The organism is Pseudalkalibacillus sp. JSM 102089, from assembly GCF_041366475.1.
Classification (GTDB): domain Bacteria; phylum Bacillota; class Bacilli; order Bacillales; family Guptibacillaceae; genus Guptibacillus; species Guptibacillus hwajinpoensis_B.
Genome location: NZ_JBEWYW010000015.1, coordinates 1 through 57,671, shown reverse-complemented (window position 1 = coordinate 57,671; position 57,671 = coordinate 1). Strand labels below are relative to the sequence as shown.

The following is a 57,671-nucleotide window of genomic DNA, read 5'->3' as shown; positions in this document are numbered from 1 at the left end:
TGGTTTCTTTATCGCTTAACTTCGATCTTGCCTCTTTTGGACGAGTAATAATCCAATAATCTTTCAAGTCTCTTTCAGTTAATTTTTCAGTCCCTTTCTCAATGTACTTTGAAAGATGTTCTGCCACTTCCAGTTTTTCTTGTTGAGTAGTCCCCTGTGTCTTAGTATAAGTAATAATAAAGGTAGGTTTATTATCTACTACAACTCTTCCGTAACGATCAAACATCATACCTCTAGGGGAAGTTGTTTTAGCCTCCACATTATCTGTTTCTTCTACTTGATTTTCAAAATCATCACCTTGAGCTAATTGGAGATATCCTAAACGAAAAATTAAAACAGAAAACAGTAAGAATACGAACAAAAACAATATATTTAGCCGGTATGGTAAATGACTCCTTTTTTCTTTCTTTATGCTATTCATGATGCCCCCTGTAAACTATCCTACTTCAATCATTCTTTTTGAATGAGGCTAATAATCGTTTCGTTACTTCTGCAGAAATATCCTGGGTTACGATTTCGTATTTGTAATCATCAGATTTTCCAATAAAATGAGATTCCGGAATATTGTTAAGTTTGTAGCTAACCCAATGAATCCCATTTAAATCAAACTCTTCAAGCTTATCTTTCGCTCCTGTATCGAAATCTCCTATCGAACGAACAACCGCATCTTTATGATACTGACGAACGTATAAAAGTTTGGATCCTGAGCCATCTTCATCTTCATCCTTTTTATAGCTATAAGTTAGATAGGCCTGTTTATAGTCTTTATATTTTTCATAACTAGCAGAATAAAGTTCCAACTCCTTATTCTTGAATTCATATAAAAATGGTAGTTCTTTCTCAAGTCTCGTCAAGACGACATCGACTTCCTCTGGATAATAATCCGCGTGATCCACTACCTCTATATCTGCTTCTTTCGAATCTTCATAAGAAGGCTGATCTACTTCCATCTCACTATAATTTTCAAGATTAGGTATAAACTCTTTTGAGGAAATTGGTAGATTTATTTCTAAACGGTCTGGGTGTAGGTAGCTAGTCACCTCTCCATTTTGATCGTATACTTCATACTGCACGAGAATACCTGTGTCTTTATCTACCCAAAAACGAAATTGGTTACCTTTCATTCGATCTGTATCACTTTTTGGTATCTCGCCATATAAAACAATTGTATTATGGCCGAGTAGTTCTTCGTTTTGTTTTTCAATATCCCAAAGATTTTCTTCTCTTAAATAATAAGCTACTTTTTCATATGGAAACAAAGAGATATGGGCACTGCTATCCGGTGGACTTTGCCTGAATACGCCAGGAGAATCATAGAGCTTTCTTAACTCCACCTGGAATACTTCGTTTGGATAAACGGTTTGCTGTTTGCCGTTAACTTCAGGTTCATTCACATAATATTCCTCTCTATTGTTGTCAATTCTCCATACCTTTTGTCCATCATAAAATGTTTTATTTATATTGGACTTAACTCCCATTATCTCTTCATCATAAAAAGAGGTTGAGATCACAGATTCTCCAACATGTTCTTCCAAGCTAACCGTATACTCGATCCTTTCATTGCTTTCTGAGTTATCATCGTATACATTTTGTAATTCAAATTCTCCTGATGCTGTACTAAAATAATCAACAGTATTCAGCATTTTTGTAGACACATCTTCTTTTGACAAATTATCGTATAGTTCATCCTGAGCCGGGGGAGTGAAAAAGTTATCCTCATCGCCCGCCTTTATATCGCTTTTTAATTCACTTGTTTCATTTGTTGGAGATGCTTCATCAAGAGCCATGAACCCCAACTTATCCAGAGTTAAATAACCAATTCCAAACATAACAATTACCGTAAATCCTATACTTAACAAAAACCCTAATCTTTGCTGGATGGTGATTCTTGTCTTCTTTTGATTGTAATAAATGGCATTCTTGACGTTTCGTTTATGTTTATTGTCAAAATCAATATCTTTTAACACTGTTTCATTCATATCCTCTTTAAGATTCTTTAAGAAATCATCCATCTGTTTTACCTCCTTCGAGTCGTTTTTTTAACAAAATACGTCCTCTATGTAAACGAGACTTCACTGTTTGCATTCGTATTTGCAACAACTCAACGATTTGGTTATAAGATAGTTCTTCATAATAATAGAGAATAATCACTTCTCGATACTTGACTGGTAACGACATAACCTGTTCAGAAAGCATTCTTTTACTTTCTAAATTTATCAATTCAGTTTCCGGAGTATCATATGTATGACGAGACTTTGAAAAGAAATCATTTAAAACGATATTTTTAAAGGACCAACTTCTCAGCTTATCCTTGCATAAATTTACAGTTATTCTATAAATCCAAGTTTTATAAGTTGAATCATTTCGAAAACTATCTAGATTTTTATAGCATTTAATAAAAACTTCTTGTGCGATATCTTCAGCAAGCTGTTGTTGTTTTGTATAGGTAAATGCTAAGCGAGTGATATTTCTTCCGTACTCGTTCATTAACCATTCAACTCGCTCTTCTTTGCTGAGATCATCTTCATATTCATCATCCCGTTTTTTACTAGTAATCATCTTTCACACCCTTTCACCTATTAGACGGAACATAGCTCATTTGGTTGTATTTTTTTCTGAAGGTTATGATGAATTTTCTTTACTGGACTTTGAAAGGATACTTAAAGTGAGGACAACACACGGAATCAATAGAAGTTAGATATGTATTGACCCTTAGATAAATGGATCGCTCTTATTCGGTTTTGAGAAGAACAGAATTAAAAGTATAACACTATGCATAACCAATTCAATAATTATAGACAGCAAGGAAAATTTCCATAGAAAAAGGAGCTTATCTTATTGAAGATAAGCTCCGAGATTGTGGAAGATTGAATTTCTAAGAATCTAAGAAGTTAATGACAGAGCTCACGAATTTACTAGTTTCTTCTAAATCAGGAAAATGGGCACTTTTATAAAATAACTCCCACTGACTGCACTTTAACTCTCTATGTATTATCTTAGATATACTCAGTCCAGTATTACGATCAAAAATCCCTGTAATGAGTAAAGTTTGGTTTGGTATTTCTTTCAAACGATTTATTAATGGAAATGATGCCGGGTTTGTAGTTAAAGCTTCTAACATCAAACCGGTATTAATTAGTTTGCTTTCTTCCCAAAACTTACGATTCAATTGAGCAATGTCTTGATTTTCAAACAATAATAGATCTACTGTCTTACCATCAATACCATTCCATAGCTTACCGTACATTTCATCTATAGTAAGTCCTTCATCCTGAAAATCTTTAAAAGTTTTGATAACCTTTTCATTTGATACGGAAAGGATACCCCCGCTATCTGAACCATTTTTTGTATATCAGTCGCCATTAAACTTGGAGCTGATAGAACAATTTTATTAATTTCATCTTTAAATGCGTAGGCAAACTCCAGAGCAAGTTCTCCTCCGAAAGAATATCCTAACAAATCGACTTTTCTGGTTCCTAACCATTTTAGTAAATGAGCTCTTACTTTCCCCTCTTCTTTAATTGAACATGGAACAAAAAAAATACCGTAATTTCTTTTTAGCCAAAAAATGACTCTTTAGATCCTCATTCGACTCTTACTTTTACCAACTCTTAAATATTTTGCTTTGAGTAACGAATCAAACCACGTTTAATAAATCCACCGTTTAGGAAACGGTGGATTTATTAAAGGTTATCCGGCACAACAAGAAAGTTTGGAAACATCTTTATCAAAGGTTAAACTAGCTAATTTTAGTCCTTCAGCCATTGTAAGGTATGGTGCCATTGTATCCTGAAGGTCTTCAGCTGTGAGTTTGAATTTCACAGCTAAGGTAGCTGCATAAATGACATCCCCCGCATTTTCTGCTACAACGTGTGCTCCAATGATTTGGTGATTGTCTTCATCCATCACGAGTTTGAACACACCTGTCGTTTCGTGATTGACCAAAGCTCTTGGTACAGCTTCCAAATGCAAGACAGAACTTTTCACATTGTATCCCTGTTCTCTTGCGAGTTGTTCCGTTAGACCTACAGATGCAACGGAAGGAGACGTGAAAGTCACAGCTGGAACGGTCGTTAAGTCTTGTTCTATTTTTTGAGACCCTGTCATGTTCTTTGCGACTAGATTTCCTTGATAGGCAGCTACATAAACAAATTGAGGACTTAACGTAACGTCTCCTGCTGCGTATATGTGAGGTACGCTTGTTTCTAAAAGTTTATTAATTAATACTTCTCCAGCATTACCAATCTTCACACCAGCACTTTGAAGCTGGAGTGCTGACGTATTAGGGGCGCGTCCAGCTGCAACCAATAATTGATCTCCCGTCACAATCCGGTCTTCTCCGTTCGTACGGATATGAACTTCCTTTATATTGCCTTTTTGGACAACCTTGTTGTACTCCACATTTTTTACAAACCTGATCCCTTTTTCGGAGAGCGATTTTTCGATGGCTTCAGAAATTTCGGGATCGTACTCTTTAAGAACACGATTACTTCGTTGCATTAATGTCACTTCTGCTCCTAAATCATTGAACATTTGACCCAATTCTAACGCAATATACCCTGTTCCGATTACCAAGAGATGCTTTGGTACTTCTGTTAAATTCAAGGCGGAAGTGCTTGTTAGATAGTCGCTCTCTATCAGTCCAGGTATATCAGGAACAGCAGGTGACGCTCCTGTGGCGATCAGAAAATGGCTTGCAGTAACCTCTTGTTTATTTACGATGATCGTGTGTGCATTTTTAAACCGCGCTTCGCCTTTTATCAGATCAAATCCGTAATCCTCAATAAGACCTTCGTATTTATCTCTACGCAACTTCTGAACAAGTTCGTCTTTTTGTTCTTTAATTTGGGATAAGTCTGGCTTGTTTGATTGAAGTGCTAAACCTTTGAAAGGGTTATGATGAGCATGGCTGTTCAGTTCTCCAGCTCTTAACAACACTTTTGATGGAACACAACCAATGTTTACACACGTCCCTCCGACCGTTCCTTTCTCGACCATCGCCACTTTCGCCCCATTTTCTGACGCTTGAATCGCAGCTGAAAAAGCCGCGCCACCTGATCCGATGACAACAAGATCGTACTCCTTATCTGAAGAAGATACGGATTTGCTTGCTGTAGGATTGGGATCAAGAACATCAACAACTTTGTATGGCGTTTTATCGAAAGCTTTTTTAAACTTTTCACGACCTAAAGAATCTGGATGATGAAAGATAGCGTCGCCTTTGCGAAAACTTACATTAATATCTTCGGCACCCAGACTTTCTAGTGTTTTAAAGACATGACGTTCACAGTGATCACAAGTCATGCCTTCGATTCTCATCTCTGTTTTGTTCATTTCAATGTTCCTCCTCATATTTATTCTTCATTCAAATTTGAGCTTGCAAAAGCTCTTATTATCATAAACTAAGAACAACAATTCTCTTTTCCATTGGAAGTTTTAGTTTTTTTACGAAATGAAAAAAAAGTTATTAAAATAAATAGAACTAATGCAGGAATCAAAACGTAATCCAAATAGCCAGTTAATGCACCGAGGCCAACAGTGCCTAGTAAAATAGCTAATACGGGAGTTGTACAACAAATAAGAGCAATGATTGTCCCTACTACGCCTGTAATAAGCGTCTTATTTCTCTTCATAAGAATCCTCCTTGAATCATTCCACAATGAGTGTTTCTATGATAGGACACTCATGAAGATCCTTTGTACTTGGGCATCGTTCCTTAAGATCAATAAGGAGGTGTTGTATCCGAGCCAAGTCGTTTATTTTTTTCTCTATTTCCTTTTCTTTAAATGCTACGTATTCATACATATCCTGGCACCGTACATCATCTTTATCCACTACGCCTAGTAATTTGTGAATTTCGTCTAATGAAAAACCCAGCTCTTGCATTCGTTTAATAAATTTCACGCGTTTAATGGAATGATCATTGTATATCCGATATCCTGATTCATTCCGAAATGGCACAGGTATTAAGTCCTTTCGTTCGTAATAGCGTATCGTTTCTTTATTGACGTCGCAAAGGTTCGCTAATTCGCTTATTTGATATCCCACCATCATCACCTCCATACATAGAATAACCCCTGTACCATAGTACAGGGTCAAGTGTAAAAGATGTCTTTTATTAAATTAACCAACTATAATTTCTAGGTTAATTTATATTGAAATCGTTCATCTGAAATATCACGTCTCAAATTGGTTTGTTTATAAATTAAGTAAGTCGAAACTTCTGTCTCACACATTAGTATGGAGTTAGGAGGAACTCATTGAATACCTATGTTCGTTTAGAAGCCCCATAACGGATGCCACTAAAATCTGATAGATCCTTATCCATCGTAACCAAATCTTCCCTGGTCAACTCCGAAGTTGTTCGTTTCCCTAGTACTTGGACCGCACTCTTCATTTCGGTCATACAGGAGTTCAAGAAGTTTGCGAGGTCCTTCGCTCCCTCTTCTACATCAAATTGTTCTCTGAGTTTGCCTGAGTACAGGGCGAGTTGCGGGGGAGGCGATTCTGGCAAGGCTTTGACCATCTGGCTCTGGAGGATCGCCATCAATGCAATCGATCCGATATAGACAGCATCAGCTCCAATCGCCAGTGCTTTTAAGAAATGACCAGGGGTTGTCAATCCTCCAGAAACTATGATTTGGTACTTTTCCTTCAAATTATGTTCGTTCAGCCAATCAACAGCTCTCACTAAAGAGTGAAGTGTCGGAAGACCAAAATCATCTTCAAGTGTAGGGGGTGCACCAGCCGTTCCTCCTTCTGCTCCATCGATGACGATATAATCCACATTCATCTTAGCGATCACTTCTAAGTCATATTCAATAAAATCAGACCCCGCAATTTTTATACCAACAGGAACCTCTGCCTCACTTTTCACTCGGTTTACTAACTCTACGATGTCATCACTTTTCTTTACATTTGGAAACCGAGGTTTGATCGTTGACCCCTCTCCTTCTTCCAAGCCCCACGTTTCTCGAAGGTGATCGCGAATATCTTCGGATTTTGTTTCAATTTCAGCTGCACCTCCCCAGGCACCTTGACCTAACTGAAATTCAATCGCATCCAAATGCTTAAGATCTTCTTCTTTCATCCTCATCGCTCGATTGTATTGGCCAATCAACAGGTCAGCACTATCACGTTCTTCGTCCGTCAAACCGGTTTCACCCGTATTTGTCGCAGTTCCTGCTTTCGATGTTCCTTTAGCAATGGCTACTTTCATCTTTAAACTTAACGAACCACCATAAGACATTCCCGTTAATAGAATAGGCATGGATAATTTCAGGGGTTTCTTAGCATTCGGTCCAATGACCGTTTTGGTTTCAATACTTTTTTTACTCTCCGTTGGCAATTGGTGAAGCTGTCTTGGACTGAACATCACCTTTTCCCACGGGGACAAGACGTTAGGACTTCCAATGGGTCGTTTGATTTCTTGTCCTGTTTCCGCCCTCATCCCTGCCTCCATAATGGCTCGTGGGGTTAGTTTTGCAGCTATCGTCGTCATGAGAAAAGGATTTTCTTCGTACTTCTTTGTTAACATGTTTTTCATAGCGGCATCCATTGTTGGATCCATGAACCACAACATCATTTTTTCAATCATTACTTACTTCCTCCTTTATCAAAACACGGTGAAAACCTTTTACAAGTTAGTTATTTCCTAATACCACTAAACTATGTCATTATATTTTATCTTACAGTTAAAGACGCAAGACCATACACCAATTGTACTTTTACATACCATAATAAAGTACAAACACTTTCCTTATTTAAAACACGTAAATAAATGACAAATTTCTCTGGTGATTTTGCATTTGGCTCCGAATTGTTTGTGATGTTCATTGTTATAGTAACATTATTTAAAGGATACATTGGGTACGACCACTAACCCATAAGGCGTTTTCTCTCTGAGATTTTAATACTAGTAAAGAAAGAAGATGATAAATCATGTCTTATAGAAAGAGATACAGAAGACCGGAATTCTGTGTTTTTCCCGGTTATCGCTGGTGCGGACCTGGATGCAGTGGCCCTGGGGCTCCCATTAATGAAACGGATGCCGCATGCAAAGCGCACGACGATTGTTATAGAAAAACAAGAAACCATTGTGCATGCGACGAAGCATTTATAAATAGACTAACAGCCTTACAAACGGCCCCTACTCAAGAAGGCCGTCATGCAAGGCTGATGATTCACTTCATGAAACTGAAACGACTTTTCACTTGTTCTTTTTGAAAGCTCTTCTTCAAAATTATTATCTCATTTATGTTAGAGCATATGAGCAATATCTGAAGCTGAAGTAGGATAAGCAAAGATCATCTGTTTTAACTCATTAATGGGTATCTTAAACTGAATTGCCATAGCAAAATGGTTGATTAACTCATCAGCTTCCCCACTAATTAAATGAGCGCCTAAAATAAGTCCATTGTCTTTATTGGTGATGATTTTAAAGGCTGCATACGATTCATTTGTTCGTTTATACGTGTACCACCCTGCCATTTCTTGGTGATTCACTTCTACATTGATGCCGGAATCTTTTGCTTCTTGCTCACTCATTCCTGCAGAGGCCATTTTCGGTATAGTAAAAACAACAGAAGGCACAACAGGGTAATCGACATTTTTATGATTGCCATTTAATAAGTTTGATGCCACAACATGTGACTCTGTACTTGCCATTGGTGTCAACGGGGGTCCAGCTGTCGCTGCTACATCTCCAGCGGCATAAACATGAGGATTGCTTACGCTCTGAAGGTACTCGTTCACAATGACCCCTTGTTTTTCTCTCTCGACATTCCCTTGCTCCAAATTCATATCCAGGGCAGGAACACGCCCAGCACCGTGGACGACTAAATCAGCTGACCATGCTTTCTCCGTTCCTTTTTGATCTGCTTTCACAGTGAAACTTTGATCTTGTTTTTCAATTGACGTGACCGAAGTATTTAAATGAACATGTATGCCCACCTCTTTTGATTTTTGCATGAGCAAATCAACTAAATCCGCATCGAAGTTCTCTAGTGGTCGACTTCCTCTATGGAGGATATGAACCTCTGCCCCTGCTCTTGCTGCAACATGGGCAAACTCGAAAGAAATATATCCACCTCCTACGAATAGAATACGTTCTGGTAATTGATCCATTTCAAGAAACTCATCACTATGCGTAAAATACTCCTCTCCATCTATACCTAACGTTGCAGGTTGTGAGCCAGTAGCAAGAAGAATATGTTTTCCTTTCAAAACTTCTTCGTCTACTTTGATCACTGTTTCACTATGGAAGGATGCTTTTCCATGATACGTATCGATCCCACGTTTATTCAACCCTGCCTCTTTCTTCTCAGGGACGGAGCTTGTAAACGTGCGTTTGAACTTCATTAAGTCTTGCCAATTGATGGCGGTATCTTCATCGATTCCGTGACCGTCCATACGCTTGTTCCAATCCACTAATTCAGCTGCTCCTACAAGCACTTTTTTAGGATCACACCCTCGTAATGCGCACGTTCCTCCATAAGGTTTTTCATCGATCATCGCTACTTTCCAGCCTGCCTCATTACATTTCACTGCAGCGACTGATCCAGCAGAACCTGTTCCAATCACAATCAAATCATATTCTTTTGTTTCCATCCTAATCTCCTCCTCTTATTCCATTTTGTTATTATGTTCTACTTAGCCATTTTTATTGAGATACACTGACTGAGGATAAAACTGAAACCAAGGCTTTTTGAAGTGAGGATATAAAGGGACCCTTTTCAACTTTTCTCCTGCGAGGGGGCCAGTTATCGCTTCACCGAAAACATTCCATTCACTTTCCGTTTCTTTATCGATCAAATGCTTTCCATCTTTAAAGGCGAAAGTTAACATAAAATCCTCTATACTGGCCAAGTACAAAAAGGCTTGCCCGGAGTCCTTGCGAACTTCAATTCCCATGTCATTCACGTCAGAATTTGCAAAGATGACGTAAGGGATGTCATCCACTTCTATGTGAACAATTTTTTCTCGACGAATCTGCTCAAAGTCAATTGCTACGGGTCGCTGGTTTAGAAAAGTGGCCATAACCTTCGTTGTATCCACCATTTTTGCACCACGTTCCTTGAAGTCCCCTGTTTGATGCGCTGGGGGTAAGGGGTCGCGCTTCGTTTTAGTAAGGATTTTAGCAGCAGGATACCGAACAGCTACTTGGTCACCACTCAGAATGTAGCTGGGGATCATTTCTAGTTGACGTCCCGTCCATTCCCCGGCTATCCCTTCTCCAGTCAATTGTTGCCACCATGATTCCGTAACATCATCCCACATGACTAAATCATTATGGCGCAACATGCCACTTACACCTAAACGAAGAATTTGCTGATCCATCTTTCTTTTATAAACAATGGCACTATTACATAAAGGACAGAAGGTGACAGCAATGGGGGTATTATCTATTGAGTCGTTGACGATCTCATGCAACATCACATCGTCCACTCGGTAGACCTTGACTTCTCGCTCTCCTTCTATGACAATCATCGCATCATGGGATGGAAGATCGTGTATTGCTTCCGAAACGGTTTTAAAAAGTGGATGATCCAGAGGTGGAATTCCATCTCTCTGCACCCCCGGAGATTGAATGGTTTTCCAAAAATCCTCAACGTGGCGGTTGAAGTTGGTATTCGACCATTGTTTCTTAATGTCTTCTGAAATAATCGGATTGTTAAAAGGCATACTTCTTTCACTCCTCCTGCTCGTTTACTAAACTAGGCAAACCAAGTAATTCCCAAACCTAACACAATTTTTTTTAAAAAGCCTATGTAACGTAACTGGTTTCATATTATCGACCAGACTTGTTATCTTTTCCTAAATGGTTAATCTTTTCATGTGGAAATGTTCTTGTGCTGGCTTTAATGATGCATGTAAAAACGAGCACTTTATGTCTCTCCTCTCTTTCCTATCTATCTCTCTACTTACGCCTAATCTATACCCCAATTATCAAACGACTATGGTTCTAAAATAATAAGTGTAAGCTACCTTACAAATTCTGCGTTGCTATTCGTCAACCATTTCCGTGAACGTTTTGTGAAACCGCCCATTCTGTAAGACAGCCTACATAAAGCCTCACCTAAAGTCTATAGAGTATAACGTGTCCTAGTATGTACATCTAGTATGCCAGTTCCATTCTTGGAACCGGCAATACAAAAGGAGAGTCGTCATGACGTTTACAAACGAGTCGCTAGATCGTGTTTTTATTTATTTAGGACCTCTACCGATTTACTGGTATGGGGTCATCATTGCAACAGGAGCGTTTCTAGGCCTCTTTCTTGCTATGAAAGAATCCGAAAGGTTAGGTATTAAGAAAGACTATATTGTCGATATCGTCCTTTATGCTGTCCCGATCTCCCTAATCACTGCTAGATTTTACTATGTTCTTTTTGAATGGGAGCAATATGTAAATGGGCCGTTGTGGAGAGTTTTTGCGATTTGGGAAGGAGGCATAGCGATCCACGGAGCATTAATTGGTGCTTTCTTGACAGCTTATTTATATAGTAGACAAAAGAAGTTGTCATTTGGGTTGATGGCTGACATTGCCGCCCCAAGCATCATCTTAGGACAGGCCATCGGGCGATGGGGGAACTTCATGAACCAGGAGGCTCACGGTGGGCCAGTGTCAAATGAATTTTATCAAAATTACATGCGCTTTTTGCCAGACTTCATTAACCAACAGATGTTCATAGATGGCACGCTCTACCACCCTACATTTTTATATGAATCTCTATGGAACATCCTCGGTTTTCTTTTCTTGCTACTTCTGCGCTCTAAAGGAATGCCTAGACGTGGAGAGGTTTTCATGAGCTATGTCATCTGGTATTCTTTTGGTCGCTTTTTCATCGAAGGATTGCGAACAGATAGTCTTTATCTATTCGGCGAAATCAGAACAGCACAATTCCTTTCCATTCTCCTCATTTTAATCGCCGTGATTGGAATCACGTACAGGCGAAAAACGGGGTTAGCCAACAAATTTTATAATGGAAAGAAAGTGAAGTAGGTTGCAAGAGTAGATTTGATTACTCTTGCCATTAACCTTTTCGCTTTTGATTGGAATAACATCGGCATAACGTTTAGAAAGGAATGAACCCTCTTGGCATCAAAATCTCGTTGGGTAAAAATCATTTTGATTCTTATAGCTTTTAGTACTGCTTCTTACATCACTCATTTCCAATTGGAAATCCGACCTTCAGATATTCGTGATTTTATCTTGTCGTTCGGATGGTGGGGACCAGTGATCTTCTTCCTCATCTATACGATCGGTCCAATTGTCTTCTTCCCCACATCTGTTCTCTCTCTTGGTGCTGGGCTTGCGTTTGGCGTTTGGCCAGGCGTTCTCTACATTATTTTTGGAGCTACAGGAGCAGCCATGACGGGATATATCATGGCACGTTTGTTTGGTAGGTCCGTTTTAAAAATGGATAAGTCCTCTTGGTCCGAAAAACTGTTCAAACAAATGGAAGAACGTGGCTTTTTATACATTTTTATATTGAGACTTATTCCTATCGTCAGTTTCGACTTGCTTAGCTATGCCGGTGGGATTGCCAAGGTTCGTTTTAAGTCTTTTATCCTCGCTACCGTTTTTGGCATGATCCCTGGTACCTTTGCTTACAGTTTCTTAGGATCCAGTATCGCATCAGGCGACATCGTGACGATCATCCTCGCTGCAGCCGTATTTTTATGTTTAATTGGAGTGACTTACTACTTCCGAACTCCTGTTAAAAAGTGGCTTGGGCTGTCCACAGACTGAATGACAAACAAATAGTAAGTCTTATTACAGAATTTATTTTACTCCTTTCATATAATAGAATCATCAAATGAAAAGGAGTGTGTGAACGATGACAAACTCTGCAAGTAAGGCCATCAAGTATGGAATCATCGGTGGGGTCATCGGAGGTATCGTTTTTGGAATTATGATGCAGATGCAAGGAATGATACTCATGCTTGCTGGCACCATGGGTAGCGAAAGTGCTGTTATGGGATGGATGATTCATATGATCATAAGTGTGATATTCGGGGTATCTTTCGGGGTGTTGACCTTTGTCATTCGTAATATTTGGGCTTTAGCTATTGTTTTCGGTATTGGTATCTGGATTGTGGGTCCCCTTGTTATTATGCCTATGATGATGGGCATGGGTACAAATTTAGCGAATGCTTTTACACCTGATCAGCTAATGAGTCTTGCTACTCACTTATTCTTTTCATTTATTGTAGCCATTGTTTTTAATTTATTAGCAAAGAGAGCTTCAGTAAAGTCTGAAGTCGCCGCCTAAGACAAGATCAATACAATAAAAGCCCGGTTTCTTCGTCATCGAAGAAACCGGGCTTTTGAATGTCTAGCCAATTTTTTTAGTTATTTTTAATAGCATTCTTCTTCGAGTTGTATGATGGCTTGTTGAACAGCTTTTCCTGCAGCTGTAGCTAACCTTTACTCTCCATTCTCTCTTTCTTCATTTAGTCCGAGCCACTTTTTCACTTTATTTCTATAAAAGAACGAGACCAGTAGTAAAATAATGACCAGCAGGATCGCAATCACCACAATTAGTGGGTCTCTTGTCACTATGCTTGCTCCAATCGTTCCATAAACAAGAACGCCAGGGAGAATCCCAATCATTGTTGCACTTATATAAGAAGGAAATTTCACTTTCATTATGCCCGACAGATAACTTAGCAAACCGAAGCCCATGATAGGAATCAGCCGTAAGAGTAAAACAAACAAAAATCCTCTTTTATTAATTTGTTTTTCCGCCTTTTGGGACCATTGGTAGTTGTGTAAACGTAGGATTGACTTCCCAAAAAAACGCCCAATGAGGTAACCTGTTGTAGCTGCTCCTCCAGCCCCTATCCATATATATATAACACCTGGCCAAATTCCATAAGCTAAGCCTGCACTCATAGACAATACGGATGACGGAAACATAATGAATGGTCCAATCAAGTAAGCAAAAATAAAGATGAATGGTGACATCCAACCAAAAGAAGTTATAAATGGTTGGATATCTTTCGGGGTAATGTTCCATCTAAAATAAAGGAAGTAAATGATAGAGGAGACTAGGATGCCGAAGAAAAGGACTCTTACCGCAATACCTGCACGGCTCAATTGCCTGCACCTTCTTACTAATAGTGACGTGTTCCTTCATTATATCCTTTTCCATCTTCATTAGATGTAAGCGAAAATACACTTCTCTTTAATCTTCTTATCCCTACTTGATGAAGAAAAGGCACAAACTTCACCTACAGTCAAAAGCTGTATCAGAGATTTTTAAATCTCTGATACAGCTTTTGTTATGTTTCTCCATTTATATATTGCGCTCGGATCATCTCTATCATATCTCTCAGAATAAAGGCATCTTGGTAATTCTTCATTAAGAGAATGCTACCTTCAATTTGGGCAACTACTGCACGGGCTTTCTGTAAAGCTTTGTGCTCTCCCTGGAGATCGTTTATAACCACTTCTAAATTATGGATCCATTCATGGAATAACTCATTAATTTTTCTGCGAAACTCCTCGTCATGTTCACTCATCTCTAAAGCCAAATTTCCAAAAGGACAACCACTGATTTTGGAAGGGCAACTGTGGTATTGAATCGCCCAATGCAACATATTCTCCATTTTTTTCATGGAAGAATCTTCTGAATTAAAGATTCCATAAATCAGTTCATCACGCCACATGTTCACATAAAAATCAACAACATGTAACCCTACATCTCTTTTAGAAGTGAAGTAATGATAAAACTGACCCTTTCCAATTCCTGAGGCGTTTATAATCTCACTTAGCTTTGTTGATTCGTACCCTTTGGAATGAATCAACTCAGCAGTATTTTTGACAATCTGTTCTTTTTTTGTGTTCACATCAATCACCTGGTATTGTGTTTTTACCAACTAGTCGGTACAATAATACTTTAACATATTTACGATCATAGATACAATTCATGTAAGAGGAACATTTGATTAGATTGAGATCCCAACGGTGTCCCACGGTTTTCCACTTTCTTCTTTCATGGTGTATCGCTTTCTCTACTTGTAAATTTGTTTCATTGCGATTAATATTTATCCACGAGCCCCTCATCCGTAAGCTTTGTATTGGATTGATTTTTAATTAACTACATACATTTAACTATAGGAAAAATTTATAACATACTTTTAATGAGGTGAATAAAGATGGATAAACTTGCACTATTATCTCAAATTAGCTTATTTGAAGAACTATCTCAAGATGAGTTGATGAGTATTGATCAAATGAGCGAAATGAGCCCTGTAAAAAAGGGCACAGTCATAGTTTCACCCGAAAATCCTATTGATGCCTTATTTTTATTAAAAAAAGGACAAGTTCGCTTATATCGAATGAATGAGGAAGGCAAACAATTCACCTTGGACATTCTGGTAGATGGCAACATATTTGGTGAAACGTCCACCATCAGTTTAACGGATGATCAAACTTATGCAGAAGCTATGACAGATACGTACATTTGCACGCTTAGTCACAATGACTATGAGCAATTCATTAAACAGAATCCCCATGTTGCTTTGAAACTCATTGATATCCTTTCTTCACGATTAAAAGATTTTTACAGCCTGAGTGAAAAAATTGCTTTAAGTGGCGTAAAACACAGGTTATTGTATCTTTTGTTGATGCTAAGCCAAAAAACTGGTCGGCGAAAACAAAATTGGCAAACGATTGAAATGAAACTTACCCATCAAGACCTCGCCAATATGATTGGTACAACCCGTGAAACGACAAGCGCTATTATGAGTCAATTAAAAAAGGAAAACTACATTAGAAAAGTCCGATATTTAGCGATCGATGCGGATAAAACACAAGAATTCTTAAACCATTCATAAGTTCAGGGTTTTGGTCAATCCATCAGGCTTTCTTTTGTAGCGTATGTGTTTCCTCTTCCTTCTTAAGACATAAGAAATGAGGACCTTTATGGTCCCCATTTTTTATGTTTTTTCTATCCACTCCATGATTCCACTTAAATCACTATAGACCGTGTCAGGCTGAATATTAAGTTCTTCATATACAAGATCCTTCCGGTTGATCCATGCAGTATGGAAGCCGAAGCTCTTAGCCCCTGTAATATCCCATGGATTCGAGGACATGAAAAGGATCTCTTCTCTTTTCAATTCCAGCTTTTCTAACGCATGATTGTATGCAGCAGGTGTCGGTTTATATTGTTTAATTTCGTCTGCACTAATCACCAAATCGATTGATAACTGTATATTTGATTGCTCAACTAATGGATCGATCATATTTTTGGAACCATTAGAGAACACTACAAGCTTTTTTTGAGACAGTTGTTGTAACACCGTTTCTACCTCTTCAAAAAGATCAAGCTTTAAATAGGCGTCCATTAGGCGCTTCTCATTTTCTTTTGAAAGCTCAGCGCCATTCTCTTTACAGGCATAGTTCAAAGCATCCTTCGTAATATCATCAAAAGGTTTGTACCGTTGCATCAACTGTCTTAGAAAGAAATACTCGAGCTGCTTTTTTCTCCAAGACTGACTGATAGCATCACCTTTACTTGGGAAAACCTCGTTACACTCTTTTCCAACAGAATGAACATCAAACAATGTTCCATATGCGTCAAATACCAATGCTTTAATCATTTATGTAACCTCCCTATCTTTATATCCTTTTAACATACTACCCACACAGAAGATAAGGAAACCTCTTATAAAAAAGATGTAACGCAACTTACAATTTATATCTATGTTTTAACTAATCAGCAAATTGAATTATCTTTATTTTCTCTGATCCTGAGTACAATAAGCTTATTACCTCAAAAAGGAGTGTTTATTATTGACTACATTCAAATTGATGCAACAAGCCCCGGACTTTACACTGTCTAGCGTTTCCGGTGAGAAGTATACCTTTTCTGACGTCCTCAAACAACAGAATACCCAGTGGCACTTGATCATTTTCTTCCGAGGTTCATGGTGTCCCGCGTGTATGAGTGAGTTGCAAGAGCTTGAAGAAAGCAAAGGCTATTTCGAGAAGCAGCAAATTCACCTAATGACGGTTACGTATGATGAAAAGGACAGCTTAGAGAAAATGGTACAAGAACATGGATTCACTTTCCCCGTATTGATTGATGAAAATTTAGAATTTTTAAAAGCCTACGGTGTACATTTCCATGATGAACAAGCCCCATATGAAGACCATGGCACTCATGGAGAGCCTGCTTACTTTTTAATGAATGAAACAGGAAAAGTTTTATATCAGCAAAGACAAACAAGTCCTTTTGGACGTCCCAATCCGAAAGAGTTACGAAAAATCATTCAGTATATTAAGAAAAACTTAAAATAAGAAAGATGCCACCTATATATAGTAAATAACCAAGTCTTGTCCTATTTTACTGGACAAGACTTGGTTATTAGGAAGAGTTTGCTTCCGTCATTTCCAGAATATTACGACCAATCGATACTCCCTTCTCATGTATCAGTACAGGTGTATAGACTTCACCAATCAACTCTTTTAATTCATTTCTTGCACTACTTTTTTCAAGGATATTGATTCTTTTAAAAGGGATATCCTTTTTGTTCAAATGCTGGATAGCCTGGGCACAGATAGGACAACCATCCATCATATAGAGAATATTCATCATTTATCTCCTCTTCGCATTAAGAATGAGAACGACAACAGACATCGATTCATATCGCAATTTTTCTCCCGGGCTGGTTTTAACAACAATTAGTTATGTCCATTTTCCCTGTCACTTACAGTTCAAACCTCAAAAGAAAAACCCACTTCATTCACCCATCAATGAATTCCCACCTTAAAACATTTCTACATCTTATTTTCTTTTATTATAAAGGTTATAAAAGAGAAGAGCTGTAAGACGTCTTACATGTGATGGTAGTGTCTAATTTAATATAAAATCCCGCCTTGAGTAAACTCAAGACGGGATGATTTTTCATTTATGCTTTTACCCAATTAGGGATCATTTCAACATCAGCAGCTACCATTGTTGTATAAACAGGGCAACGTTGATCGACTTTTTCTTGTAATTCTAACAAACGCTCTTCAGTTTCGTTGGTGTGTACAGTCGCATTGACCGTAATCTTTTGGAAGTAAGGGCGTACGCCTTCCTCACCCATCATGCCGCGAGGATCCAATTCACCATTCACTTCAAAATCGATGCCTTGAAGATCGAATTCCATTTCCTTTGCAACAAAGTTTGCAATAGCATTTTCACAACCAACTAACGAGATAAGCAATGTAGCTAAAGGATTAGCCCCTTCATCTGTTCCTCCCATTTTTGCTGGTTCGTCAATTACAACCGTGTGCCCGTGAGATTTACCTTCTGTATTCATTCCTTTAGATACTGCGGTAATTTTTTCGTTCATTTTTGCCATTTTAAATTCTCCTCTCAACCTCGATGTAATTATTACCGGAAATTCAAAACCAACCGGTTGGTACAAAAATAACTATATCAAGAATAAAATAACCATGCAATGACTGAGTTCCTTTTAGTAAGATAGCTTACATTTTCAATGAGAGGGGCTATCTAAATAGCTTTTTGTATGACTAACCCACCCGCCTTTACATGATAGGGGGGTGACAGATCTATTGTTGGAAGATGCAAGGAGAGATGAATTATTATCGTAAAAACGATGTCTAGAGTTAACGTGGAGAGAGTGACATTCTCTCTTTGGTTCTATGTGAACGCATTGTTAAACAAATGTTAGTTACTAATAATCCGTATGAATTACGTTTTCCCCATTTTGGTTTGCCTTTTTTTTGAGCTTGCCAAGTCTTAATCACTTACCACACCCTTTCTTGAAGGCAAAATGATTTCTATAAATTTAAGTTCCATTACATAATTCCAATTATTTCAAAACATCCAAATTAGTTAAAAAAGAAATGAGCCTATCTTATACAGATAAGCTCCGAGATTGTTTAACATAAGAAAATTCGATCAAGTAAGATTCCTTCTTACTAAAAAAGAAAAAATTGACCTTCTAGAATAGATAGAAGATCAATTTTTAATACCACCTCGTACTCATTAACCCCATACTCCTCCGTTACGATTGTCTTTAGCCATTTTTTTTAATTTATCTTGTTCTTCTTTAGTTAATTTCTTTTCACCAGTAGCATGCTTAATAATTTCTTTCAGCTTTATATTACTCTCCGTATTGTGCTTTTTATCCTCATTAACCATCGACTTAACCTCCTCTCTTGTGCCTACATCAAGTTAATTGATTGATAATACAATTATGCCATAAAATTCCAAATGCACTTTTGATTAAACACCTATAGATTCTTTCACAATAGCTCCGAGATTGTGTATAAACAATTATAAATTTATTTCTTTTTTGTAGTATCCTTCGAAGGACCTGTAAATGGGTTTATCTCAAATGTTAAATCTTTTCCTGCTTCTTTTTCTTCTTTTGAAACTCTTTTTCCTAACGATACATAATACAAAGTAAATGCACCAAAACTTAGTAGTCCTCCAATAAGTTTTATCCAGAATGCTGAATCATTCAATTCAACCACCTCCGTTTAATTAGAATTATATGCCTCATTTATGGACCATTTGTTCAATTCCAATTATTTCAAAACAAAGTGTTAAGTACAATTCTTTTATTTTTAGAAGAGACTAATCTTTTTAAAGATAAGCTCCGAGATACTGGAGCAATCATCTAGCCTATTAGTTTCTAATATATAACAACAAAAGACCAGAATTTACGGTTTAACATTTACTATGTAAGCAGTCGAAGGTTATGATTCAAAATAGATAACATAAATAGAAACAAGCCAAAACAAAGCAATTAGTAGACGAGGATCTTTGTATTCAAGTTTTTCAAATTCATTTATTTTGTTTATATTAAATGTTAAAGCTTTGGCTCTCTTAATTAGTTTGGAGTTAAATGTAAATAGAACAAACAATATAATTGGGAGAATAAGGATGTCGAATTTTACTATCTTATCTCTTAGTCCTTCTCCAATATTTAAACTGGACATTAACATTGGCAATGATAACCCGTATAAAAACAATGCATTTTGTAACCAAAAGACTATAAAAATTTTTTCACGCTTTTTTATAAGTACATATATCAGAATTATTGTTGGGATAACAAATAAGAATATACCGATACCTAATGAAATCTTTCTTCACCACACTAGTTGATTTTTATTAATATGACAGCGAATTAGTTTGTGCTTCAAACACTCCGAGTTTATTGAATATCAAAACAAAGTAAAGAGGTAATACTTTAACTCAAAGCAAGTAAAATTACGCGATGGAAACTCAGCCATAACCAATTGTTTCCTGTACCCAATAATCCCATGTCTCTTAATTAAATAAACAAGTTCAAGTAATACCATCTTAAAAAACTTATCATAGGAGTATTCAGTTTTATTTTCCAAGTTTTTTAATGGGGTGCCTAGCTTTGGTTGACCTTTTAAACTAGGAAATATAATTATAAAATTCGTAAAAGTATAACCACCATAGTAGTAAAGGAAAAACAACCGATGCAACTTTAGATTGATAAACAGTTAAACTCGGCAGATTAAATCTAGTTGATACCCAGTATATACTGAAACTAATTCCTAATAATATTAAATTCATAGATAAAAAAAAGAGCCCAATATTTTTATCTATATCGATCCAATACCCCTGGGTAAAACCGATAATAAAGTAAGTAAAGAAAGCTATAGAGACAAGAAAAGTTGCGGACATTTTCAAAAAAGTGTATTCTTTATTTTCAAAAATCCTAAGTGCTATCAGCATTATTGAAAAAACAATAACAAATTCAATAATTTCTTCTGGTGATGTTAAGTCTATCCTCAAAAAGTTCTCTCCCCAATCACCCTATTCCAGAATTTGAATATTCCTTGATAAACTCTTTCTTTATTCAACATTCTGCTCCAATTTAATCGTATAGAAAATTACCCACTAATCCAATTAAAAGCATCAATATAAAACTCCCAAACAGAAAATATCCGATTAACTTAATGGGTAAAGGAAGTCTTCCTCCACGTGTTTTTGGTAACCCTTCGATGTTTTGTTTATGTGCTATGGCATCATTGAAAGGCTTATTTTCATTTCCATTGTTCATAGACAATTTAGTACCTCCAATAATACTTACGAAGTAGCCCCTGATTTAGTTTCAAATCGTCCATTATCTCGAATTCAAGTCTTCCAGATAACTGCCCTTTAATTGAACAACTACTTCTATTATCCTCATAACCAATATTAACATATTATTCCACAAAATCACTGAACTTCCCTATTCACAAAACATAATTTCTAATAAACTTCGGTTAAAAACATTCAAAAAAGAAAAGACTAGAAGCATTCTATTGTATTGGAAAGGAATCATTTCCTGTTATTCATACAAACTTCTGTGACGCTGTTCTTCCGGTGCCTGTAGTGATGATTTTATACAATTAATCAAGATTCTCACACCGATACTTGGACTTTTGTTCCAACATCTAAGACTTGTGATATCAGACTTTTATAGCCATCCTCGTCACCTTGTAACTGGTATCTTTATGGTTATTTTTACGGATATACGGCGATTGGAAACTATGCATCCTTAAAGACATTGCTTTTAGCATTAAAGAAGAAAAGAAGTAATAAAGAAATAAAGAACATTTTCATAATCGAATGTCAATCCATATTCAAAGAGCGGACTTCCCAAATCCGGAAGTCCGCTCTTTTGTCTTTGTTTTATTCTTCGCCTAGTTCAACGTTATGATATACCTGTTGCACATCTTCTAATTCTTCAAGCGCATCGATCATTTTTAAGAACTGCTCCTGTTCTTCTCCGGCAAGCTCAACGTCGTTTTGTGCAAGCATCGTAAGTTCAGCTACGGTAAACTCAGTAATCCCCGCATTTTTAAATGCTTCCTGCACCGCATGGAACTGGTCAGGCTCAGCATAGACGATAACAACCTCATTTTCTTCCATAATGTCACGCACATCTAGATCTGCTTCCATTAACAGCTCAAGTACTTCATCTGCTGATTTGCCTTCAATCCCGAATACGGCTGTTGAGTCGAACATGTAGGCAACTGAACCGTTCACGCCCATGTTTCCACCATTTTTCCCAAATGTTGAACGAACGTCAGATGCCGTGCGGTTTACGTTGTTTGTTAACGTATCAACGATCACCATGGATCCGCTTGGACCAAATCCTTCATAACGAAGCGTGTCGTAATTTTCATCCGCTCCGCCTTTCGCTTTTTCAATCGCACGGTCAATAATTGCTTTTGGTACGTTGTATGTTTTCGCACGTTCGAGAACTAAGCGAAGAGCCTGGTTAGCTACTGGATCCGGTTCCCCCTGCTTTGCTGCTACATAAATTTCACGACCAAACTTTGCATAAATTCGACTTGTATTCGCATCTTTTGATGCTTTCTTTTCCTTAATGTTATTCCATTTACGGCCCATTCTATTTCACTCTTTTCTACTAGTTATCTGTTGCATGACAAATTCACATTACTCTTTATACGTCTCGTCAATTATACCATATTTTACAGTTAACATTTGCTTGAGGGACTTGGCTCAAATTGAAATAATAGTAAACTAATAGAAAAGAGGAGTGATGATTTGAGTCAGAAAAGATTGCGAGATTACGGAGTTACCATTGGGGAAATGGAACCAGGCGAAAAAAATGCGATTACGGACGTGGAAGGAGTAACCGTCGGACATACTACTCTAAATAATGGGGAAGTGCAAACTGGCGTAACAGCGATCTTACCCCATCAAGGGAATTTGTTTCAGAATAAACTAATTGCATCGTCCTATATTCTTAACGGGTTTGGTAAAACAATGGGAACCATTCAGCTGAATGAGCTTGGTACGCTTGAGACGCCAATTATCTTAACGAATACGTTAAGTATCGGAACGGCTGCCGATGCGGTGTTTGATTATATGTTGGAACAAAATCCTGAGATTGGCAACACGACCGGGACTGTTAATCCTATTATCGGCGAATGTAATGATATGTTCTTAAATGATATTCGAGAACGTCACGTTCGAAAGCATCACGTTCATGAAGCAATCGCAAATACTTCTAGTACATTTGAGGAAGGCTCTGTTGGAGCTGGGAGAGGCATGCTATGCTACTCGTTAAAAGGTGGAATTGGCACTGCTTCAAGAAAAATAAAACTCCAACATGGGAGCTATACCCTCGGTGTCCTTGTTGTCACGAACTTTGGTATTCTTCGTGATCTGCACGTGAATGGAAAGAAAGTAGGCAAAAAGTTAAAAGAAGCTCTTCTACATTCATGGGAAGAAAGAGATAAAGGGTCCGTCATGGTGATTGTTGCAACAGATCTTCCCGTTTCTGAAAGACAACTTCATCGTATTATTAAACGGGCTTCTACAGGTCTTGCAAGAACAGGATCCATTATCACAACAGGTAGTGGCGAGGTTATCATTGGGTTTTCCACCGCTAACACAGTCTCTCATCAATATAAACCGCAAACTCAAACACTGGAAACCATGCATGAAGAAGAAATCGACACCGCTTTTCGTGCCGTTGGGGAAGCAACGGAAGAAGCCGTTCTGAATTCATTAGTAACCGCAACACATGTAATTGGACGAGCTAATAATGAGAGACCAACGTTAATGGATTTACTTCAGAAATTTAGTATGAAACTTACATAAGGAAATCCTCCTGTCGAAATGACAGGAGGATTTTCATTAACGGTTTCGTGCTACATAAGGATAGATTGGGTTTTTCAATTGGAATTCATACGTATTGCCATCAACGATTCCAACGACCCTATTGCTATCGTAAAGATCTAGCATAAAGTCTGCCATTTCTTTTGCTGTATGAAACTTTGGCACAGTGCCTTCATATTCGAAATTATCTACATCCATTGAACGGTTTGCAAATTCTGTCTCCGTCGCTGCAGGTGCCAGAACTTTAGCCTGCATTTTTGCCCCCTGTCCTTGAAGCTCCTGTGCAAGACCTTCTGTAAAGGCACTTACAAAGAATTTCGTTGCACAATACGTCACGGCATCGGCTACGATCGTATAGCCTCCACCAGATGAAACGTTAATCAATTGCGTTCCTTCTACATTCGCATAGTCACGAACATACAAGGACGAAAGAATCGTTAACGCCTCATTGTTCAAACGAAGCATTGTTTCAATTTTAGGAAGCTTCTGCTCACCAACTGGATCGAAATTACCGAATCCTGCATTGTTAATGAATGTTTCAATTTCAATATTTTCTAAGCTTTCATAGAATGCGTAAACATTATCATTCAAAGATAAATCCGCTTCACGAATAATCACATCAAGGTCAGAATTGATCTTGTGTACTTCGCTTTTCAATTCTTCTAATTTCGCTGTGCGACGCGCGACAATCACAAGGTTCTTCCCTCTTGCCGCAAACGCTAGTGCAGCTTCATATCCAATACCTGAACTTGCTCCTGTAATAACGGTGTACTTCATGCCAATCCCTCCACTTAGTCATTATGATACAATCTTATTGTAGACGTTTGAGTGCACTCTAAGTCAAACGATAACTAAAAAGTGAGAGGCGATTGAATGTACTCGATAAGTGAAATAGCCGAAAAGGTTGACATAAGTGCTCATACCCTTCGTTATTATGAAAAAGAAGGAATCATTGATCCTATTCGTAATGATAGTGGTGTTAGACAATTCGACGAAAAGCACTTGCAATGGTTGCAATTTGTTAAGAAATTAAGAGAAACCCAAATGCCCGTATCCCAGATCAAAGAATATACGATGCTATTTCTAGAAGGAGAGCACACGGCGAATGCCCGTCTTAATCTCCTTGAAGAACACCAGCAGTATATTCGTGATCAAATAGAAACACTGCTCGCGACGGATGACATGTTAACAAAGAAGATTTCAACTTATAAAGAACTCATGAGAGAATCTTTAGTTAAATAATGGAGAAAAAAGCCCGATTCCTTTCGTGCGTTAGAAAGGAATCAGGCTTTGATCACTATTCATCGTTTACTTGTTTCTTTCGCTACTCCAAATGCGCATTACTTGTTCAGCTGAAAAAGCAAGTTGTGCTTTCGTGATGTCTGGTTTAAGCGCATGTTGTAGTGAATGGCATCCCTGCTGTATCGAAACAACTCCCGTTAATTTCTAATATAAGTTATGCACTGGTTCAACGACCTGCCCTGCTAATGCAAAGCAAGAAACACGATGCTTTTTGGCTAGTTCTCCAACACCAGCTGGTACTTTCCCATAAGCCGTTTGACAATCGATTTGCCCTTCACCAGTAAAGGCAATGTCTACGACAGACAGCTTTTCTTCAACTTTCAAAAGTTGAAGCATCCACTTTATACCGGGTACATAAGTTGCACCAAGAGAATAGAGAGCTCCGCCAATTCCACCGGCTGCACCAGCACCTTTTTGTCGTTCGGATATAGAAAGAAGGTCTGCCACTCTATGAAGGGCAGCATCGTAGGAGGGAATCTCTTCTTTCTTCATCCCTTTTTGTGGTCCAAAAACATAAGCCGCTCCACGTTTTCCTGCGTAAGAATTATCTACATCTGTCACCAAATAGAGGTTAGCGCTCAGCTTCATGTTACTTTTACGGATCGTCATAGTATGTTGCAAAGGATTCTGGAGGAGTGGCAGTTCTTTACCGGAGTGATCTAAACACGTATATCCAAGTGCTTGTAACAATCCAAGTCCTCCATCCGTTGTACCAGTCCCCCCGAGAAAAACGTAAATGTCACTTGCGCCTTTGTCCTCTGCATCCTGAATTAATTCACCGACACCGTAGCTTGTTAACCGTGAAGGTTTAAGTTCTTCAGAAGAGATCAAGTGCAATCCAACGGCTTCAGCTGATTCAATATAAGCAGTTTGACTCGCTCGATAATACCGAGCTTTCTTTAACTTCCCATCTAGCTGATGAATCTGCGCCGTCTCGAACTGTCCGGGAATTGTCTGGATTGCCTCTAGTGACCCTTCTCCTCCATCTGCTACAGGAATAATTTCAACGAAACTATTTGGGAAGACTCTCTTAACACCTACCTTAACCGCTTCACCTGCATCCTTCGAGGAAAGAGAACCTTTGAATGAGTCCATTGCAATCAATACATTCATTTCTCCACCTCCCTGGCTATTGAATCAAAAAGCTCTTCACCTGACTAGGTAAAAACAAAACGTTGGATTCTTTGTGTTGATTATCAACCCTAACTTCATTTAAATTCGCTTCCTCCACTTTATGAATAGCGGGATGATCTAACCTAATCGTTTGATCTTGACGAGAAGGATTATAGTATCGAATGATGAAAGCATCTTCAGATTCAGCCTTTTTCAACGTACTCATCACTAGCTCTGTTTCTTCAAAAGAAAACCAACTGAATTCAGAAGGAACTTGAACGTTTTCTTTATTTAACTTCATTGCATTATGCGGGATTTTGTTATACGAAAGAAAAGGACTGACATATCTTTTCACACGTTGGGCTACTTTAGCTGCATCTCGATTTCCTTCCACATAAGCGAATCCAAAGTCAAAGGTATATTCGCCAAGCATTTGTGAATCAGGTGTTGGTAATTTGATTCCTGATGGACGTCCTGGTCGTCGAACAAGTTCTTCCTTTCCAAGAACCCCAACACTTCTAAATAACGTAAGCGCAATAGTGTCATAGGAGTCTCCGATAATCTCATATTCTCGAACGCTTTTCGTCATGACAAACGCGCTCTTCTCCAGATCCTCAAGGCCCACATAACTAAGGAAAGGATAAATCGCATCCGGTCGTTCATCCCAACCTTCTGACTCCCAAACCGCCATTCCATCATCGATAACGTTACGATCAATTGTACCAAATTGTTGATCGGCAAAAGAAAAGGAACTGGAAATATTTGTTGGAATCATGACGCGGATCCGGTGATCTTTCGCATTATTTTTAACTTTACATGAAACTTCGATCGCATTACTTTCAATTGGAATCGTAAGCTCAATATGGAAATCTACGTTTTCCATACGCCCATCATCTTGCTTTCTCGCTTCAAGATCCGCCGGTACAATCCATTGATAAGCGATCTTAACATGATGAGTATGTGGTGTTGACTGTAAACTGAATTGAGCATCCGTTATTTCCTCAGCACTAAAGCGTGGTATTTCTCCTTCTAAAGGAGAGAAATCATATTCATCACCATCATCCCCAACATTCTCAAGTCCAAGAACGCCAACATGAGTTTGACCAGTCTGTTTATCAGTTAGTGATAACGTACCGTTTTGCTCAAACTGAATCGAGTAAGCAACCGTTTCAACGGAGCGATGGTTTTCTCTTGGAAGTGCTCGTTGATGATCGTTTGTTTCAACTACATAGTAAGTGTGATATCCGATACCAGGAAGTTGGGTTTTCACTTCAATTGTAAATTCTACAAAAGGATCATAGTTTCCGTAATGTACGATTTGTCGGTCAATTAAGCCGGGATCAATCACTTTTGTAGAAAGAATTTCGTATTCGAGTTCTTCTCCATGGTCGTCCATGAGTTTAAATGAACTAAACTTTGTCGTGACAGTCGTTGTTGTTACTTCTTCGCGGTCCTCAGGAAGAAGATTAAAGAAAACAAGACGATCCTCTTTGCGATCTGTATTGATATGGTCTGTGATTTTACGTTTATAGAAATCGATCAAGCGGTCTGTCCGTTCTTCAGCATTCTGGAAGCGCGCCATAATTTCCGCATGAACTTTATCAGAACAGCAACATCCGATACTATCATGTGCATGGTTTTTCATAATTTCTTTCCATATCGGCTCAAATAAACCGTGATGATACTCAAATCCTAGTTTGTAGGCGAGTGATGCTAAAGGTTCTAGATGATTCGTCAGTTTATTCTCAATCCGAGTATTTGCTGCTTTTATATCCGCTCTAGTTGAGTAAATACTTCTATGGACGCGCTGGTATTTACCGTGAAGAAACTCTCCGTAAATCTCATCAAGACCTTCATTTTTTTCGATTTTTTCGAGTAAGTCCTCGTATCTGCTTAAGAAAAACTCTCTATCTGGATAAAGTTTTTTCAATACCGAGATTACTTCATATATATTTTGCTGGATAGGCATCTGGTCATGTCCATTTGGAAGGAGCACATCTTCGCCTGTAGCGCCTCGATCGAGCACAGTAAAGTATTTATCCATTCTTTTTTGTAATGCAGCTTCTTCTTCAGGTAGATACTTCCCAATGGCATAACCAAGCGGCATAAGTTGTACAAGAACTTTTGACTCCCCAGGAGCAGTCCAATAAAATTCGGTTTTATCCGTACCGTGATTCTCAGAAGTTCCTCTCCAGAAAATCGAATATTTAATATCAAACCCATTTAGAATTTGCGGCATCTGAGCAGATTGTCCAAAAGAATCAGGGAGATAGCCAATTTTCATTGGCTCACCAAATTCTGCGCTATCTTTCATACCGTAATAAAGATTTCGTACAATGGACTCTCCCCCAACAACCATCTCGTCCGTCTGCGTGTACCACGGGCCAATAATCAACTTACCTGCTTGAACAAGTTTCTTCACGCGTTCTCTTTGGTCCGGACGAATCTCAAAGAAATCCTCTAAGATCGCTGTCTGTCCATCTAGTACATAATAAGGATAATCAGGATCATTTTCTAATCTTGTTAATATTTCTTCCATATTATTCACAAGTAATATACGTGATTCTTCTGTTGAAAAATACCATTCTCGATCCCAGTGCATGTGAGGAACGATGTGGACGTTTTTTGTCATAGCTGCTCACCTCATTCAAAAATTATGCTGCTTGTTGCTTTAATGCTTTTTCATATCCATATTTTTTGATCTTTTGTTTTCTCGTTAAAATAAGAAGTACAGTTGAAATGGCTGCACCAATTACGGCGGCACCAAACCAAATGATTGCATTCATAATCCCGCCCGTACCTCCTTGAAGGAGAGCAAGTGAAAAAATACCTGCACCTGGAACATTCAAACCAATGTTAGCCACTGAAATAATCGCTCCAGTAACAGCTGATCCTGCTACTAGTGAAGGAATAACGCGTAAAGGGTCATTTATCATAAACGGGATTGCCCCCTCCGTAATTCCAGCTAAACCAAGAATCCACGTTTGTTTCCCAACGGCTTTTTCACTTTGACTAAACGATTTATTCGCAATGATAGTAGCTGCAGTAACAGAGAAGGCTGATACCATTTTGACTGAAGCGAAAGTGGCATAAGGAATAAAGTTACCGCTCGCCATGGCTCCAATACAAAATGTGTATGCTGCTTTATTGACTGGACCGCCTAAATCAAAGGATACAAACCCTCCAATTAATGCTCCTAGAATAATCGCATTCGTTCCTGTCATACCATCAAGCCAGTTAAGTAGCGTTTCATTTAGCCACGTAACTGGCTCGCCAACGACAAATAACATAATTAAAATGGTGATAAGAGAACCGAGCACCGGATACACCCAAAAGCTTACAAATCCTGCGAAAGTACCACTAGGCTTAATTTTTTGCTTCATGTATTTCAATAGATAACCAGCAAGGAAACCACCAAGCATCCCACCAAGGAATCCGCTTCCAATCATATTGGCTGCGACACCAGCTGCAAATCCAGGTCCGAGACCAGGTTTATCCGCGATGGAGTATGCCATGTAGGCAGCAAGAATTGGAACCATTAGTGTGCTAAGTAACAGTCCACCTAACGTTTTAACCTGGAATAACCACGATCCCTCGGTTGCTAGCACATCTTCTAACCCAAATCCCTGCGCAATAAGTGTGGCAAATGCTGAAATCATTCCACCTGCGACAATGATTGGAATAATGTACGAGATTCCCGTTAGAATTGAATCTTTTATTTCGGTTTTAAAAGGTTTGTTGTCTTCATCTTCACTCATCTTATCTAGATGTTCCGTGTTTGAAGTGGAAGATTGTTTCTTCTGAAGGACTTTTTCAATTAATCCTTTGCCCTCTTTCATAGGGGAAGCGACATTCGTTTTCACAGTTGGTAAGTGTTTGAAGCGTCCCTGGTCCTTTACAGCTACGTCATTTGCAAAAATAACACCAACTGCTTCACTTAAGTCTTTCTTTGTATGACGACCTTCGATGCCATTGGCACCTTGCTTCTCTACTTTCATTCTTACATTCAATTCTTTTGCGGCCTTCATAAGTGCTTCTGCTGCCATATAAGTATGGGCAATTCCTGCGGGACAGGCCGTAACACCTAGCACAAGCGGTCGAGTCTCCTTACTTGTGACTTCTTCCTCTTGCGGTTTATCTTCAGCGTCACCAAGAGCCTCATATAATTCATCTGCTGTTTTCATTTTGACTAATTGATCTTTATAAGTTGAATCAGATAGGCGTGTGACTAACTCTGCTAAGAGAGAGACATGTGTTGATCCTGCTTCCGCTTCAGGGATAGCCAGTAGAAAAACCAAATCAACCTGGTTTGTCGGATCCACACTTTCCCAATCTTCTATCGGCTTTTTTACTGTCGCTACAGCGAAGGCTGCCTCTTTAACACCTTTCGATTTACCGTGCGGAAGCGCAAGTCCACCTTCAAAACCTGTCGGTGAAAGCTTCTCTCGTTCTAACACAGCGTTGAAGTATTGATCTCTATCTGATAGCTTTCCTGCTACTTCCAGCGCTTCAGTTAATGATTCAATCGCTTCACGTTTTGTAGCATAATTTTGATTTATCTTAATTAAATCGAGAGAAGTGACGTTTTGTAGATTCATTTTTTTACCTCCCCATAAAGTAATCGCTTACAAACTCATCATAATTGTTTTAAAGGTTCGGATCGCCATTTTGTTAGCGCATTCACAAAAACTATTAGAAATAGATAAGCTCTGTGTATTTATACACAGAGCTTACGGTAAGATTCAACTAATAATCGGGCAATCATGGCCATAGGAACGAAATTTGTAGTGTTATAGCCTTTTGTCTCTTCTTTTGGAGCGTAACAATATAACATTAAATCAACTAGCTCAGTTAAGCTACTTTCGCCAATATGACTCATTCCAATGATTCTAGCTCCTTGATTTTTTGCATATTTCCCAAGATCAAGAGTTTGCTCTGTTTCTCCTGATTGACTTAGCAGAATGACAACGTCTTTCTTAGTAAAGCGTTGTAAAGATGCCATATTCTCATGACGGTGTTCGGAAAAAGTAACATCTTTATGAAATGGCCTAATGTTCATCACAATTAATTCACTTATATAAGAATGTGCACCCGCCCCAAACACTAGAAGACGTTGAGAATGATGAATCCACTCACTAGCCAATTGAATCAACCGCTTATCCGTTAGTTCCATCGTTCGTTCCATTTCATATTGAAAAGACGGGCTTTTTGTTTCTTTCGTGGCCATTTCATCTTTCAATCTAAGTTTCAATTGCGTAAACCCTTCATACTCCAATTTCTTCATAAGTCTCATAACAGAATTCGGTACTGTATGAGTTTGCTGGGCAAGATGTTGCACTGACATGTTGACAACATCCGATCGATTTTGGAGAATGTATTGAATAATTTGATCTTCGAGATCCGTTAATTGGAATTCAAATTTACGATATCGATCTGCTAAAGATAACATGCTATACCAGTCCTTCAGTTAGATTAGTAGCTCTATTCTACCATCCTTTACTATTATGTACTAAAGCCATATGTTTTTTTGTATCGTCGATTTTTACTTCGAAGAAAGAGATGCGCCCTCATTCCATCTTCGGACACATCTCTTCTTTTTTTCTTATGACCTCATCATCTCTGACACCCATTGATCTCTATGAATGACTTCAACTGTGGCGTTCTCATTCTCGTGATCTTGAATAACGTTCTCCAAGAAAGCAGATGAATATCGGACCTGTCCTTTTCCTAGTTTTCCATTCTTTCCGAGTACTTCCACAACATCTCCAACCTCAAAAGAGCCAACTACTTGCTTGATTCCCCCATAAAGCAAGCTCTTGCCATTTAAAACAATCGCTTTTTCTGCACCCTCATCAATATAAAGCTGACCTGATACGTGAGAGTGCATCGCAATCCATTGTTTTTTAATCGGGAAAGATATTGCTTTCTCTCGACTGATGTAAGTTCCATCTCCGATACCAGAGAGAATTCGAAGTAACTTTTCACTGCCTGTTTCATGACCAATAAAAACTCGAATGCTCAGATTTAAAGCTGTCTTTGCTGCGATTAGCTTTGATTTCATGCCCCCAGTTCCAGCACTCGAACCAGCTCCCCCTGCTTGCCCAATCATTTTGTCGCTAATTTCAGTGATAGAATGAAACTTGATCGCATCAGGGTTAGTTGTTGGGTTGGAATCATATATACCGTTCACATCCGTCAAAATGATCAACTCATTTGCATGAACAAGTCCACTTACAAGAGCTGAAAGCATATCGTTATCACCAAACTTTAACTCTTCAGTTGAAACCGTATCATTTTCATTAATAATCGGCATGACCCCTCTTGCCAGTAATTCAGACAGCGTATCAAACGCATTTTTGTATCGTTCTTGATTTGAGAAATCAGGGCGTGTTAATAGAATTTGAGCGACTGAAATGTTTCGCTGATTGAATTCCTCGATATAAGATTTAATAAGTAAACTTTGTCCAAGAGCGGCTGCAGCCTGCTTTCCTTTTAACGTGACGGGTCTTGCTGGATATCCAAGTTCTTTAAAACCTGCCGCAACTGCTCCTGAAGAAACAAGAAGTACTTCATGTCCTTCCTGACGAAGTAATGTGAGGGCATTAACATGATCAATGAGCTTAACTAGATCAATTTCTCCCTTACCGTTTGTTAATGAACTGCTCCCAATCTTAACAACAATTCGCTTCTTTCTCATATGACATCTCCTTATATAAATACGTTCTTTCACGTTAAAGTGCAAAATGATTTTAAGTATCTTACCACAAAACTTCTTTTTTGTCGTACATTACTTTCATTCTTAATGTCAAAAAAAGATCAACTCATTATTTGAGTTGACCTTTCTCTCATTTCTTTATAAATCATCAAACCCATTATCATCAGACACTTTTGTATACTGACGTGATTTCTGTTCGAAGAAATCACTTTTCCCAGCGTTCACATCCGCGTAGGCTTTGATCCACCGCATAGGGTTCTCTCGGTGACCTTCAAAAGGGCGTTCGATTCCAAGCTGATTCACGCGATTGTTTGCCATAAATTTAATGTAGTCATTGAGTTCGTTCATTGTAATTCCAGGGAAACGATTACCAATAATGTATTCTCCCCATTTCATCTCAAGCTCAGCAGCTTCACGAAATGTATTCGTGATGAAATCATGATTTTCTTTCGTATTCAGTTCAGGATGCTCATTGAACAATTCTTTCACTATATTAACGAACAACGTCACATGCAGCTGCTCATCGCGGTTAATATAGTTAATCATTGTGGAAGTAGACACCATCTTTTGATTTCGAGCAAGGTTATAAAAGAAAGCGAACCCGGCGTAGAAGAAAAGTCCTTCAAGAATAATGTCATAAACAATCGATTCAAAAAACGTTTGTGGTGTTGGATTTTGAACAAATGCTTCATAACCAGAAGCAATAAATTGGTTACGTTCTAAGAGCACGTCATCGTGCTTCCAATATTCAAAAATCCGGTCTTGCTCATTTTTATTTACAATGGAAGAAAGTACATAGCTATATGACTGATTATGCACAACTTCCTGGAACGAAAGCACCTGCATGAGCGCTGATAGGCTTGAATCTGTTAAATAATCCGCGACCTTACTTGAATAGTCGGTTTGAATCGAATCTAGGAAGGCAAGAAGGCCAATAATTTTCTTAAACGTATCTTGCTCATCTTCGCTCAATGCCTCCCATTGCTTCACGTCGTTCGACATATTGATTTCAAACGGAGTCCAAAAGTTTCCTAGCATATTTTTGTACATAGGATATGCCCAGCTAAAGCGGACATCATCCCAGTTTAAAACGTTTGAGCTTTCTCCATTAATAATTCCAGTCGAGCTATTCGGTGCGGAGACATCGTATAGCTTTCGTTGTTGAATCGTAGCCATTTCCAATTCCTCCTTTAGCTTGCGCAGCTTTCACAGTCGTCAATATCTACAGATGTACTTCGTGTATAGTAGGTTGTTTTCAACCCTTTTCTCCAAGCTGTCATATGAATGTTCAATAAGTCCTTCGCTTTCACCGTACTTTGCACATAGATATTAAACGATATTGATTGATCCACATGACGCTGTCTGGCTGCATTCTGCTCAATACTCCAAAGCTGATCAATGTGATAAGCCGATTTGTAATACCAGGTCGTTTCAGGTGAAAGATCAGGCGCTGTAACAGGAATTTTGTAATTCTTCTTTTCTTCAGAGTATTCTTTTTGGAAAATCGGATCGATTGATGCTGTCGATCCAGCTATTAAACTTGTTGAACTGTTAGGAGCAACCGCTAAAAGATAGGCATTTCTGATACCATTCGTTTGGACCCTTTCCTTAAGAGACTGCCATTTTTCACTAACGTAACCTCGTTGATTAAAGTACTCCCCATTTTGCCAATCAGAGCCTTCAAAGAGAGAGTAGCTTCCTTTTTCAACGGCAAGCTCATGACTTGCCTGTATCGTTAAATAATTAATTGTTTCATATAGTTCGTCCGCATAGTCTGCCGCTTCATGACTTTCCCAGACAATCTCTTTTTTCGCAAGGAGGTGATGCCAACCAAACGTTCCAAGACCAATGCTTCTATACTTCTCATTCGTTAACTGGGCTTGAGGCACTTCGATCGTATTAATATCGATCACGTTATCCAGCATTCTTACCTGAATTGGAATTAATCGCTCTAGTGCATTAGCTGTAACCGCACGTCCAAGATTAATACTAGATAGATTACAAACGACATAGTCACCAGGCGTTTTCGTAATGATAATTTTACCGTCTTTCGTGATTTCCTCTTCAACAGTCGTTGCACTCATATTTTGCATAATTTCCGTACAAAGATTGGAAGCATAGATCATACCAGCATGCTTATTAGGATTCGCGCGATTCACCGTATCTCGATAGAACATATAAGGCGTCCCAGTTTCCAATTGTGATTTCATGACACGCTTCATAATCTCAATCGCCGGCACTGTTTTTCTTGAAAGCTCAGGCTGATTCACACATTGCCTATATTTCATACGAAACTCTCCTGATCCTTTTTCCTTGTCATAAGCATCTTCAAGAGAGAACCCCATCACCTGACGGACTTCATGCGGATCAAATAAATGCCAGTCTCCACGGTCTTCCACTACTTCCATAAAGATATCTGGAATACAAAGACCCGTGAAAAGATCATGTGTCCTCATTCGTTCGTCTCCGTTATTAAGCTTGGCATCAAGAAATTCGAAAACGTCCTTATGCCAGACATCAAGATATACAGCAACAGCACCTTGACGCTGTCCTAGCTGGTCTACGCTCACAGCTGTATTGTTTAATTGCTTCATCCACGGTAAAACCCCAGATGAATTGCCTTTAAACCCTTTAATATCACTCCCACGAGAACGAATTTTCCCGAGATATGCTCCAATTCCTCCTCCATTTTTCGAAACGGTCGCTACATCTGTATTGCTGTCATAGATTCCTCTAAGACTGTCATCCACCGTATCGATAAAGCATGAGCTTAGCTGTCCATAGCTTTTCCCTGCATTTGAAAGAGTAGGAGTTGCTACTGTCATATATAAATTAGATAGCGCCCAATACGCTTCTTCAATTAGATTTAACCTCTTATCTTTTGGTTCATTTAACATGAGCGTCATAGCAATGACTAGAAAGCGCTCTTGAGGCAATTCATATACATTCTTTTCATGATCAGTAGCTAGATAGCGGTCTGCGAGCGTTCGTAGGCCGATGTATGTAAACAAACGATCTCTTGATGGCTCGATTAACTTAGCAACATGCTCTACTTCATTCTTGGAATAAGACTGAAGAAGTGTTTTGTTATAAATCCCTTCATCTGTCAGCTGTTGAAGAAGGCGATAGAAGCTTCCCCCGCCATAAACCTCTTTCTCAGTTCGATGTGAAAGAGACTTACGATAGAGCGAACGAAGATGAAAAGCTGCTGCCACATAAGTCCAGTCAGGTTCTGTTGCGCTAATTCGTTCAAGGGCATTTAAAACTAGAATGTTATCAACCTCTTCTTGCGTTGATTTTTCTGAAATACCATCAATTGTTTTTTCAATAAAACTCTCACTAGCAAGTGACGGGTACTCATTTAGGAGCGTTCTTACTTCCTCCATTATTTTTGTTACTGTCATTTCTGCTACAGTACTCATATACCTCTCTCCTTTATCCATCCAAAATAAAAAGCTCACTCTCGGAAGAGTGAGCCTGGAGAAAACGACAAAGTATAAATGAACGTACTCGTACATTTACCCTGCCATTTCTCACCCTCAACCCCCGAAGAATAGAAACGTTTTTGACTATACGGCAGGTCTACTGGCTTGTGCTTCTCCCTTGGCAAACCTTCCCGGAATTAACTCCAGTGGTTTCTTGCCTCGTCCACACGACAGTTGCGGGGACAGCTCCGGATTCAGACCGGATTCCCTATTAAGTCGTTCTACGACACCGCATACTCAATTATTTAATTACGTACACTTTACCCCATATATAGTATCTGAAACATTTATTAATCACTAAATATTGATAACCTCATCTTACATGATGCTTTGATTTAGCACAAGCTTTATTGTTACATTGACTTCGATTTATTTCAACTCTAAAGACACTCACCTATCACTTTCAACTTGCTCATGCATATATTGTTGATACCTAAAAAAGTTTCCCAAAGGAAAGAAAGGTGAGTATGATGAAAAAATCATCTTCGGTTAATTTCAAGAAATTGGTTGGTTATACACAACTTTGTCAGAAATTCGGTATTTTGAGTGAACAAGAAAGCAAAGAAATTCTACAAAAGTTAAGTGAGCATAAAACATAAAGCTTTAACTACGATTGAAAAGGAAGCGAGATCACGATCCTTCCTCCCTTTTTGTTTTCTTCGGCGTATATGTTACCATTATGTTTTTCTACTATTGTTTTTGTAATCGATAGACCAATGCCTGAACCTGACTTGTCACCTGTATAGAACCGGTCGAAAACGCGCTCTGGATTCTCGCCAAAGCCTTTACCATCATCTTCAACCCTAATAAAAACTTGACGATCTTCTGGATGGACATGTACTTCTATAACGGATGAAGCGAATCGTAGGGCATTACCGAGTATATTCATAAATGCTTGTTTCATTTTATCACTATCCATCTTAACGCCTATGGTATGATCAGTGTCATACCTCACCTCTATTTCCCGTTGATGTGCAAGTGGTTTTACCGCAGTGATGACTTCCATTAACACATGATGAAGATCGACTACTTCATAAGTAAAAGATTCATCTACTGTTTCTAACCTCGTTAAATAAGAAATGTCCTGCACGATTTTTTTTAAACGCTGCGTTTCTTTCACGATCACTTCAAGACTATGCTCTACGTCCTCTCCTACGATTACTTCATCTAGAATCCCTTCCGCATTCCCTTGAATCGCCATTAGAGGGGTCTTTAATTCATGAGACGCATTTTGAAGGAATTCCTTCTGATCAAAATCATTTTTTCGAAGTTGCTCCGTTAGTTCTTGAAATGTCTTAGCAAGTTCATTGATTTCATCCTTTGTCTTAAGCTTCAACGGGGGTGGTTCCTTGCGCATCGTAAATTCCCGCATGTGATTGGCTAGTAATCGAATTGGCCCCGCTATTCCTTTCTGCATGATAGCAGCAAGGAGGACGGCAACAGCAGCAGATACTAAAAGACTGACAACCTGTGATTGCTGAATAATCCGATTGAAACCTTCAAGGCTTTCTACCTTCGTAAATAGCACAATATTGCCAACTTGCTCTCGTGAGAGACTAATTGGCACTTCCTCTGTAACATATAAATTTCCTTTGTTTTCTTCATAATCAATTCGAACCACTTCATCGACATTCGAATAAATTGCCTTCTCATTTGCATTATAAATTATAAATTGAGATGAGATTAAATTGCCTGCCATTTCAATTCTTCTGCGATCAAGTAACCCATTAGGTGGATTTTCGCCCTTCCACTGTCGATCTTCGAGCATCTGACTAATTTGCAATCCCTCTTTTTGCAGCTGTTCTCTCGTTTCGCGCACAAGATATTCTTGAAATAAATATTGAAATGAAATAGTAGTAATAAGCAGAATAACAACAATAAGAACGATATAACTAAGAAACAATTTGGTACCGATATTAAACTTCTTCATCGATTTTATAGCCATACCCCCAAACTGTTGTAATCTTCGCTTGCGCCTTTGCGTCTGACATCTTTTTACGTAGCCTTTTCACAAGGTCATCAATAATTCTGCCATCACCTACATATTGATAACCCCAAATGGCTTCAATTAATCTCTCTCTTGTAAACGGTTGTCCTGGATGTTGAAGAAGATAGGCGAGCACATCGTACTCTTTCGGCGTTAAAGCCATTTCTTCCTCATTCACTAATAACAGTCGTTTTTTCTTATTTAAACGTACGTTCTGAACAGTGATTTCTTGTGAAGAATGGTTTTTCTCTAGGCGATTCATCCGTTTGAATAGGTTCTTAATACGCACAACAAGTTCTCTAGGGCTAAAAGGTTTCGTTAAGTAATCATCAGCGCCAAGTTCAAGGCCTAGTATCCGATCAAGCTCTTCATCTCTTGCGGAAACAACGATAACGGGAATGTAAGAATGCTTTCTTAACCGTCGAAGGAGTTCAAGCCCATCAACATTTGGCATCATAATATCTAATACTAATAAATCGGGTTCAATTGTCTCTAGAGCACTTAACACTTCTGCCCCATCTGTAAAGGTTGAGACAATAAACCCTTCTTTTTTTAAATACTTCTCTAAAATATCACGTATATTTTGTTCATCATCAATCACAAAAACGTGCTGCATCTCTCTCAACTCCGTTCCCTTTTCACCTCTAAGACGAAATATGCTTTTCATACTCTTTATATTATCCTAGCCTTATCTGACAGTAAATCAGCCAGATGTCTTCAAGACATACGAAAGAGATAGGGGGCCCCTATCTCTCACTAAGACTAGCTAAGTTTTTCAATCAGCTGATCAAGTATATCATTTTTTTGTTTCACAATTTCTTGAGCCTGCTCTCGCTTGGCTTCCATCTCTTCATGCATTTCTTCTCTTGCGGCTTTCTCTTCGTCGGTTAACTCTGGACGCTCTCCACTTTCTTCAAGTTCCTGCTTCTTAGACTCTCTCTCTTCATGAGCAGCCTGGGCTTCATCATGCATCGCACCAAGCTGTGAGTTTAGATCCGCAAGCTCTTTCTGAAGCTCATCGACGCCTTCAACACTTGAAGCATCTTGATCAAGCAGGAGGTTAATTAATTGATCTTTTTTCTCAGCAGTTTCCATTTTCAGTTCGCGATCTAGAGAGCGGTCTTCGAAGTGACCTCTTTTTCCATGATGTCCTTTAGGACCTGCCATCTCCTGGGTTTGCCCTACTGTCTGCTCTTCTATTTCAGTTGACTCGTCATCTGCTGCATTAACATTTGCTCCAGCTATCCCCCCAGCTAAAACCATAGAGGCAACACCAATCATCCATTTGTTCATCTTCATCAATCTCCCTTCATAGGTATGTTCTTACAATACCTATTATGGACAACAACTTACGAAGAAATTTGTAAGAATGATGTGAAAATGATGTGAGTTTGCTTTATCTCTTTTTTAATTGGTCGATCACTTTAGCATCCAAACTACGTACATGCAAATCACGCTGTGGAAATGGTATCTCTACGTTGTGATCTGCAAGGATCCGGTTGATGCGGAAGTTTAAATTACTCTTTGTTTCTACCGCTGCTTTTGGTGACGAGATCCAAATAAATAGTTGAAAATCAAGTGATGAATCACCAAAACCAAGGAAATTCACAAAAGGAGGAGGAGTTTCAAGCACATACATTGAATTCTCTTTTTCTTCCACAGCTACTTGGAGCAATAGCGATCTCACAAGCTCCACATCTGAACCGTATGCCACTCCTATTGGTAAAACGAGGCGCAATCTTGAGTCTCCATATGAGTGGTTCACAACCTGCTCTTCGATAAAATACGAATTTGGCATAATAATCCGTTCATTGTCTAGCGTTCGAATAATCGTGGCACGCATATTAATTTTTTCAACGTCTCCAATAACATCGTTTATGATCACTCGATCACCTACTTTAATTGGTCTTTCAAATAAAATAATCAAACCAGAAATAAAGTTATTTGCGATGTTCTGCATTCCAAAACCGATTCCGACCCCAAGTATTCCTGCAAAGACCGTTAAAGCACTTAGATCAATCCCGACTGTTGTTAAACTAATAACGACCGCTATCACCATCAATGTGTAATGAAAAACACGATTGAACGTAAATTGCAAACCTGTATCCAGGCTGTATCGATCATAAAGCGGTGGCATAAGAAAGGAAGTTGCAATCTTTGAAAATCGATTTGCAAGAGTAATGATAAATAGTGCAATTAATACAAGAAACAACGAGATTTCAACACTACCAATTGCAAATAATTGGCTAAACATCCAACTGTTATCGGAAAAATAAAATAAAACAAATAGCAGGATGGCATACCCTGTTGTCCAATTTATAAATGAGAGGAAAGCTGGGCGAATACCGTTTGGGTAATTCTCCTCTTTGTCTCGTTTTGTCAGCCATAATTTGATCAGAAATCGAATCAGGAATAGACCTAGTATTACAGAAATTGTAATGACTATGTCCATAATGTTCGCATTTTCTAAAATTGAATGCACAAAAGGCAACCCCTTATTTATTCATTTATCCTTTATCATATCACGGAAATTGTAACCTCCGCAGGTCTTAAACCGTCTAATTCATTGAGAAACTTCTAAACGCACCAAAAATCGAGATAACAAAAATTTAAGCTAACATAGCTAAAAATAAAAACGAAGCGGGGACAAACTTATGAGAAGATGGATCCTTCTTATCTGTACATCAATTCTTTTACTAGCAGGATGTAGTTCTAATAATGGAAACTTTTCAAATGAAAGTAGCGATATAGCTACTTCAACTGATCAATCCACAGATGAAAACCAAGGAGGAAATGAAAGAGAAAAAGAAAAAAATTCGTCTTCTATAGAAAAATCAGAAATGCCTGCCTTACAGCAAGAGCGCAAGGTAATCTTCAATGCAAACCTTTCCTTAACAGTTGAAGATTTACCTAAGGCTACTGACAAAATCAAAGATCTAACTAGAACTTATAAAGGTTATGTTGTCGAAGAAAGTACTGCTTCAGAAGAAGATTCTCTTTTTGGATCAATGACCGTACGCATACCCCAACCTGAATTTGACTCTTATCTCGATGAAGTTGAAGGTCTTGGAAAAGGGACTCCTCAAAAATCGATATCCGGAACCGATGTCACCGAGAACTACGTTGATCTTACCTCAAGACTGAAAGCAAAGGAAGCTATTCAAAAAAGACTGGAAGCATTTCTTAATGAAGCAACCAAAACAGAAGATCTGTTAGCTATATTTAATGAGCTTTCCCGTGTACAGGAAGAGGTCGAACAGCTAAAAGGTCAAATAAATTACCTCAATAACCAAAGTGAATATTCGACTGTTACAGTTTCACTCGAACAGCAGAAAATTATTGTTCCTTCTATAGATAAGAATGAATTTCAAACGCTAACAGAGGCAAAAAAACTGCTAATGACAACTGTAAATGGGCTCCTTTCCTTTTTCTCCACAGCGGCTGTACTCTTGATTGGTCTCTCACCTATTTTGGTCCCGCTCATTCTTATAGGATTATTTTTCTTGTATAGAAAGCGAAAAAAGAAGAATCAAAAAGCCGATCAGCATACCTGATCGGGTTTTCCTTATGATGCTACATCACGTTTCGTGAATAGTAGCCATGACAATGACAAGAACAAAACAAAGTAGACGAGAAGCATGGTCAACGAGAAACCGAGCGTCATACTTTCAATTATAGGTGAACCATCGAAATAAACACTTAAGTCCGTATTGGCAAAGAGGATATACTTCACCCAATCGTATTGACTAAGAATAAAAGTAAGTTGGCTCCCTGTAAACATAAGGAATATAGCTAATCCAATCGCAAGAGAGGAACTTCTAAAGATACTCGATAGCATGAAAGCAAATGTTACCATCATAAGCAAATTCACACTGGCAAGTGCATATTCAACAATATAATGAATGGCCATACTCGTTTCGGCCACTTCCCCACCTGAATAAGTTAGGTATGGTTGATCGACTGCACTAAAACCGAGGAATAACCCGCCGATAATAAAAGAAGAAATGTATAAGATGACGAGAGAAAACAGCGCAAATAATAGCGTTGAAATAAATTTAGAAGCAAGAATTTTCGTGCGTGAAGCAGGTCTGATCAACAATAACTTAATGGTTCCCCACGAATATTCACTCGCTATAACACCTGCGCCGATAATGATCGTAAAGATGGAAATTAAACTCACAATGCCAGTTGAACTATCCATAAAACTCCATATTGAATCACTTTCTAAAGGGGGAATATCATTCTCTAACCGATATTCATTTATCGCAATAGAACGTTCCTGACTGTCTTTAAAGGCTTTGGGCATTCCCTCTGAATCTTTTAGCGTTTGTTCTGCCTGTTGGATCGCATTTTCAGAATCAGTGCGCCAGTTCGTAGTCTCATCACTTGCATTCATATTAGTAAAAATGCCTGCTACAAGTACGGCTGCCACCACAAGTCCGATCATCACCCACGTTCCAACTCTTCTATAAATCTTCATGTTTTCATTTTGTATTAAATGTAACATACTAGACAACTTGCTCACCCCCAGTTACTTCTAAGAACACATCTTCTAACGTTTTCACAGAGGATTGAATACCGTATACGCGGACGCCCTTTTCCACGAGAACAGCTGTTACCTCTGGAATAAGCTCATGTTCTATTTTAATCGTCAACTTACGCTCCGATTTTTCCATCTCACAATCAGGGAAATTTGCTTTAACAGCGTGAACCGCGTGTTCTACTGGATCGACTTCAAATGAAACCATAACGGCGTGATCATTTTGAACAAAGTCATTCACTCGCTGCACATCGACCATTTTTCCGGCCTGAATAATGCCAATTCGATCACACATGAGTTCGATTTCGGATAATAAATGACTAGAAACAACTACAGCAACATTTTCTTCTCTTGCAAGTGTTCGTAAATATTGTCTGATTTCTCGAATACCTGCGGGGTCTAGTCCGTTTGTTGGCTCGTCTAGAATAAGTAGCTTAGGTCGGTGAAGCAGTGCCTGGGCAAGTCCAAGACGCTGTCGCATCCCAAGGGAGTATCCCTTCACTTTTTCATTGATACGACCTTGGAGTCCAACCAATTGAATGACTTCTTGAATGCGTTCTTTTGAAACACCTTTGACCATTCGAGCATAATGGACAAGGTTTTGGTACCCAGTCAAAAATTTGTACATTTCAGGATTTTCAACAATCGCTCCTACTTTTACAATCGCATTCTCGTAATCTGTTTTAATACTGCTTCCATCAATGAGAACTTCGCCTTCCGTCATTCTCATTAGCCCAACCATCATCCGAATTGTTGTTGTTTTTCCTGCTCCATTCGGCCCCAGAAAACCAAACACTTCACCTGGGTATACATCAAATGAAAGTTGATCAATGATTGTGTTCTTTCCAATTACTTTTGTTAAATCTTGAATCTGAACAACTGGTTTTACAGCCATTTTATTCCTCCTCTTGATACAACTTTTTCAACCACTCCACTATTCTCATACGATCTCGCTCGCGAATGGTTTCAACATCTTCGAGCGCGAGAACCTTACCATTTCGAATCGCAATAACCGTTTCAAGCAATGGTTCGATTTCCGTTACTTCATGTGTTGTGATGATCACCGTTTGTTTTTCTAAGTCGATAAAAGAAAGTAAGCTCTTCACAATTGAATCTCGCACCATCGGATCAAGACCTGATAACGGCTCATCCATCAGAATAATAGGTACATCTCTCGCAAGGGTAAGAGCAATCTTCAATCTCCCACGATTTCCTTTAGATAAATGCTTCACCTTTTGATCCTGATTCACTTCCATAAATTTAACAATATCGTGAGCTTTTTCAAGATTAAAATCGCTAAATTGACTTGCAAAAAAGCGGATTGTCTCTTTCACTGTGAAGAATGAATAGTAAGCGTCTAACTCTGATAAATAAGCAACTTTTTTTGCCGAACGCCTCGAAACCTTTTCTTCATTAAGCATTACTTTGCCTTCACTTGGCACTACAAGACCTGCGATTATCTTCATGAAAGTAGATTTCCCACTACCATTGGAGCCAACAAGGCCAATGATTTTTCCTTCAGGAATTCTCACGTTCACATCCGATAGAGCTTGTTTTCTAAGATACCGTTTAGACACGTTTTCGAATGTAATCATGATTGATTCTCCTTTTCATTCGTAACATAAGTTCGAATACCTTCAATCATATCTTCCGAGGAAAATCCCATTTGCTTCATTTCATCAATGAAATTCTGGATGTGGTTAATCTTGAGCTGTTCTCGAAGTTCGGTCAGTCTTTCTTTTTGCTCCGTTACAAACGTCCCTTGCCCTCGTTTCGTTTCCACAATCTCCATCCTCTCCAGTTCATTGTAGGTTCTCGACACTGTATTTGGATTTACTCCTGATTGAATGGCCATTTCTCTTACAGAAGGAAGTTTTTCACCAGTTTTTCGTTCCCCTTTAATAATCTCCCAGCTAATGCGGTCCACTAGCTGCAGGTAAATCGGCTTTGAGGGATTAAAATCTTCTCCCATCCCTTACACCTCCACTTTTCGATCAAGTAGCCAGCATGTCATCATGAAAACAAGGACGATAGTAATGAAATCAAATATTACATTCCCAATTGCAAACGGAAATGTTGAAACGGTTAATTCAAATGCCTGCTGACTAACCTCCATATTTAACGGTGACGGTAGCTCGACATACCCCCACTCAATCATTACTTCATAAAGACGAGTCCCACTCAACCATGAACCAAACCAACTAATAAAACCAACGATTAAGAGAATAAGAAGAAGCGCCCACTTGCCTATATACGTTTTCAGTACTTGATACAAAGTCCAATAGAAGATTAGCCAAATCCCCATGTAGACCGATCCTGTAATAATAACGGTGAGAAAATAAAATCCGAACAGCCACACGTTATCAATTGGAAGTTGAATTAGGCTCGGTTCGAGATTATAAGCTAGAAGAGATAAACTACTGATAATACCAATAGAAAGCAGTAATGCTAATAACCCATTTAGCAATTTAGCCCCGAGTAAACGAGCTCCTGATTGTGGATTGTGTAGCCAGAGGTGTAGGTTCCTCCCTTCAGTGTTCAAGCTAATTAATAAATATAGTGGCAAAAAGAAGACGTGCATAGCCGTTAGTACGGCTCCGATAATAGCTGTTAAATAAGGGACTTCCCATCTTGCAGAGGCAAGAAAAAATCCAATCATTACTAGCAAATCAAACGCTGTAACGCCTAATAGAAGGGTTCTTGAGAGACGAAATTCCTTTCGTAGTAACCCACTCCAATTCTTCATGATAAAGTTCCCCCTTAACGTGTTAGTGTATTAGTTACATAGTACACCAGTACTTTGGGGTGGTCAACATTTTTTATTTTCAATTTCATAAAAAAATGATCCACATGAACATTGATTTCGTTAGCTATGTAAGAGTATAGTCAATAAAAAACGCTAAGATATAAGTTAAATAAAAGAGGTGAAGAACGTGAAAAAAGTCTTATTGCTCGTAGTTGGTGCGATTATTTGGCTCGTTCTCGCAGGGTACAACAACTATGCTGAACCCGTAACGAATACAGCCGTTGAACAAGAACAAACGAACGCTGAGTTAGAGGTAGAAGAGATAGAGAAACCTGATGTGCTATCAGACGAATTTCTTCTTCTAGATGATCAGAAGAATAAAATCGAAGAAGCCAAAGAATCCCAAAACGTTCAAGAGGGAATGGCGCCTGTACAAGTAGAAATTCCTGCAATTGATGTTAAAGCTCCCGTTGAAAATGTCGGCATATTAGAAAATGGACAAATGGGTGTTCCTGAAGACATCAACAAAGTTGGTTGGTTTGAACCTGGCTTTAAACCAGGAACAAAAGGAAATGCTGTCTTAGCCGGGCACGTCGATAGTAAAACAGGACCGGCCATTTTCTTTTATCTTGAAAAGCTTTCAAAAGGTGACGAAATCATTTTGACTGATAAAGAGGGGGAAAAAATGACGTTCGTTGTCACTGGTAAAGAACGATACCCTTACAACGATTCCCCTATCGAAAAAATATTCGGACCAACTGATTCACGCACGTTGAATCTTATTACGTGTGTTGGTACATTTAATCGCTCAAAAGGAACACATGAGGAGAGACTTGTTGTTTCTACAGAGTTAAAGAAAGATCCGAGTAAAGAGAAGGAAGAAGCAGATCCTAACGAAGTTCCAGATGCTCCAACAAACCTTAGCGTTAATGGGAACTTCTTATCATGGCATGCTGTGCGCGACGAAAATGTTGTAGGATACCGCATTTACAAAGCTGACGCATACGGTGTTTATAAGCAAATTGAGAGCATTTCTAACCTTGAACGTAAGAGCTTCTCAGATCCCGATGCTTCAACCTCCTCATACTATGTAACTTCTGTAAATATATTTGGTAACGAATCAGCTCCATCTAAAAAAATAACTCCTGAAAAATAAGAAAAGCGCGGCTGGATGTTTTCCAGCTGCGCTTTTCTTTCATTTAAAGAAGAAAATGTCTCTATACCTCAAATGATTAACTCGCTTTTTTCATTTGAGATTCTACAAGATAACGATTAAAATAATCATCTGTTTCGCTTCGAATGACTTTATAAAGTAATAATAACGCAATTAAGTTTGGAATCATCATCAGAGCATTTGCCATATCCGCAAAAGCCCAAACAGTAGTTAGATTCGCAACCGTACCAACAAAGCATGCCAAAACATATACTGCTCCATAATAAATCGTTACTTTCGTACCAACAAGGTATTCAAAGCATTTATAACCATATACATACCAACCAAGAATGGTCGAGAACCCAAAGAAAATGACAGAGAATGTCACAATATATTCCCCAATCAAACCTAAACTTGAACCGAATGCTGCCGTTGTCAAAGCACCCGCTTCTAAATTCGGATCATGCACGATTCCCGAAAGGTCTCCTCCTGTTGGGTCCCAAAATCCTGTAATAAGGAGCACAAGAGCTGTCATTGTACAAACAATGATCGTTACAATAAATGTACCGGTCATGGCTACGAGAGCCTGTTTCACTGGATGATCGGCTTTCGCATTACCAGCAATAAGGGCAGCCGTACCAAGTCCTGCTTCGTTCGAGAAAATTCCTTTGGAAACCCCTGATTTTACAGCTTCCATTACGATAACACCCGAAAATCCTCCTACCGCCGATATAGGTGAAAAGGCATATGTAAAAATCAGCTTCATAGCTGGGATAACGGCATCTATGTTAATGACAATAATAATGAGTGCACCAACTACGTAGAGAACCGCCATAATCGGAACAAAGAAACCTGCAACAGAACTAATTCGCTTTACACCACCAAAGATGATAAGCGAAGTAAGTGCAGCAAGGACAACCCCAGTTATCCAACCATCAATTTGGAAGCTTTCATCAACAACACTTGCGATTGTATTTGATTGTACGCTATTCCCGATTCCGAGTGAGGCAATCGCTCCAAATAAAGCGAACGAAATAGCGAGCCACTTCCATTTAGACCCCAATCCCTTTTCGACATAATACATCGGCCCTCCGGCATACTCTCCGTTATCATTCTTCACACGATATTTCATCGCAAGCAAAGCTTCTCCATACTTCGTTGCCATTCCAACAAGACCTACAATCCACATCCAGAAAATCGCACCTGGACCCCCAATTGTAATCGCTGTAGCAACTCCTGCAATATTACCATTTCCTATCGTGGCAGCTAGTGCTGTCATCAGAGCTTTATAGTTACTAACGTCACCTTCAGCACTGCTATCCTCTTCTTTTTCTTTTGAGAATGCTAATTTGAAAGCATATCCCAGCTTTCGAAACTGCAGTCCTTTCAGAATAAATGTGAGAAAGACACCTGTCCCAAATAATAAAATTAGGCTTGGTGCTCCCCAAAGAACTCCATTAATTTTCTCTAGCCAATCTAAGATGTTCATTCTCTCTCTACTCCTTTGTGTTAACGCTTTCATGCACTGACCTTTACCACATTATCATTTGTAAGCTTGAAGCGCAATTCCCACCTTTAAATTTGGGGAAATAGTCACTATTCAATTTTTACTATAGCCTATTAAGAAATTCAATTAGTAACTTTCTCCAACGTAAAAGAGAGACTTAACATAAGTTAAGTCTCTCTAAATAACTGCTCTTACAATTGACCAATGGCATCACTTATCGATTGATCGCCGTTCAAAACTTCAAATGTTCGGTTAAACGTATACTTGTTCTCCAAGGCTTCAGTAAGTACAGCAGCTACATCTTCACGTGGTATTTCACCAGATTTATCTTCAAGCGTTTCGGCTGCCCTGATTTGTCCTGTTCCAGGCTCATTTGATAGACGACCTGGACGAAGAATAGTATAAGTTAAGTTCGTTGCTTTCAAGTGCTCATCGGCACGTTTCTTCGCATGTAAATATGGCTTCATATTATCTGGACCTTTTTCAGGATAATCAGATCCAACAGTACTTAGCATGACAAAGCGTTTAATTCCTTGTTGCTTCGCTTCATCAACTGCTTTAATCGCACCTTCCTGGTCAATCATAATGGTTTTATCTGCGCCAGTATGCGGTCCTGAACCTGCAGCGAAGATAACCGCTTCACAGCCGTACAGCGCTTGTGAGAAATCTTTTTCAAGATCGCCAAGCACCGTTTTACCTCCTGCATCTTCAATCGCCTTAACTTGGTCTGTATCGCGAATCATACCAACTGGTTCGTGACCGCGTTCTGCTAATTTTGTAATTAAATGTGTTCCTACTTGTCCGTTTGCTCCAATAACGAGTACTTTCATGACAATTCGTCCTCCTTTAAAAACCTTAACACTTGTTATATTCCGCAAATTCACCTTTTTAAACCAACGAATGTGCAAAATGCTAAAAGCATACTTCGTTTCGACCATTTTTCTTCGCTCTGTAAAGAGACTTGTCTGCTTGTTCAACGGATGCCATTAACGGTTTTTCAAGATCAAGTTCAGCCAATCCGATTGAAACAGAAACATTCTTTATTTCGTCTCCCATCTCGGTCATAAATCGCTGCTTACTTAAATTGTGCTGCAAATCCTTCATCCGATGATATGCCTCCTCTTTCGTTGATGCTTCAAGCATCACAATAAACTCTTCTCCTCCGTATCGTGCAACAAGCCAATTATCGCCTTGATCTGAAAGGAACATGGCAAAATCAGCCAAGACGCGATCCCCGTTAAGATGACCATATTTATCATTAACTTGCTTAAAAAAATCTAGATCAAGCATGGCTACCATTTTTATCAAATGAGTCTCATGAGCTTTCGCTTTCTTTAGAAAACTTCTCAGATTAAGTAGTCCGGTCAGAGAGTCGTGTTCAGCATAAAAGCGAAGCTGCTTGCTCATCTCAAGATTATTAGTGCTCATTTGAATAAAGAAATACATAATTAGGGCAGATAGCTGAAAGGAGATAAATCGCATTAAATAAGAATAGAGCGTGATATCTTCTGAAATAATATAGCCAACGATCGCATCTGAAATAAACCAGATGCCAACAAAATAAAAAAACAGCTTCAAATATGTGAGGTTTCGAAAAAGCTTCTGTCGCACTAGCATTGTTACTACTGTTGGGATTAATAAGGTGAAAAAGATCTCCAAGTAAATAAAGTCACCTGGAAAGGCGAAGCGAGCTAGTGTAATCATTATAAGCACGGGTATGCCATATTGATACCCATGGTACAGAACTAGTATCACCATTGGAATGGTTCGTAAATCATATAGATACCCGTCTAACGATACCGGCAACATATAAAGGCAAATAATACCGATTGCCACAATGAATATGTGGGCGACAGCGACAACCTGACTGGGCCACCGCTTCTGAAAAGCGAGATAGTATGCGCTTTGGATGCATAGGTGCATAAATAATAAGATGGAAAAGTTCGCTAATAAAGATTGCATCTGCCGTTTCACTTCCATAATGGTTATTTTTTATTCATTCTTACTTACAGATTTTACACCTATCTTAGCATTTTATGGAAAATAATAGAACATTATTTATGTATTATGAATAAAACCAAGTATCCCTCTTTCTAGAGAAATACTTGGTTTTATTATAAGCAGTCAAATTATGACCACTTCTCTTATTTAGTATAATTTTTGGAGAGCTTCTTTATCAAATGGTAATAAATCATCTGCGCGGCCATCACGTACTTTGCTTACCCATTCAGGGTCCATTAATAACGAGCGACCAATTGCTACAAGATCAAACTCTTCACTATCAAGCTTTTCAATCAAACCATCAAGACTTGTCGTATTTGCTCCAGCAAAGCTTGTAAATTCTCCATCTAGTCCGACTGAGCCTACTGAAATAACCGGTTTACCAGTTAGTTTCTTCGTCCAACCAGCTAGATTCAATTCGGAACCTTCAAATTCAGGCTCCCAGAAACGACGTGTTGAGCAGTGGAAGATATCTACTCCAGCTTCAACGAGCGGTGTTAGGAACTGTTCTAATTCCTCAGATGTAGTCGCAAGCTTCGCTTTAAAATCGTTCATTTTCCATTGAGAAAAACGGAAAATAATCGGGAAGTCTGGCCCCACTTTACGACGGCAGGATTCGATAATTTCTACAGCAAATTGAGTTCTCCCTACAAGATCGCCGCCATAGCGGTCAGTCCGTTTATTTGTCTGCTCATAGAAAAATTGGTCGATCAAATAACCATGTGCTCCGTGAAGTTCAATCGCATCAAAACCAAGTCGCTTCGCATCTGCTGCTGCATCTGCATAGGCTTCAACTAGCTGTTCCACTTCTTCTGTTGTCAAAGGCTCGTTTACCTTCTCACCAGATAGAGCTAGACCTGAAGGACCAACTGGTTGTGCTTCTTCGTTTGGCAGTTCGCCCATTTTTCGAGTCATCCCAACATGCCAAAGCTGAGGTGCAATTTTACCGCCTGCTTCATGAACTTCTTTCACAACATTTCCCCAGCCTGCTAGTGCTTCTTCACCATGAAAGACAGGAATGCTCGCACCTGAAACCGATGAAGGATGGTTAATCCCAGTTCCTTCTGTTACTATTAGCCCCACGCCATTTTCTGCTCTACGTCGATAATAAGCTGCCACATCTTCACCTGGTACATTTCCTGGTGAAAACCCTCTAGTCATTGGCGCCATAACTGTGCGATTTTCTAAAGATAATTTTTCACTATTGAACGTTCTAAATAACGCTTCAGTTGTTTTGGTTGTTTGTGTCAATTTATTTCCTCCTCTAACCTGTTTGCATTCATTATTATTTCAAAACCATTCTCCAAAAGAAAGAAATCTGTTTATGTAATGTGCTGGTGATCCGATGAATCCTGTAGAAAGCTATTAATTCCGCGATACTTAGGATATTTCCGCGAAAAATCGTTTTTTTCCGCGATAACTGAAAGATATCCGCGATTTTGTGATTATTTCCGCGATCTGCCAATTTACGAAAAAAATCATAGGCGAAGCGCCTATGATTTCCTCTCTCTACTACTTATTCTCATATTTAGCTGAAAGAAAGCCTAAAGCTGCCCCAAGTATGGCTCCACCGAGGACCTCAACAGGTTGATGTCCAAGGAGCTCTTTCAACTCTTTTTCCCTTTCCACAAATTCCATGCTAGGGTAATCTCCAGAGATCGTCGCTAAATTATCCTCTAGATCGTTTACTAGAGCAGCAATTTCTCCTGTATGACGCCTAACCCCCTGAGCATCGTACATAACAATCACACCGAAAATAGTAGCGAGAGCTGTTTCTGTATGACGAGATCCTTTATTTGATGCAATGTAAGAAGTAAGGGCTGCAACACCAGCTGAATGCGAACTAGGCATTCCACCGGTTGTCGCAACTTGCTTCACATCCCATTCTCCTTTTAACACCTTATGAGTTAGGATCTTCAAACCCTGAGCAATCGCAATTGAGGAAACTGCTGTTAAAATTCCTCTGTTCATTTTTTGCATCTCTCTCATCCTCCACTTTGCCATCTTTTCTGCCTGAGCAGAATGTTCTATTAGATGCATTACCCTTTAGGAAGGAATTTTACGCAGAGAAATTGTTTTTCAGGAAATAGACCCCACTTACATTCAATTCACTTTTCACTGATAATAAAATAGTTTCCCCTGTTCACCTTCAGATTTCTTTCATGCAATCAAAGAAATCTTTAGTAGCTGATACAATCGCTTCTCGATCTCATCTATGCTGATCAACAAGAATGGGATTGCCATCAGGGTCTTCTATTGTAAAACTCGTTGGCCCTTCGCTTGATTCATCCGCTTCAGAAAGAAAATTCACTCCGTTTTCTTTTAGCTGCTTTTGAAGTGTTCGAATATCTGTAAACACTTCAAGATTTTCAGCGTTCTCATCCCAACCTGGATTAAACGTTAGAATATTTTTTTCAAACATCCCTTGAAACAGGCCAATGACCGTACTGCCATTCTTCATAATGAGCCAATTTTGAGAGATATCTCCTCCAAACGACTGAAAACCTAATTTTTCGTAAAAATGCTTTGAGGCTTGGATATCCTTTACATTTAAACTTACAGAAAAAGCTCCTAAATTCATATTCATACCTCCTCATTATCGTTGCTATAAAAGATTCTTCTCTATTACCTCCTTTCCTCCCTTCTTTTAAGTGGATTAAGATAACGTTACTTATAGAATGATTCCAAACTAGAATTTTTTCTACGCTTTCCACTACTCTTCATAATCAATTCTCAACCCATCTACATGTTTGCGATTCATCAATTTCTTTTTCTTTCTGTTCTCAACAGTTTCAAATAGGATATCAAAATCATAATTCTCCGGATAAAGCTCGCTAGCAGGCAAGAGTAGTTTTAAGCGCTTTACATGAATGGTCTCTTTCTTACCATCTACCATGACAATCACATTCCCGAACTCATCAATAGGTTTATAAACGATGCCCTTTTCTTTCATAGAAGGTATCGCTACGCTGTCACCAATTTCATACTGATCGAAGTGCTTTTCGACCTGTACCTTCTGTTGGCTGCGAGGTTTTTCAACTTTTTTACTTTGGAGCTGTTGTTCATAGTGCCAATGGTACTTTTTATCAGTTTCCTTATTGTAAGTTACCTTCTCCTGATACGTAATTTCATGAGCACGCTCAATAATCTTCGGATGCATGCCAAGCCTGAGCGCAATTGCAAATGCTTGACTTTCACCTGGTATGCCTATGCAAAGCTTAAAGGTTGGTCGCAATGATTCAGGATCAAACTCCATGGACCCATTTTCGAAATCAGGATGAGTAGATGCAAAATTCTTCATCTCACTATAGTGGGTCGTGGAAAGAATTGTTGCTCCAAGGCGATTCAATTGTTCTAAAATGGATACGGCAATGCCCATCCCTTCACCAGGGTCTGTACCTGAACCTAGTTCATCTAGAATGACAAGAGCATCAGGCCCAGCATCTTGCAAAATAGTAATGATATTCGACATTCTTGAAGAGAAAGTACTTAGCGATTGTTCAATACTCTGGCCATCTCCAATATCGACGAGAATGGTCCCAAACATGCCAAACACAGAAGACTCATCAGCCGGAATGTGTAAGCCACATTGAACCATCATCGCAAGAAGACCTACTGTTTTAATGGCTACGGTTTTTCCACCTGTATTTGGTCCAGTAATCACTAAACCTTTATAATCTTTCCCAAGTTCAAGGGTTAGCGGAACAGGGTTTTTTGCTAACAAAGGATGACGACCATTTTGTAACTCAAGTATTGGCTCACTTGATAGCTTAACTTGATTGCCCTCAATCGCTACACTATATTTCGCTTTTGCAAAAATATAATCGTAGTGTGTCATTGTTTCAATATTGATTGAGATCTCTTGCGCATATCGCTCCACCTCTCCTGTTAGTCTGCTTAGAATTCGTTGTTCCTCCAAGTATTCATCTGCCTTTACTTCATTTAATTCCATTTGAACTTTCCGAACTTCTTCAGGTTCAATATAAACAGTCGAACCGCTTGATGATTGGTCATGAACGGTTCCTTTTATTTGTTTCCGATATTCTTTCTTCACAGCGACAACATAGTGGCCATTTCGATCGCTGATAATCGTATCCTGCAGTGCTTTTCGTTTCGAAGATGAACGCAGAAGATGATTCAGTTTTTCTTTCACCCGTTCTTCATAAACGGTTATTTTCTTTCTAATTCTCCCAAGTTCCTTACTCGCTGCATCATTAATTTCACCATTTCTGATTGCTCGTTTCAATTCTTCTTCAAGATCCGTAATCTCATAAAGAGAATAGATATAAGTTGAAATTGTAGGGGCCAGCCATTCTTTCCCCGTCATAAACTGCTTCAGTTTCCGGCCGCTTTCGATTAAATCCAGCACAGTTATCAGCTGATCTGCCCGTAAAGGAACACCTTTGTTTAATTGTTTCATCACCTGGATAATGCCATGAAGTCCATGAAGAGGGACGCTTGAGCTTTTCTTAATAATTTCTTTCGCCTCTGTCGTTTCATTTAATCGATTTTGCACAACCTCTTTATCATGCAACGGCTTCATTTTCAGGATCTCACTTTTTGCTTCTTCTGAAAGGGCATAGTGAGCTACTTCGCTTCGAATTTTATCAAATTCAAGTGTTACCATAGTTTGTTGGTTCAATGTTCTTCCTCCTCGATTCATATATGTTCGCGCATCTTAAGTAAAACTTCCATTCAATTAACATACATGTCACTTCCTTTCCAACAAAAAAAGAGCTACGAATGAACACAGGTTCATTCGTAGCTCTTCTATAAAGGGGTAGACGACCCCCATTCCCCCATGCTTAAAAAGCATACAAAAAGCTGCGCACAGAGCGCAGCTGGAATGGTTGTTGTCATTCTTGAGCTTTTCTGTGTTCTTAACTAAATTGACAGAAGGCATATTTAAATAAGCATAGAATACATGCTACTTTAAAAGCCAATCCATCTATAAAATTACGTTAGTTAAGAATCACCGATAACATAAAATTTGCCCCTTTTACTTTTCAGGTTACATTTATTATAAATGGGAATCGTTGTTCTTTCAAGTTGCTTTTTAGAAAGCATGTGAAGTCGTTCCGCCATCAATAACAATATTTTGTCCGGTCGTATAGCTCGCATACGGTGATGCAAGAGATAAAAAGGCTGGAATCAATTCATCTAACCGACCAACTCGATGCATCGGATTACTTCCGTTGATTTTATTAAGAAGAATAGGATTCTCTAATGCTTTTTCGTTAAACGGCGTTTTAATAAAGCCAGGACTTATCGCATTAACAGTGATCCCGAGTGGGGAGAGTTCCTGGGATAACTGTTTTGTTAATTGCACTACAGCCGCTTTACTTGGACCATATGGGGTGGAAAAAGGAAGTCCAACTTCACTTGCCATCGATGCAATGTTAATAATCCTAGATCCTTCGCCTTCTTTTAAATCAGGGAGAACTGCTCTAGTCATCATATATACTGATTTCACGTTCGTTTCCATCACATCGTCCCATTCATCCGCTTCAAGATCTTCAATTGTTTTTCGAACAGTTTTCCCAGCATTATTAACGAGAATGTTAATTGTCCCTATGCTTTCATGAATGTCACTTATGATTTGCTGAATGCTTTCCTCATTCGTGACATCTCCTACAAATGCAACGACTGATCTATTTGTTTCCTTACTTATTTCTTTTGCTGTATCTTCAAGAACTTGTTTTGTTCTACCAACAATGGCGACAGTAGCTCCCGCTTCGGATAGAGCACGTGCAATTGTTTTGCCAATGCCTCTGCCTCCACCTGTAACGACGGCCACATTATTTGTGAAATCAAAATACTGCATCTAACATCCTCCTCTACTTTATCTACCATACAAAATATTCTTATTTCCATCCATTAGAGTGCTTCAAAGATGATGTAAAAACCTTGTTTGTCATTATTCGACAGCATCCTAAAAAAATTATTTTGTATTTGAAAGGTAATTGCGGTAATTTGTTAGAATATTTAGTATTAAGATACATAAAGGAGGAGTTCTTATTGGAAGCAGCATTAAATAACATTAGTGGATTTGTATGGGGGTGGCCTCTGCTCGTCCTACTTGTGGGAACGGGTATTTACCTCACTATTCGCCTTGGGTTTCTCCAGTTTACCATGCTTCCATATGCGTTGAAGCAAGCCTTCTCAAAGAAACAAGATAAAAACGCAGAAGGGGATATCTCTCACTTCCAGGCTTTGATGACGGCACTTGCCGCTACGATCGGAACAGGAAACATTGCCGGTGTCGCAACGGCTGTATTTGTTGGTGGACCTGGTGCCGTTCTCTGGATGTGGATCAGTGCTCTCTTTGGAATGGCAACGAAATATGCTGAGGCAATCCTTGCTGTTAAGTACCGTTCAGTGAATTCAAATGGTGAAATGTCCGGTGGGCCGATGTACTACCTTGATAAAGGACTTAATATGAAGTGGCTTGGGATGATTTTTGCCTTTTTTGGTGCTTTCGCAGCTTTTGGAATCGGAAATATGGTACAGTCCAACTCGGTAGCAGACGCTGTCGCTACTTTCGGGGTAGCTCCGTGGATTACTGGACTTGTCCTAATGTTCTTTACTGGAATGGTTATTCTCGGTGGAATTAAAAGCATCGGTAAAGTGACGGCTTACTTTGTTCCAGTTATGGCCTTATTTTATGTTATTGGTGGATTAGTCGTGATCTTTATGAATCTTAGTCTTGTTCCTGCAGCTGTTTCCCTTATCTTCTCAGACGCTTTTACAGGTGAAGCTGCTGCTGGTGGTGCCATTGGTGCCGTAATCCGTTATGGTGTTGCACGTGGGGTATTTTCGAATGAAGCTGGACTTGGCTCTGCGCCAATTGCGGCGGCTGCCGCTAAAACCGATTACCCAGGACGTCAAGCACTTGTCTCTATGACACAGGTGTTCATTGATACGATTGTTGTCTGTTCCATCACTGGAATCGCGCTCGTTATGGGTGATCTCTATGGTGGAGATTTGAACGGAGCAGCCTTAACGACAGCGACGTTCGAGAAATTCCTGGGTGTTCCTGGAGCACTTATCGTTACAATTGGACTTATTTTATTTGCTTATTCAACTGTTCTCGGATGGTCCTACTATGGCGAAAAATGCTTCTCTTATCTTTTTGGAGACGCATCAATTAAATATTATCGTCTCGTTTTCGTATTGGCTGTTTTTGTCGGAACAACATTAAAACTAAACGTTGTTTGGCTTCTAGCTGATATTTTCAATGGCTTAATGGCACTACCAAACTTGATTGGACTTCTCGGTCTTTCAGGAGTTGTTGTCGCTGAGACAAAACGCTTCCTGGAGAAAGTGAAGGAAGAAAAGAGAGAAGCCCATTCATGAAGTGACCCCTGTCAAGTAGACAGGAATTAAAAAGCATTTTTAAGCAGCCTGAGCTCTATACTTATAGGGGCTCAGGTTGTTTAATTTCTTTTGAAATCTTTGGTGATTGTAAAATCGTATGTAT

General features: G+C 38.9%; 57 protein-coding genes and 1 riboswitch (1 of these 58 running past the window's edge). Of the genes, 11 read left to right on the top strand and 46 right to left on the bottom strand.

The features are described from left to right. The 9 genes from ABVF21_RS20635 to ABVF21_RS20595 all read right to left on the bottom strand — a co-directional run. Positions 1-421 carry the start of a peptidoglycan D,D-transpeptidase FtsI family protein gene (locus ABVF21_RS20635; RefSeq protein WP_371018895.1) on the bottom strand. Its footprint begins 1,586 nt before the window's first position, so only the first 421 of its 2,007 coding nucleotides appear in the window; the start codon lies at positions 419-421; its stop codon lies beyond the left edge, outside the window. A gap of 25 nt (positions 422-446) precedes the next feature. Then, the gene (locus ABVF21_RS20630) at positions 447-2,012 is read right to left on the bottom strand and encodes a hypothetical protein (protein ID WP_371018894.1); all 1,566 of its coding nucleotides are present in this window, start codon (positions 2,010-2,012) and stop codon (positions 447-449) included. Further along, positions 2,005-2,559, bottom strand: a complete 555-nt coding sequence (locus ABVF21_RS20625) for a sigma-70 family RNA polymerase sigma factor (RefSeq protein ID WP_257147693.1) — start codon at positions 2,557-2,559, stop codon at positions 2,005-2,007. Before ABVF21_RS20625 ends, ABVF21_RS20630 begins: the two co-directional genes overlap by 8 nt. Before the next feature lie 316 nt (positions 2,560-2,875). Then, the gene (locus ABVF21_RS20620; protein ID WP_371018893.1) at positions 2,876-3,247 is read right to left on the bottom strand and encodes an alpha/beta fold hydrolase; all 372 of its coding nucleotides are present in this window, start codon (positions 3,245-3,247) and stop codon (positions 2,876-2,878) included. A gap of 5 nt (positions 3,248-3,252) precedes the next feature. Beyond that, positions 3,253-3,522, bottom strand: coding sequence for an alpha/beta fold hydrolase (locus tag ABVF21_RS20615; RefSeq protein ID WP_371018910.1), 270 nt, complete (start codon positions 3,520-3,522; stop codon positions 3,253-3,255). A 168-nt stretch (positions 3,523-3,690) separates the two neighbouring features. Further along, the gene (gene merA / locus ABVF21_RS20610; protein WP_371018892.1) at positions 3,691-5,334 is read right to left on the bottom strand and encodes a mercury(II) reductase; all 1,644 of its coding nucleotides are present in this window, start codon (positions 5,332-5,334) and stop codon (positions 3,691-3,693) included. Between the two features lie 68 nt (positions 5,335-5,402). Beyond that, the gene (gene merF, locus ABVF21_RS20605) at positions 5,403-5,633 is read right to left on the bottom strand and encodes a mercury resistance system transport protein MerF (protein WP_371018891.1); all 231 of its coding nucleotides are present in this window, start codon (positions 5,631-5,633) and stop codon (positions 5,403-5,405) included. A gap of 16 nt (positions 5,634-5,649) precedes the next feature. Then, entirely contained in the window at positions 5,650-6,051 is a 402-nt protein-coding gene (merR, locus tag ABVF21_RS20600) for an Hg(II)-responsive transcriptional regulator (protein ID WP_371018890.1), read from the bottom strand. A 217-nt stretch (positions 6,052-6,268) separates the two neighbouring features. Next, positions 6,269-7,597 carry an FMN-binding glutamate synthase family protein gene (locus ABVF21_RS20595; RefSeq protein WP_371018889.1) on the bottom strand — a complete coding sequence of 443 codons (1,329 nt, stop codon included), beginning with the start codon at positions 7,595-7,597 and terminating at the stop codon, positions 6,269-6,271. A gap of 344 nt (positions 7,598-7,941) precedes the next feature. On the opposite strand from ABVF21_RS20595, the gene ABVF21_RS20590 reads away from it, so the two are divergent. After that, positions 7,942-8,226 carry a phospholipase gene (locus ABVF21_RS20590; RefSeq protein WP_371018888.1) on the top strand — a complete coding sequence of 95 codons (285 nt, stop codon included), beginning with the start codon at positions 7,942-7,944 and terminating at the stop codon, positions 8,224-8,226. A 33-nt stretch (positions 8,227-8,259) separates the two neighbouring features. Here the strand turns inward: ABVF21_RS20590 and ABVF21_RS20585 are convergent, their stop codons facing one another. Continuing rightward, entirely contained in the window at positions 8,260-9,609 is a 1,350-nt protein-coding gene (locus ABVF21_RS20585) for a dihydrolipoyl dehydrogenase family protein (RefSeq protein WP_371018887.1), read from the bottom strand. Between the two features lie 42 nt (positions 9,610-9,651). Next, a complete protein-coding gene (locus ABVF21_RS20580; RefSeq protein ID WP_371018886.1) occupies positions 9,652-10,683 on the bottom strand; it encodes a DUF3179 domain-containing (seleno)protein in 1,032 nt (343 codons plus the stop codon). Positions 10,684-11,167: 484 nt separating this feature from the next. Here ABVF21_RS20580 and lgt point away from each other — a divergent pair, with 484 nt between their 5' ends. The 3 genes from lgt to ABVF21_RS20565 all read left to right on the top strand — a co-directional run bounded on the left by lgt (position 11,168) and on the right by ABVF21_RS20565 (position 13,274). Beyond that, the gene (gene lgt / locus ABVF21_RS20575) at positions 11,168-12,001 is read left to right on the top strand and encodes a prolipoprotein diacylglyceryl transferase (RefSeq protein WP_371018885.1); all 834 of its coding nucleotides are present in this window, start codon (positions 11,168-11,170) and stop codon (positions 11,999-12,001) included. Between the two features lie 93 nt (positions 12,002-12,094). Continuing rightward, positions 12,095-12,751 (top strand): TVP38/TMEM64 family protein, encoded by a 657-nt coding sequence (locus ABVF21_RS20570; RefSeq protein ID WP_371018884.1) that lies wholly within the window; start codon positions 12,095-12,097, stop codon positions 12,749-12,751. 88 nt (positions 12,752-12,839) lie between these two features. Next, positions 12,840-13,274, top strand: a complete 435-nt coding sequence (locus ABVF21_RS20565) for a hypothetical protein (protein WP_371018883.1) — start codon at positions 12,840-12,842, stop codon at positions 13,272-13,274. A 155-nt stretch (positions 13,275-13,429) separates the two neighbouring features. Here ABVF21_RS20565 and ABVF21_RS20560 read toward each other — a convergent pair whose 3' ends face one another. Next, the gene (locus ABVF21_RS20560; protein WP_371018882.1) at positions 13,430-14,101 is read right to left on the bottom strand and encodes a TVP38/TMEM64 family protein; all 672 of its coding nucleotides are present in this window, start codon (positions 14,099-14,101) and stop codon (positions 13,430-13,432) included. A 185-nt stretch (positions 14,102-14,286) separates the two neighbouring features. Further along, positions 14,287-14,853, bottom strand: a complete 567-nt coding sequence (locus tag ABVF21_RS20555; RefSeq protein WP_371018881.1) for a TetR/AcrR family transcriptional regulator — start codon at positions 14,851-14,853, stop codon at positions 14,287-14,289. Positions 14,854-15,162: 309 nt separating this feature from the next. On the opposite strand from ABVF21_RS20555, the gene ABVF21_RS20550 reads away from it, so the two are divergent. Then, complete coding sequence (locus tag ABVF21_RS20550; RefSeq protein WP_371018880.1) at positions 15,163-15,843, top strand: Crp/Fnr family transcriptional regulator; 681 nt, start codon at positions 15,163-15,165, stop codon at positions 15,841-15,843. Positions 15,844-15,945: 102 nt separating this feature from the next. Here ABVF21_RS20550 and ABVF21_RS20545 read toward each other — a convergent pair whose 3' ends face one another. After that, positions 15,946-16,611, bottom strand: a complete 666-nt coding sequence (locus ABVF21_RS20545) for a haloacid dehalogenase type II (protein ID WP_371018879.1) — start codon at positions 16,609-16,611, stop codon at positions 15,946-15,948. A 193-nt stretch (positions 16,612-16,804) separates the two neighbouring features. Between ABVF21_RS20545 and ABVF21_RS20540 the strand changes: the two genes are divergently transcribed. Then, positions 16,805-17,311 (top strand): peroxiredoxin family protein, encoded by a 507-nt coding sequence (locus tag ABVF21_RS20540; RefSeq protein ID WP_371018878.1) that lies wholly within the window; start codon positions 16,805-16,807, stop codon positions 17,309-17,311. 67 nt (positions 17,312-17,378) lie between these two features. Here ABVF21_RS20540 and ABVF21_RS20535 read toward each other — a convergent pair whose 3' ends face one another. The 6 genes from ABVF21_RS20535 to ABVF21_RS20510 form a co-directional block, all read right to left on the bottom strand. After that, a complete protein-coding gene (locus ABVF21_RS20535) occupies positions 17,379-17,606 on the bottom strand; it encodes a glutaredoxin family protein (RefSeq protein WP_371018877.1) in 228 nt (75 codons plus the stop codon). 316 nt (positions 17,607-17,922) lie between these two features. Beyond that, positions 17,923-18,360 carry an OsmC family protein gene (locus ABVF21_RS20530; RefSeq protein ID WP_371018876.1) on the bottom strand — a complete coding sequence of 146 codons (438 nt, stop codon included), beginning with the start codon at positions 18,358-18,360 and terminating at the stop codon, positions 17,923-17,925. A gap of 650 nt (positions 18,361-19,010) precedes the next feature. Further along, positions 19,011-19,166 carry a hypothetical protein gene (locus ABVF21_RS20525; protein WP_303536440.1) on the bottom strand — a complete coding sequence of 52 codons (156 nt, stop codon included), beginning with the start codon at positions 19,164-19,166 and terminating at the stop codon, positions 19,011-19,013. Between the two features lie 143 nt (positions 19,167-19,309). Beyond that, the gene (locus ABVF21_RS20520) at positions 19,310-19,492 is read right to left on the bottom strand and encodes a hypothetical protein (RefSeq protein ID WP_371018875.1); all 183 of its coding nucleotides are present in this window, start codon (positions 19,490-19,492) and stop codon (positions 19,310-19,312) included. Positions 19,493-20,880: 1,388 nt separating this feature from the next. Beyond that, the gene (locus tag ABVF21_RS20515) at positions 20,881-21,066 is read right to left on the bottom strand and encodes a hypothetical protein (RefSeq protein ID WP_371018909.1); all 186 of its coding nucleotides are present in this window, start codon (positions 21,064-21,066) and stop codon (positions 20,881-20,883) included. Between the two features lie 614 nt (positions 21,067-21,680). Continuing rightward, positions 21,681-22,403, bottom strand: a complete 723-nt coding sequence (locus ABVF21_RS20510; protein WP_371018874.1) for a YebC/PmpR family DNA-binding transcriptional regulator — start codon at positions 22,401-22,403, stop codon at positions 21,681-21,683. A 204-nt stretch (positions 22,404-22,607) separates the two neighbouring features. Between ABVF21_RS20510 and ABVF21_RS20505 the strand changes: the two genes are divergently transcribed. After that, positions 22,608-23,624, top strand: a complete 1,017-nt coding sequence (locus ABVF21_RS20505; protein WP_371018908.1) for a P1 family peptidase — start codon at positions 22,608-22,610, stop codon at positions 23,622-23,624. 36 nt (positions 23,625-23,660) lie between these two features. Here the strand turns inward: ABVF21_RS20505 and ABVF21_RS20500 are convergent, their stop codons facing one another. Further along, entirely contained in the window at positions 23,661-24,419 is a 759-nt protein-coding gene (locus tag ABVF21_RS20500) for an SDR family NAD(P)-dependent oxidoreductase (RefSeq protein WP_371018873.1), read from the bottom strand. 96 nt (positions 24,420-24,515) lie between these two features. On the opposite strand from ABVF21_RS20500, the gene ABVF21_RS20495 reads away from it, so the two are divergent. After that, the gene (locus tag ABVF21_RS20495; protein WP_371018872.1) at positions 24,516-24,884 is read left to right on the top strand and encodes a MerR family transcriptional regulator; all 369 of its coding nucleotides are present in this window, start codon (positions 24,516-24,518) and stop codon (positions 24,882-24,884) included. Positions 24,885-25,088: 204 nt separating this feature from the next. On the opposite strand, the gene ABVF21_RS20490 is transcribed toward ABVF21_RS20495, so the two are convergent. The 11 genes from ABVF21_RS20490 to ABVF21_RS20440 all read right to left on the bottom strand — a co-directional run bounded on the left by ABVF21_RS20490 (position 25,089) and on the right by ABVF21_RS20440 (position 40,726). Beyond that, positions 25,089-26,057, bottom strand: a complete 969-nt coding sequence (locus tag ABVF21_RS20490; protein ID WP_371018871.1) for a glycerate kinase — start codon at positions 26,055-26,057, stop codon at positions 25,089-25,091. Positions 26,058-26,073: 16 nt separating this feature from the next. Next, complete coding sequence (mngB, locus tag ABVF21_RS20485) at positions 26,074-28,689, bottom strand: mannosylglycerate hydrolase (protein ID WP_371018870.1); 2,616 nt, start codon at positions 28,687-28,689, stop codon at positions 26,074-26,076. A gap of 22 nt (positions 28,690-28,711) precedes the next feature. Then, on the bottom strand, positions 28,712-30,655 hold the full coding sequence (gene mngA / locus ABVF21_RS20480) for a PTS 2-O-a-mannosyl-D-glycerate transporter subunit IIABC (protein WP_371018869.1): 1,944 nt from the start codon (positions 30,653-30,655) through the stop codon (positions 28,712-28,714). 119 nt (positions 30,656-30,774) lie between these two features. Continuing rightward, a complete protein-coding gene (locus ABVF21_RS20475) occupies positions 30,775-31,506 on the bottom strand; it encodes a MurR/RpiR family transcriptional regulator (protein ID WP_371018868.1) in 732 nt (243 codons plus the stop codon). A 153-nt stretch (positions 31,507-31,659) separates the two neighbouring features. Then, positions 31,660-32,754 carry a glutamate 5-kinase gene (gene proB, locus ABVF21_RS20470; protein ID WP_371018867.1) on the bottom strand — a complete coding sequence of 365 codons (1,095 nt, stop codon included), beginning with the start codon at positions 32,752-32,754 and terminating at the stop codon, positions 31,660-31,662. A 156-nt stretch (positions 32,755-32,910) separates the two neighbouring features. Then, the gene (locus ABVF21_RS20465) at positions 32,911-33,948 is read right to left on the bottom strand and encodes a ribonucleotide-diphosphate reductase subunit beta (RefSeq protein WP_303535277.1); all 1,038 of its coding nucleotides are present in this window, start codon (positions 33,946-33,948) and stop codon (positions 32,911-32,913) included. 14 nt (positions 33,949-33,962) lie between these two features. Then, entirely contained in the window at positions 33,963-36,194 is a 2,232-nt protein-coding gene (locus ABVF21_RS20460) for a ribonucleoside-diphosphate reductase subunit alpha (protein WP_371018866.1), read from the bottom strand. Between the two features lie 136 nt (positions 36,195-36,330). Further along, a riboswitch (cobalamin riboswitch) is annotated at positions 36,331-36,506 on the bottom strand. Positions 36,507-36,864: 358 nt separating this feature from the next. Then, complete coding sequence (locus ABVF21_RS20455) at positions 36,865-38,202, bottom strand: sensor histidine kinase (RefSeq protein ID WP_371018865.1); 1,338 nt, start codon at positions 38,200-38,202, stop codon at positions 36,865-36,867. Continuing rightward, positions 38,174-38,911: a response regulator transcription factor gene (locus ABVF21_RS20450; protein WP_371018864.1), complete on the bottom strand. Its 738-nt coding sequence runs from the start codon at positions 38,909-38,911 to the stop codon at positions 38,174-38,176. Before ABVF21_RS20450 ends, ABVF21_RS20455 begins: the two co-directional genes overlap by 29 nt. Positions 38,912-39,006: 95 nt before the next feature. Further along, entirely contained in the window at positions 39,007-39,537 is a 531-nt protein-coding gene (locus ABVF21_RS20445) for a hypothetical protein (protein WP_371018863.1), read from the bottom strand. Between the two features lie 103 nt (positions 39,538-39,640). Next, positions 39,641-40,726 carry a mechanosensitive ion channel family protein gene (locus ABVF21_RS20440; protein WP_371018862.1) on the bottom strand — a complete coding sequence of 362 codons (1,086 nt, stop codon included), beginning with the start codon at positions 40,724-40,726 and terminating at the stop codon, positions 39,641-39,643. A 172-nt stretch (positions 40,727-40,898) separates the two neighbouring features. Here ABVF21_RS20440 and ABVF21_RS20435 point away from each other — a divergent pair, with 172 nt between their 5' ends. Continuing rightward, entirely contained in the window at positions 40,899-41,798 is a 900-nt protein-coding gene (locus ABVF21_RS20435) for a DUF4349 domain-containing protein (RefSeq protein WP_371018861.1), read from the top strand. 11 nt (positions 41,799-41,809) lie between these two features. Here ABVF21_RS20435 and ABVF21_RS20430 read toward each other — a convergent pair whose 3' ends face one another. The 5 genes from ABVF21_RS20430 to ABVF21_RS20410 are packed head-to-tail and all read right to left on the bottom strand — an operon-like array spanning position 41,810 to position 45,530. After that, entirely contained in the window at positions 41,810-42,751 is a 942-nt protein-coding gene (locus tag ABVF21_RS20430; protein ID WP_242057283.1) for an ABC transporter permease, read from the bottom strand. 1 nt (position 42,752) lies between these two features. Next, entirely contained in the window at positions 42,753-43,679 is a 927-nt protein-coding gene (locus ABVF21_RS20425) for an ABC transporter ATP-binding protein (RefSeq protein ID WP_303535264.1), read from the bottom strand. A 1-nt stretch (position 43,680) separates the two neighbouring features. Next, positions 43,681-44,379 carry an ABC transporter ATP-binding protein gene (locus ABVF21_RS20420; protein ID WP_303535262.1) on the bottom strand — a complete coding sequence of 233 codons (699 nt, stop codon included), beginning with the start codon at positions 44,377-44,379 and terminating at the stop codon, positions 43,681-43,683. After that, positions 44,376-44,756: a GntR family transcriptional regulator gene (locus tag ABVF21_RS20415; RefSeq protein ID WP_303535260.1), complete on the bottom strand. Its 381-nt coding sequence runs from the start codon at positions 44,754-44,756 to the stop codon at positions 44,376-44,378. The genes ABVF21_RS20420 and ABVF21_RS20415 overlap by 4 nt, the downstream gene beginning before the upstream one ends. Positions 44,757-44,759: 3 nt before the next feature. Continuing rightward, a complete protein-coding gene (locus tag ABVF21_RS20410) occupies positions 44,760-45,530 on the bottom strand; it encodes a hypothetical protein (RefSeq protein ID WP_303535259.1) in 771 nt (256 codons plus the stop codon). A gap of 187 nt (positions 45,531-45,717) precedes the next feature. On the opposite strand from ABVF21_RS20410, the gene ABVF21_RS20405 reads away from it, so the two are divergent. Then, the gene (locus ABVF21_RS20405) at positions 45,718-46,686 is read left to right on the top strand and encodes a class F sortase (RefSeq protein ID WP_303535257.1); all 969 of its coding nucleotides are present in this window, start codon (positions 45,718-45,720) and stop codon (positions 46,684-46,686) included. Positions 46,687-46,762: 76 nt separating this feature from the next. Here ABVF21_RS20405 and ABVF21_RS20400 read toward each other — a convergent pair whose 3' ends face one another. From ABVF21_RS20400 to ABVF21_RS20365, 8 genes are all read right to left on the bottom strand, one after another. Then, entirely contained in the window at positions 46,763-48,172 is a 1,410-nt protein-coding gene (locus ABVF21_RS20400) for an alanine/glycine:cation symporter family protein (RefSeq protein WP_303535256.1), read from the bottom strand. 209 nt (positions 48,173-48,381) lie between these two features. Then, positions 48,382-49,020, bottom strand: a complete 639-nt coding sequence (locus tag ABVF21_RS20395) for an SDR family oxidoreductase (RefSeq protein ID WP_371018860.1) — start codon at positions 49,018-49,020, stop codon at positions 48,382-48,384. An 82-nt stretch (positions 49,021-49,102) separates the two neighbouring features. After that, positions 49,103-50,152, bottom strand: a complete 1,050-nt coding sequence (locus ABVF21_RS20390; RefSeq protein WP_303535254.1) for a GGDEF domain-containing protein — start codon at positions 50,150-50,152, stop codon at positions 49,103-49,105. A gap of 186 nt (positions 50,153-50,338) precedes the next feature. Beyond that, positions 50,339-51,442 (bottom strand): NADH:flavin oxidoreductase, encoded by a 1,104-nt coding sequence (locus ABVF21_RS20385; RefSeq protein ID WP_303535253.1) that lies wholly within the window; start codon positions 51,440-51,442, stop codon positions 50,339-50,341. A gap of 261 nt (positions 51,443-51,703) precedes the next feature. Further along, positions 51,704-52,171: a divergent PAP2 family protein gene (locus ABVF21_RS20380; RefSeq protein ID WP_194218855.1), complete on the bottom strand. Its 468-nt coding sequence runs from the start codon at positions 52,169-52,171 to the stop codon at positions 51,704-51,706. A 229-nt stretch (positions 52,172-52,400) separates the two neighbouring features. Next, positions 52,401-52,772 (bottom strand): VOC family protein, encoded by a 372-nt coding sequence (locus ABVF21_RS20375; protein WP_371018859.1) that lies wholly within the window; start codon positions 52,770-52,772, stop codon positions 52,401-52,403. 132 nt (positions 52,773-52,904) lie between these two features. Beyond that, positions 52,905-54,833, bottom strand: coding sequence for an endonuclease MutS2 (locus ABVF21_RS20370; RefSeq protein ID WP_303535250.1), 1,929 nt, complete (start codon positions 54,831-54,833; stop codon positions 52,905-52,907). 414 nt (positions 54,834-55,247) lie between these two features. Continuing rightward, positions 55,248-56,015: an SDR family NAD(P)-dependent oxidoreductase gene (locus tag ABVF21_RS20365; RefSeq protein ID WP_371018858.1), complete on the bottom strand. Its 768-nt coding sequence runs from the start codon at positions 56,013-56,015 to the stop codon at positions 55,248-55,250. Positions 56,016-56,209: 194 nt separating this feature from the next. On the opposite strand from ABVF21_RS20365, the gene ABVF21_RS20360 reads away from it, so the two are divergent. Then, positions 56,210-57,547 carry an alanine/glycine:cation symporter family protein gene (locus tag ABVF21_RS20360; RefSeq protein ID WP_371018857.1) on the top strand — a complete coding sequence of 446 codons (1,338 nt, stop codon included), beginning with the start codon at positions 56,210-56,212 and terminating at the stop codon, positions 57,545-57,547. A 39-nt stretch (positions 57,548-57,586) separates the two neighbouring features. Here ABVF21_RS20360 and ABVF21_RS20355 read toward each other — a convergent pair whose 3' ends face one another. Beyond that, a complete protein-coding gene (locus ABVF21_RS20355) occupies positions 57,587-57,667 on the bottom strand; it encodes an IS3 family transposase (RefSeq protein WP_371018277.1) in 81 nt (26 codons plus the stop codon). Positions 57,668-57,671: the final 4 nt, after the last annotated feature.

Coding starts and splice junctions, on each gene's coding strand:
- ABVF21_RS20630 (WP_371018894.1), bottom strand. CDS start 2,012: ATGGATGATTTCTTAAAGAATCTTAAAGAGGATATGAATGAAACAGTG.
- ABVF21_RS20625 (WP_257147693.1), bottom strand. CDS start 2,559: ATGATTACTAGTAAAAAACGGGATGATGAATATGAAGATGATCTCAGC.
- ABVF21_RS20620 (WP_371018893.1), bottom strand. CDS start 3,247: ATGTACGGTAAGCTATGGAATGGTATTGATGGTAAGACAGTAGATCTA.
- merA (WP_371018892.1), bottom strand. CDS start 5,334: ATGAACAAAACAGAGATGAGAATCGAAGGCATGACTTGTGATCACTGT.
- merF (WP_371018891.1), bottom strand. CDS start 5,633: ATGAAGAGAAATAAGACGCTTATTACAGGCGTAGTAGGGACAATCATT.
- merR (WP_371018890.1), bottom strand. CDS start 6,051: ATGGTGGGATATCAAATAAGCGAATTAGCGAACCTTTGCGACGTCAAT.
- ABVF21_RS20595 (WP_371018889.1), bottom strand. CDS start 7,597: ATGATTGAAAAAATGATGTTGTGGTTCATGGATCCAACAATGGATGCC.
- ABVF21_RS20590 (WP_371018888.1), top strand. CDS start 7,942: ATGTCTTATAGAAAGAGATACAGAAGACCGGAATTCTGTGTTTTTCCC.
- ABVF21_RS20585 (WP_371018887.1), bottom strand. CDS start 9,609: ATGGAAACAAAAGAATATGATTTGATTGTGATTGGAACAGGTTCTGCT.
- ABVF21_RS20580 (WP_371018886.1), bottom strand. CDS start 10,683: ATGCCTTTTAACAATCCGATTATTTCAGAAGACATTAAGAAACAATGG.
- lgt (WP_371018885.1), top strand. CDS start 11,168: ATGACGTTTACAAACGAGTCGCTAGATCGTGTTTTTATTTATTTAGGA.
- ABVF21_RS20565 (WP_371018883.1), top strand. CDS start 12,840: ATGACAAACTCTGCAAGTAAGGCCATCAAGTATGGAATCATCGGTGGG.
- ABVF21_RS20550 (WP_371018880.1), top strand. CDS start 15,163: ATGGATAAACTTGCACTATTATCTCAAATTAGCTTATTTGAAGAACTA.
- ABVF21_RS20545 (WP_371018879.1), bottom strand. CDS start 16,611: ATGATTAAAGCATTGGTATTTGACGCATATGGAACATTGTTTGATGTT.
- ABVF21_RS20535 (WP_371018877.1), bottom strand. CDS start 17,606: ATGAATATTCTCTATATGATGGATGGTTGTCCTATCTGTGCCCAGGCT.
- ABVF21_RS20530 (WP_371018876.1), bottom strand. CDS start 18,360: ATGGCAAAAATGAACGAAAAAATTACCGCAGTATCTAAAGGAATGAAT.
- ABVF21_RS20525 (WP_303536440.1), bottom strand. CDS start 19,166: ATGGTTAATGAGGATAAAAAGCACAATACGGAGAGTAATATAAAGCTG.
- ABVF21_RS20515 (WP_371018909.1), bottom strand. CDS start 21,066: ATGAACAATGGAAATGAAAATAAGCCTTTCAATGATGCCATAGCACAT.
- ABVF21_RS20510 (WP_371018874.1), bottom strand. CDS start 22,403: ATGGGCCGTAAATGGAATAACATTAAGGAAAAGAAAGCATCAAAAGAT.
- ABVF21_RS20505 (WP_371018908.1), top strand. CDS start 22,608: ATGGAACCAGGCGAAAAAAATGCGATTACGGACGTGGAAGGAGTAACC.
- ABVF21_RS20500 (WP_371018873.1), bottom strand. CDS start 24,419: ATGAAGTACACCGTTATTACAGGAGCAAGTTCAGGTATTGGATATGAA.
- ABVF21_RS20495 (WP_371018872.1), top strand. CDS start 24,516: ATGTACTCGATAAGTGAAATAGCCGAAAAGGTTGACATAAGTGCTCAT.
- ABVF21_RS20490 (WP_371018871.1), bottom strand. CDS start 26,057: ATGAATGTATTGATTGCAATGGACTCATTCAAAGGTTCTCTTTCCTCG.
- mngB (WP_371018870.1), bottom strand. CDS start 28,689: ATGACAAAAAACGTCCACATCGTTCCTCACATGCACTGGGATCGAGAA.
- mngA (WP_371018869.1), bottom strand. CDS start 30,655: ATGAATCTACAAAACGTCACTTCTCTCGATTTAATTAAGATAAATCAA.
- ABVF21_RS20475 (WP_371018868.1), bottom strand. CDS start 31,506: ATGTTATCTTTAGCAGATCGATATCGTAAATTTGAATTCCAATTAACG.
- proB (WP_371018867.1), bottom strand. CDS start 32,754: ATGAGAAAGAAGCGAATTGTTGTTAAGATTGGGAGCAGTTCATTAACA.
- ABVF21_RS20465 (WP_303535277.1), bottom strand. CDS start 33,948: ATGGCTACGATTCAACAACGAAAGCTATACGATGTCTCCGCACCGAAT.
- ABVF21_RS20460 (WP_371018866.1), bottom strand. CDS start 36,194: ATGAGTACTGTAGCAGAAATGACAGTAACAAAAATAATGGAGGAAGTA.
- ABVF21_RS20455 (WP_371018865.1), bottom strand. CDS start 38,202: ATGGCTATAAAATCGATGAAGAAGTTTAATATCGGTACCAAATTGTTT.
- ABVF21_RS20450 (WP_371018864.1), bottom strand. CDS start 38,911: ATGAAAAGCATATTTCGTCTTAGAGGTGAAAAGGGAACGGAGTTGAGA.
- ABVF21_RS20445 (WP_371018863.1), bottom strand. CDS start 39,537: ATGAACAAATGGATGATTGGTGTTGCCTCTATGGTTTTAGCTGGGGGG.
- ABVF21_RS20435 (WP_371018861.1), top strand. CDS start 40,899: ATGAGAAGATGGATCCTTCTTATCTGTACATCAATTCTTTTACTAGCA.
- ABVF21_RS20430 (WP_242057283.1), bottom strand. CDS start 42,751: ATGTTACATTTAATACAAAATGAAAACATGAAGATTTATAGAAGAGTT.
- ABVF21_RS20425 (WP_303535264.1), bottom strand. CDS start 43,679: ATGGCTGTAAAACCAGTTGTTCAGATTCAAGATTTAACAAAAGTAATT.
- ABVF21_RS20420 (WP_303535262.1), bottom strand. CDS start 44,379: ATGATTACATTCGAAAACGTGTCTAAACGGTATCTTAGAAAACAAGCT.
- ABVF21_RS20415 (WP_303535260.1), bottom strand. CDS start 44,756: ATGGGAGAAGATTTTAATCCCTCAAAGCCGATTTACCTGCAGCTAGTG.
- ABVF21_RS20410 (WP_303535259.1), bottom strand. CDS start 45,530: ATGAAGAATTGGAGTGGGTTACTACGAAAGGAATTTCGTCTCTCAAGA.
- ABVF21_RS20400 (WP_303535256.1), bottom strand. CDS start 48,172: ATGAACATCTTAGATTGGCTAGAGAAAATTAATGGAGTTCTTTGGGGA.
- ABVF21_RS20395 (WP_371018860.1), bottom strand. CDS start 49,020: ATGAAAGTACTCGTTATTGGAGCAAACGGACAAGTAGGAACACATTTA.
- ABVF21_RS20390 (WP_303535254.1), bottom strand. CDS start 50,152: ATGCAATCTTTATTAGCGAACTTTTCCATCTTATTATTTATGCACCTA.
- ABVF21_RS20380 (WP_194218855.1), bottom strand. CDS start 52,171: ATGCAAAAAATGAACAGAGGAATTTTAACAGCAGTTTCCTCAATTGCG.
- ABVF21_RS20375 (WP_371018859.1), bottom strand. CDS start 52,772: ATGAATTTAGGAGCTTTTTCTGTAAGTTTAAATGTAAAGGATATCCAA.
- ABVF21_RS20365 (WP_371018858.1), bottom strand. CDS start 56,015: ATGCAGTATTTTGATTTCACAAATAATGTGGCCGTCGTTACAGGTGGA.